Origin of the sequence: Vibrio sp. 10N.261.54.A5 (assembly GCF_041471145.1) — a bacterium.
GTDB lineage: Bacteria > Pseudomonadota > Gammaproteobacteria > Enterobacterales > Vibrionaceae > Vibrio > Vibrio crassostreae_C.
In genome coordinates, this window is the sequence record NZ_JBFRNU010000038.1 from 1 (window position 1) to 55,115 (window position 55,115).

The 55,115-nt window shown below is 45.3% G+C and carries 56 protein-coding genes and 1 pseudogene; 31 read left to right on the forward strand and 26 right to left on the reverse strand.

Going from position 1 to position 55,115, the window contains the following annotated elements; translation table 11 throughout:
• Positions 1-74 precede the first annotated feature (74 nt).
• The 17 genes and pseudogenes from AB4329_RS12005 (at position 75) to rlmJ (ending at position 18,031) form a co-directional block, all read left to right on the forward strand.
• On the forward strand, positions 75-626 hold the full coding sequence (locus AB4329_RS12005) for a hypothetical protein (protein ID WP_372138414.1): 552 nt from the start codon (positions 75-77) through the stop codon (positions 624-626).
• Between the two features lie 182 nt (positions 627-808).
• Complete coding sequence (locus AB4329_RS12010; protein WP_004732615.1) at positions 809-1,018, forward strand: DUF3283 family protein; 210 nt, start codon at positions 809-811, stop codon at positions 1,016-1,018.
• Positions 1,019-1,114: 96 nt separating this feature from the next.
• Complete coding sequence (locus tag AB4329_RS12015) at positions 1,115-1,831, forward strand: YebC/PmpR family DNA-binding transcriptional regulator (protein ID WP_010432326.1); 717 nt, start codon at positions 1,115-1,117, stop codon at positions 1,829-1,831.
• A gap of 161 nt (positions 1,832-1,992) precedes the next feature.
• A pseudogene (locus tag AB4329_RS12020) lies at positions 1,993-2,157 on the forward strand (LysR family transcriptional regulator); the annotation flags it as partial.
• Between the two features lie 12 nt (positions 2,158-2,169).
• Positions 2,170-3,045 (forward strand): NAD(P)-dependent oxidoreductase, encoded by an 876-nt coding sequence (locus tag AB4329_RS12025; protein WP_017070192.1) that lies wholly within the window; start codon positions 2,170-2,172, stop codon positions 3,043-3,045.
• A 459-nt stretch (positions 3,046-3,504) separates the two neighbouring features.
• Positions 3,505-4,185, forward strand: coding sequence for a hypothetical protein (locus AB4329_RS12030; protein WP_372138415.1), 681 nt, complete (start codon positions 3,505-3,507; stop codon positions 4,183-4,185).
• Between the two features lie 86 nt (positions 4,186-4,271).
• Positions 4,272-4,970, forward strand: a complete 699-nt coding sequence (locus AB4329_RS12035) for an ABC transporter ATP-binding protein (RefSeq protein WP_108117192.1) — start codon at positions 4,272-4,274, stop codon at positions 4,968-4,970.
• Positions 4,958-6,247 carry an ABC transporter permease gene (locus tag AB4329_RS12040; RefSeq protein ID WP_372138417.1) on the forward strand — a complete coding sequence of 430 codons (1,290 nt, stop codon included), beginning with the start codon at positions 4,958-4,960 and terminating at the stop codon, positions 6,245-6,247. The genes AB4329_RS12035 and AB4329_RS12040 overlap by 13 nt, the downstream gene beginning before the upstream one ends.
• Positions 6,240-7,022 carry an outer membrane lipoprotein-sorting protein gene (locus AB4329_RS12045; protein ID WP_372138419.1) on the forward strand — a complete coding sequence of 261 codons (783 nt, stop codon included), beginning with the start codon at positions 6,240-6,242 and terminating at the stop codon, positions 7,020-7,022. Before AB4329_RS12040 ends, AB4329_RS12045 begins: the two co-directional genes overlap by 8 nt.
• 9 nt (positions 7,023-7,031) lie before the next feature.
• A complete protein-coding gene (locus AB4329_RS12050; protein ID WP_372138420.1) occupies positions 7,032-8,324 on the forward strand; it encodes a hypothetical protein in 1,293 nt (430 codons plus the stop codon).
• Positions 8,324-9,358, forward strand: a complete 1,035-nt coding sequence (locus AB4329_RS12055) for a sensor histidine kinase (RefSeq protein WP_229647565.1) — start codon at positions 8,324-8,326, stop codon at positions 9,356-9,358. The genes AB4329_RS12050 and AB4329_RS12055 overlap by 1 nt, the downstream gene beginning before the upstream one ends.
• Positions 9,359-9,430: 72 nt before the next feature.
• The gene (locus tag AB4329_RS12060) at positions 9,431-10,279 is read left to right on the forward strand and encodes a LytR/AlgR family response regulator transcription factor (protein WP_372138421.1); all 849 of its coding nucleotides are present in this window, start codon (positions 9,431-9,433) and stop codon (positions 10,277-10,279) included.
• Between the two features lie 238 nt (positions 10,280-10,517).
• Complete coding sequence (locus tag AB4329_RS12065; RefSeq protein WP_372138422.1) at positions 10,518-13,292, forward strand: M16 family metallopeptidase; 2,775 nt, start codon at positions 10,518-10,520, stop codon at positions 13,290-13,292.
• A 278-nt stretch (positions 13,293-13,570) separates the two neighbouring features.
• A complete protein-coding gene (locus tag AB4329_RS12070) occupies positions 13,571-14,035 on the forward strand; it encodes a hypothetical protein (RefSeq protein ID WP_048610107.1) in 465 nt (154 codons plus the stop codon).
• Between the two features lie 173 nt (positions 14,036-14,208).
• Positions 14,209-16,008, forward strand: a complete 1,800-nt coding sequence (gene secD, locus AB4329_RS12075; RefSeq protein WP_017061263.1) for a protein translocase subunit SecD — start codon at positions 14,209-14,211, stop codon at positions 16,006-16,008.
• Positions 16,009-16,010: 2 nt separating this feature from the next.
• Positions 16,011-16,964 (forward strand): protein translocase subunit SecF, encoded by a 954-nt coding sequence (gene secF / locus AB4329_RS12080; protein ID WP_017061264.1) that lies wholly within the window; start codon positions 16,011-16,013, stop codon positions 16,962-16,964.
• Between the two features lie 200 nt (positions 16,965-17,164).
• Complete coding sequence (rlmJ, locus tag AB4329_RS12085; protein WP_372138424.1) at positions 17,165-18,031, forward strand: 23S rRNA (adenine(2030)-N(6))-methyltransferase RlmJ; 867 nt, start codon at positions 17,165-17,167, stop codon at positions 18,029-18,031.
• A 298-nt stretch (positions 18,032-18,329) separates the two neighbouring features.
• Here rlmJ and AB4329_RS12090 read toward each other — a convergent pair whose 3' ends face one another.
• From AB4329_RS12090 to AB4329_RS12100, 3 genes are all read right to left on the reverse strand, one after another.
• Positions 18,330-19,418 (reverse strand): alkene reductase, encoded by a 1,089-nt coding sequence (locus AB4329_RS12090; protein WP_102320396.1) that lies wholly within the window; start codon positions 19,416-19,418, stop codon positions 18,330-18,332.
• 52 nt (positions 19,419-19,470) lie between these two features.
• Positions 19,471-20,679 carry an MFS transporter gene (locus AB4329_RS12095; RefSeq protein WP_372138425.1) on the reverse strand — a complete coding sequence of 403 codons (1,209 nt, stop codon included), beginning with the start codon at positions 20,677-20,679 and terminating at the stop codon, positions 19,471-19,473.
• Between the two features lie 91 nt (positions 20,680-20,770).
• A complete protein-coding gene (locus tag AB4329_RS12100) occupies positions 20,771-21,454 on the reverse strand; it encodes an SDR family oxidoreductase (RefSeq protein WP_372138426.1) in 684 nt (227 codons plus the stop codon).
• Positions 21,455-21,627: 173 nt separating this feature from the next.
• Here AB4329_RS12100 and AB4329_RS12105 point away from each other — a divergent pair, with 173 nt between their 5' ends.
• The 4 genes from AB4329_RS12105 (at position 21,628) to AB4329_RS12120 (ending at position 24,073) form a co-directional block, all read left to right on the forward strand.
• A complete protein-coding gene (locus AB4329_RS12105; protein WP_102320399.1) occupies positions 21,628-22,557 on the forward strand; it encodes a LysR family transcriptional regulator in 930 nt (309 codons plus the stop codon).
• A 113-nt stretch (positions 22,558-22,670) separates the two neighbouring features.
• Positions 22,671-23,063, forward strand: a complete 393-nt coding sequence (locus tag AB4329_RS12110; protein ID WP_102320400.1) for a GFA family protein — start codon at positions 22,671-22,673, stop codon at positions 23,061-23,063.
• 28 nt (positions 23,064-23,091) lie between these two features.
• Entirely contained in the window at positions 23,092-23,559 is a 468-nt protein-coding gene (locus AB4329_RS12115) for an OsmC family protein (RefSeq protein WP_017065091.1), read from the forward strand.
• Between the two features lie 169 nt (positions 23,560-23,728).
• Positions 23,729-24,073, forward strand: a complete 345-nt coding sequence (locus tag AB4329_RS12120) for a ribosome recycling factor family protein (protein WP_017061272.1) — start codon at positions 23,729-23,731, stop codon at positions 24,071-24,073.
• Between the two features lie 144 nt (positions 24,074-24,217).
• Here the strand turns inward: AB4329_RS12120 and AB4329_RS12125 are convergent, their stop codons facing one another.
• The 16 genes from AB4329_RS12125 to AB4329_RS12200 form a co-directional block, all read right to left on the reverse strand.
• Positions 24,218-24,457, reverse strand: a complete 240-nt coding sequence (locus AB4329_RS12125; RefSeq protein WP_017061273.1) for an RNA-binding protein — start codon at positions 24,455-24,457, stop codon at positions 24,218-24,220.
• 107 nt (positions 24,458-24,564) lie between these two features.
• A complete protein-coding gene (locus AB4329_RS12130) occupies positions 24,565-25,239 on the reverse strand; it encodes an SDR family NAD(P)-dependent oxidoreductase (protein ID WP_171732644.1) in 675 nt (224 codons plus the stop codon).
• 263 nt (positions 25,240-25,502) lie between these two features.
• On the reverse strand, positions 25,503-25,766 hold the full coding sequence (locus AB4329_RS12135; RefSeq protein WP_017061275.1) for a hypothetical protein: 264 nt from the start codon (positions 25,764-25,766) through the stop codon (positions 25,503-25,505).
• A gap of 246 nt (positions 25,767-26,012) precedes the next feature.
• The gene (locus tag AB4329_RS12140; protein ID WP_017061276.1) at positions 26,013-26,555 is read right to left on the reverse strand and encodes a DUF3833 domain-containing protein; all 543 of its coding nucleotides are present in this window, start codon (positions 26,553-26,555) and stop codon (positions 26,013-26,015) included.
• Positions 26,552-27,127: a chalcone isomerase family protein gene (locus AB4329_RS12145; protein ID WP_017061277.1), complete on the reverse strand. Its 576-nt coding sequence runs from the start codon at positions 27,125-27,127 to the stop codon at positions 26,552-26,554. The genes AB4329_RS12140 and AB4329_RS12145 overlap by 4 nt, the downstream gene beginning before the upstream one ends.
• 3 nt (positions 27,128-27,130) lie before the next feature.
• Complete coding sequence (locus tag AB4329_RS12150; RefSeq protein WP_102320402.1) at positions 27,131-27,652, reverse strand: DUF2878 domain-containing protein; 522 nt, start codon at positions 27,650-27,652, stop codon at positions 27,131-27,133.
• Positions 27,630-28,910 carry a cyclopropane-fatty-acyl-phospholipid synthase family protein gene (locus AB4329_RS12155; protein ID WP_017061279.1) on the reverse strand — a complete coding sequence of 427 codons (1,281 nt, stop codon included), beginning with the start codon at positions 28,908-28,910 and terminating at the stop codon, positions 27,630-27,632. The genes AB4329_RS12150 and AB4329_RS12155 overlap by 23 nt, the downstream gene beginning before the upstream one ends.
• A 105-nt stretch (positions 28,911-29,015) precedes the next feature.
• Positions 29,016-29,822 (reverse strand): DUF1365 domain-containing protein, encoded by an 807-nt coding sequence (locus tag AB4329_RS12160; protein WP_372138427.1) that lies wholly within the window; start codon positions 29,820-29,822, stop codon positions 29,016-29,018.
• Positions 29,819-31,090, reverse strand: a complete 1,272-nt coding sequence (locus tag AB4329_RS12165; RefSeq protein ID WP_102428126.1) for an NAD(P)/FAD-dependent oxidoreductase — start codon at positions 31,088-31,090, stop codon at positions 29,819-29,821. The genes AB4329_RS12160 and AB4329_RS12165 overlap by 4 nt, the downstream gene beginning before the upstream one ends.
• A 2-nt stretch (positions 31,091-31,092) precedes the next feature.
• Positions 31,093-31,824, reverse strand: a complete 732-nt coding sequence (locus tag AB4329_RS12170; RefSeq protein WP_372138428.1) for an SDR family NAD(P)-dependent oxidoreductase — start codon at positions 31,822-31,824, stop codon at positions 31,093-31,095.
• On the reverse strand, positions 31,824-32,255 hold the full coding sequence (locus AB4329_RS12175) for a nuclear transport factor 2 family protein (protein WP_017111324.1): 432 nt from the start codon (positions 32,253-32,255) through the stop codon (positions 31,824-31,826). The genes AB4329_RS12170 and AB4329_RS12175 overlap by 1 nt, the downstream gene beginning before the upstream one ends.
• A gap of 14 nt (positions 32,256-32,269) precedes the next feature.
• Positions 32,270-33,685: a deoxyribodipyrimidine photo-lyase gene (gene phrB, locus AB4329_RS12180; protein ID WP_065583940.1), complete on the reverse strand. Its 1,416-nt coding sequence runs from the start codon at positions 33,683-33,685 to the stop codon at positions 32,270-32,272.
• Positions 33,682-34,629 (reverse strand): DUF523 and DUF1722 domain-containing protein, encoded by a 948-nt coding sequence (locus AB4329_RS12185; protein WP_017060965.1) that lies wholly within the window; start codon positions 34,627-34,629, stop codon positions 33,682-33,684. The genes phrB and AB4329_RS12185 overlap by 4 nt, the downstream gene beginning before the upstream one ends.
• A 174-nt stretch (positions 34,630-34,803) precedes the next feature.
• The gene (locus AB4329_RS12190; protein ID WP_017060966.1) at positions 34,804-35,484 is read right to left on the reverse strand and encodes a ChrR family anti-sigma-E factor; all 681 of its coding nucleotides are present in this window, start codon (positions 35,482-35,484) and stop codon (positions 34,804-34,806) included.
• Complete coding sequence (locus AB4329_RS12195; protein WP_017060967.1) at positions 35,477-36,124, reverse strand: sigma-70 family RNA polymerase sigma factor; 648 nt, start codon at positions 36,122-36,124, stop codon at positions 35,477-35,479. Before AB4329_RS12195 ends, AB4329_RS12190 begins: the two co-directional genes overlap by 8 nt.
• A 110-nt stretch (positions 36,125-36,234) precedes the next feature.
• A complete protein-coding gene (locus AB4329_RS12200; protein ID WP_017065084.1) occupies positions 36,235-36,855 on the reverse strand; it encodes an LON peptidase substrate-binding domain-containing protein in 621 nt (206 codons plus the stop codon).
• A 252-nt stretch (positions 36,856-37,107) separates the two neighbouring features.
• Between AB4329_RS12200 and AB4329_RS12205 the strand changes: the two genes are divergently transcribed.
• Complete coding sequence (locus AB4329_RS12205) at positions 37,108-37,494, forward strand: tautomerase family protein (RefSeq protein ID WP_017072356.1); 387 nt, start codon at positions 37,108-37,110, stop codon at positions 37,492-37,494.
• 127 nt (positions 37,495-37,621) lie between these two features.
• On the opposite strand, the gene AB4329_RS12210 is transcribed toward AB4329_RS12205, so the two are convergent.
• Positions 37,622-38,419: a DUF4344 domain-containing metallopeptidase gene (locus AB4329_RS12210; protein WP_017060970.1), complete on the reverse strand. Its 798-nt coding sequence runs from the start codon at positions 38,417-38,419 to the stop codon at positions 37,622-37,624.
• A 326-nt stretch (positions 38,420-38,745) separates the two neighbouring features.
• Here AB4329_RS12210 and AB4329_RS12215 point away from each other — a divergent pair, with 326 nt between their 5' ends.
• Positions 38,746-39,102, forward strand: a complete 357-nt coding sequence (locus AB4329_RS12215) for a YibL family ribosome-associated protein (protein WP_017060971.1) — start codon at positions 38,746-38,748, stop codon at positions 39,100-39,102.
• Positions 39,103-39,418: 316 nt separating this feature from the next.
• A complete protein-coding gene (gltS, locus tag AB4329_RS12220) occupies positions 39,419-40,645 on the forward strand; it encodes a sodium/glutamate symporter (protein WP_017060972.1) in 1,227 nt (408 codons plus the stop codon).
• Between the two features lie 437 nt (positions 40,646-41,082).
• Here the strand turns inward: gltS and AB4329_RS12225 are convergent, their stop codons facing one another.
• Positions 41,083-41,739 (reverse strand): NAD(P)H-dependent oxidoreductase, encoded by a 657-nt coding sequence (locus AB4329_RS12225; RefSeq protein WP_017061511.1) that lies wholly within the window; start codon positions 41,737-41,739, stop codon positions 41,083-41,085.
• Positions 41,740-42,030: 291 nt separating this feature from the next.
• Complete coding sequence (locus tag AB4329_RS12230; protein WP_017061512.1) at positions 42,031-42,897, reverse strand: hypothetical protein; 867 nt, start codon at positions 42,895-42,897, stop codon at positions 42,031-42,033.
• A 570-nt stretch (positions 42,898-43,467) separates the two neighbouring features.
• Between AB4329_RS12230 and AB4329_RS12235 the strand changes: the two genes are divergently transcribed.
• From AB4329_RS12235 to AB4329_RS12245, 3 genes are all read left to right on the forward strand, one after another.
• A complete protein-coding gene (locus AB4329_RS12235) occupies positions 43,468-45,360 on the forward strand; it encodes a PTS mannitol transporter subunit IICBA (protein ID WP_017061513.1) in 1,893 nt (630 codons plus the stop codon).
• A gap of 183 nt (positions 45,361-45,543) precedes the next feature.
• On the forward strand, positions 45,544-46,692 hold the full coding sequence (locus AB4329_RS12240; RefSeq protein WP_009846102.1) for a mannitol-1-phosphate 5-dehydrogenase: 1,149 nt from the start codon (positions 45,544-45,546) through the stop codon (positions 46,690-46,692).
• Positions 46,693-46,742: 50 nt separating this feature from the next.
• Complete coding sequence (locus AB4329_RS12245; RefSeq protein ID WP_198592367.1) at positions 46,743-47,279, forward strand: MltR family transcriptional regulator; 537 nt, start codon at positions 46,743-46,745, stop codon at positions 47,277-47,279.
• Between the two features lie 261 nt (positions 47,280-47,540).
• Here the strand turns inward: AB4329_RS12245 and nagB are convergent, their stop codons facing one another.
• On the reverse strand, positions 47,541-48,341 hold the full coding sequence (gene nagB, locus AB4329_RS12250; RefSeq protein ID WP_017057618.1) for a glucosamine-6-phosphate deaminase: 801 nt from the start codon (positions 48,339-48,341) through the stop codon (positions 47,541-47,543).
• 606 nt (positions 48,342-48,947) lie between these two features.
• Positions 48,948-49,301 carry a DUF413 domain-containing protein gene (locus tag AB4329_RS12255; protein WP_017061517.1) on the reverse strand — a complete coding sequence of 118 codons (354 nt, stop codon included), beginning with the start codon at positions 49,299-49,301 and terminating at the stop codon, positions 48,948-48,950.
• Between the two features lie 154 nt (positions 49,302-49,455).
• On the opposite strand from AB4329_RS12255, the gene AB4329_RS12260 reads away from it, so the two are divergent.
• Positions 49,456-50,346, forward strand: coding sequence for a LysR family transcriptional regulator (locus tag AB4329_RS12260; protein WP_017061518.1), 891 nt, complete (start codon positions 49,456-49,458; stop codon positions 50,344-50,346).
• A gap of 183 nt (positions 50,347-50,529) precedes the next feature.
• On the opposite strand, the gene AB4329_RS12265 is transcribed toward AB4329_RS12260, so the two are convergent.
• On the reverse strand, positions 50,530-50,733 hold the full coding sequence (locus AB4329_RS12265) for a hypothetical protein (RefSeq protein ID WP_017061519.1): 204 nt from the start codon (positions 50,731-50,733) through the stop codon (positions 50,530-50,532).
• Between the two features lie 236 nt (positions 50,734-50,969).
• Here AB4329_RS12265 and AB4329_RS12270 point away from each other — a divergent pair, with 236 nt between their 5' ends.
• From AB4329_RS12270 to AB4329_RS12280, 3 genes are all read left to right on the forward strand, one after another.
• Positions 50,970-52,346, forward strand: coding sequence for an AlkA N-terminal domain-containing protein (locus tag AB4329_RS12270; protein ID WP_372138429.1), 1,377 nt, complete (start codon positions 50,970-50,972; stop codon positions 52,344-52,346).
• Positions 52,347-52,371: 25 nt separating this feature from the next.
• A complete protein-coding gene (locus AB4329_RS12275; RefSeq protein WP_372138430.1) occupies positions 52,372-52,854 on the forward strand; it encodes a methylated-DNA--[protein]-cysteine S-methyltransferase in 483 nt (160 codons plus the stop codon).
• Between the two features lie 171 nt (positions 52,855-53,025).
• Positions 53,026-53,412: a hypothetical protein gene (locus AB4329_RS12280; RefSeq protein ID WP_372138432.1), complete on the forward strand. Its 387-nt coding sequence runs from the start codon at positions 53,026-53,028 to the stop codon at positions 53,410-53,412.
• A 14-nt stretch (positions 53,413-53,426) separates the two neighbouring features.
• Here the strand turns inward: AB4329_RS12280 and nhaD are convergent, their stop codons facing one another.
• On the reverse strand, positions 53,427-54,866 hold the full coding sequence (nhaD, locus tag AB4329_RS12285) for a sodium:proton antiporter NhaD (RefSeq protein WP_372138434.1): 1,440 nt from the start codon (positions 54,864-54,866) through the stop codon (positions 53,427-53,429).
• Between the last annotated feature and the right edge of the window lie 249 nt (positions 54,867-55,115).

A 55,115-nucleotide genomic window follows, 5' to 3' on the forward strand; every position in this document is an offset into this window, starting at 1 on the left:
ATGTATTACTAATTGATATTATTAAATAATGTTATGCTACTCATCTAACCTCTTTTATTAAAACAGGGTATTTGATGGATTGGGAAAGCATCTTTAAAATTTCGACAGGTTTCTTAGCCTCTGTTGGGTCTGCGGGCGTCATTATTTTTGGTTTGTCGAGTTGGCTAGGAAAGGTTTGGGCTCAAAGGATCTTAGACGAAGAAAGACATAAACTTGCTGAGGATCTAGAAGCTACGAAGGTAGATTTGGATCAGGCTAAAAACAAACTAATTAATCTCCATACAGACAAAACCGTTATATACCGTATGGTCATGGATACGGTATCTGAAATGCTTGCTGCGTTTGATGCCCATTACTCTAGAACGTTATCCCCAGAAGAGGCTAAACATGCTCTCGAAAGTTTTAATAAAGATCGTTTGAAGCTCTATGGTTATCTCGGAATGTTAGCTCCTCAAGGGGTAATGGACGCACAGGATAAGCTTATTGATCATCTATTATTAGTTTCTCATGGCAAATCAAACTATGAATGGATAGAGATTCGGCAGCTTGCATTATTGTTGATTAATGAAATTCGTAAAGATATTGGTATAGACACAAGCCCTATTAGTTACAACGGTATATTGTAAAACGTATTTTTTTGTTTGTTGTTGCTCGTTGGTTGAACACTCTTTCCAAACCTAGCTTGACCTGCATCAGCGACTTGCTGCTTTCTCGTCCTACAATCCCCACTATTGCTCATAGTATTGGTTTTATGAGGCTGCTCTATGATATATTTCTCGGCCAAGTGTATTACAGACGAAGGCTAGCAATGTCTATCAACCTTTCACTCCTTCCACCCAGCGAGAAAAATAAAATCGAACTGGATAAGCAAGCATCGTTTCTTGTATGGAAACTGAAGCAAGCGAAATGTGGCCCTGAAGCCATTGTTGAAGAAGCAATGAAGCTAGGTGACCCAGAAGAAAAGGCTTGGTTTGATCAGTCTGTAGAAAAATACAAACGGGTAATGGGTGTCGCATAAACGCAGACAAACCTTGCCCAGCAGTGCTGTAGAATTGAAATGACACAGTAATTTGCTAGAATTTGCACCGTTAATTGAATCAGAGAGAAGATCCCGATGGGAAGAAGTTTTGAAGTGCGCAAGGCCTCAATGGCGAAAACTGCAGGCGCAAAAATTAAAGTTTATTCTAAATACGGTAAAGAGATTTACGTACTGGCTAAGAACGGCAGCTCTGACCCAGACATGAACCTACCTCTTAAGCACCTGATTGCTAAAGCGAAGAAAGACCAAGTACCAGCACACGTTATCGAAAAAGCGATCGATAAAGCGAACGGCGGCGGCGGTGAAGACTTCCAACCAGCTCGCTACGAAGGTTTTGGCCCAGGTGGCACAAGCGTAATCGTTGACTGTCTAACTGACAACGGCAACCGTACTTTCCAAGACGTTCGCCAATGTTTCGTTAAGACTGGCGCGAAAATCGGTGTTGAAGGTACTGTTTCTCACATGTTCGCTCACCAAGCTGTATTCCAGTTCAAAGGCGAAGATGACGAGATCATCCTAGAAACGCTTATGATGGAAGACGTAGACGTGACTGACGTTGAGCTAGAAGACGGTGTAATCACTGTATTCGCTCCAACGACTGAGTTCTTCAAAACGAAGACTGCACTAAACACTGCGTTCCCAGAGCTAACGCTAGACGTTGAGGAAATCACTTTCGTTCCTCAAACAACTACGCCAGTAGCTGAAGAAGATTCTGAGAAATTCCAGAAGTTCTTAGACATGCTTGACGACTGTGATGACGTTCAGCAGGTTTACCACAACGCTGAGCTGTAATCTTTACAGTAACAAAAGTTATTAAAAAACCGAGCCTAGTGCTCGGTTTTTTTATGAACGTTATACCTGATTTTCCTTGATCATCGTTCCATAATGTACGGCTGACAAAGCGTTCTCTGGTCGCGATTTATCGCTGAACTTCATTATATTGTTCGTCTTATCCCGACATGAATCTGATTTAAGTACTCCCTGAGTATCATCGGGGTGATCGCCAAGCGTATTTAGTGTACAAAGAAAGAAAATATCAGCCAAAGGCTTTGACCCTGCTTATTGATGCATTGATTGAGAGTGTTCGATCTTTTCATAGCGATGGTTTGGTCAAATAAAAGGAGAAAGAAATGAAAGTAAGTTTTATCGGGCTAGGCGTTATGGGTTTCCCTATGGCAGGCCATCTAGTCAAAGCCGGTTTTGAAGTAACGGTATTTAACCGCACTCACAGTAAAGCGCTAGACTGGGCTGATAAACACCAAGGTAAAGCGGCAGAATCTGTGGCTGAATGTGTAGCGGAAGCTGACGTGGTATTGGTTTGTGTGGGTAACGATGACGACGTACGCAGCATGACAACCAGCGAAACAGGCGCATTGGCAGCGATGAAGCCAAACGCGATTCTTGTCGATCACACTACAACGTCTGCAGTTCTGTCTGAAGAGCTTGAAGTGGCAGCGAAGCAAGCCGGTATTCGCTTTATGGATGCACCTGTATCTGGTGGCCAAGCGGGCGCAGAAAATGGCGTGCTAACCATCATGTGTGGTGGCGAACAAGCGCTTTTCAACGACCTTCAACCTGTGTTCGAAGCTTACGGTAAGTCGTCAGTTCTTATGGGTAAAGTCGGCCAAGGCCAACGCGCGAAAATGGTTAACCAGATCTGCATTGCAGGAGTGTTGAATGGCTTATCTGAAGGCTTAGTGCTTGCTGAAAAATCAGGTTTGGATATCCCAACTCTGGTTGATTGCCTTAAAAACGGCGCTGCTGGCTCATGGCAGATGGAAAACCGTGCTACCACAATGGCACAAGACAAGTTCGATTTTGGCTTTGCAATTGATTGGATGATCAAAGACTTAGGTTTCTGTCTAGATGAAGCTGAGCGCCAAGGCATCCAGCTTCCACTGACTGAAAAGACCAACAACGCCTACAAGGCACTGTCTGCCGAAGGACAAGGCCGCATGGATACATCAGTATTGATGAAAGCCGTGGTTGAAGAGACAAAGAAGTAGAAAGATCGAAGTAATAGGAACTTCGTTTAGATAACTAAAAATAGCCGCGGATTAGCGGCTATTTTTTGGTTTGAGCTCTGCCGAGTGCGTTAATCCAAAATAAATCCCCTCCTAGCCTCCCCTTGATTCATATGTAGATCCCTTGCTGATCGTGGAGAGGGGAGGAATAGAACATCGATCGTTAAAAGTGTCGATATATGTTCAGTGCTAAAGAAAGTTCTCCCCCTCTGCTAAAGATCTAGAGATATTGATGAACCCAGATTGAGGGGGAGTTAGAGGGGGAGGTAACTATGGCTAATTATGCGAATAGTGTTCGTCTAGTTCCTATAAGGTTGAGACCCCACTCACACCGCCTCTCAACCATTCACTCCTCATTATTACCATTCGTCGCATTGGTAAAACTGCGCGACAAATTCTAGTTAACCTTTCAACGTCAACATTTGAAAGGGATTAGAAATTATGACTACTTCACACTCATTTAATTCAGGCTCTACCGCTTCTCTGCTTAAGCGTTCATTACTGATTGCACTTGTTTCATTCGCACCCACTTTGGTGCAGGCCAACCCGAGTTCAGACGTGCTCGATATCTATAACCAAGCCGCGCAAGGCAATGAAGATTTGGTTGAGGTGGCGTATGAACGCCTTAACGAAACCTTACAACAAGACGGAGCGACACCACTGACCTTGGTTTACCTCGGAAGCACAGAAACCCTGATGGGGCGTGATGCGTTCTTACCTTGGAACAAGATGAAGTATGTGGAGAAAGGCTTATCAACCATTGATAAATCACTGGTGCTGCTTAAAGACGAAGACCAACCGATTCATGAGCAACCTCGTGTTCAAGGGCTGCCAGATTCTTACCTAACTCGCGCAATGGCCGCCGTTACTTACACCTCTCTGCCAGACATGTTTAACCATTTCGATCGTGGTTATGACTTGTTCCTCTCGTTACTCGCGGAAGATGATTTCCAACAACAACATTTCGCTGCGACCTCGTGGATTTACCGTTACGCCATTACCGCATCGATTCGTGCTGAAGACTTGGAGCAAGCACAGGTGTGGCTTGAAAAAATGGAAAACACCGATGCAGGCAACATCGAGACAATGACGGCTAAAGCCCTAATAGCGAAAGCCAAATAACAGCTGCGAATGCTAAATAGCGGTTTACTCAAGCTCATTAACAACTGCGAACGCTTAAAAATTATGGGTCAGCGGAGGACAACGAAATGATTGAATTTAAAGATATCGGCAAAGCATATGTCACGGGCGGTCAACGTGTTGATGCATTAAACGGGGTCGATGGACATATCCAACGTGGTGAAATGGTGGCGTTATGTGGGCCATCAGGTTCTGGCAAAAGCACACTTTTGAATATTCTTGGATTGTTGGATATGGATTACCGAGGCGAGATCAATATTGATGGAAAAGCGTATCCGACAGAGCAAATCGCCGCTTCACGTTTTCGTCGTCAGTCGTTGGGTTTTGTCTTTCAGCGCTTCAATCTGGTTCCTGTTATGACAGCGCTTGAAAACGTCGCTTACCCATTGATGTTGAACCAATGCTCGAAACAAGAGCAACAGGCCAGAGCACAACATATGCTGGAGCGTGTTGGATTGGGGGATTACGTTCATCATCGCCCAGACAACCTTTCAGGCGGCCAACAGCAACGTGTTGCGATAGCTAGAGCCCTTATCCATAACCCAAGCTTGGTGATTGCCGATGAGCCGACCGCTAGCTTAGACAGCCACACCGCCAACCTTGTGATCGACATTATGAAAGAGCTCGGCCACGAAATGGGCACGACTTTTATCGTCGCAACGCACGACCCAAGAATGGCGCAGCGCTGCGATCGAGTGATTGAACTTATCGACGGCCAACTGGCGCCACAAGTCACAGCAACGGAGGCTATCTCATGGGCAAGTTAACACAAAGAATGAGCACGCTTTTACTTCCAACTTCGATGCGTTTGGCTTGGCTTAACTTATTAAGAAACGGTCGTCGTAGTTTGCTTTCGGTGTTGATTATCGCGATTGCGGTTTTCGCACTCACCAGTGCCGGTGGTTACGGACTTTATACCTACGAATCTTTGAGAGAATCGACCGCGCGCGATACTGGTCATCTTACTTTGAGCACACCGGGTTATTTTGAGCAAGATGAAGACATGCCGCTGAGCAATGGTCTCGATAATGTTCAAGCGCTAACCAAGAGCATCATTGGCGATAGTGATGTGCGTGGTGTGCAGCCGCGAGTCTATTTTAGTGGCTTGGTTTCTAATGGCAGTAAGTCGACCATTTTTATGGGAACGGGCGTTAATGAGCGTGAGTTCGACATGAAAGGACCTTTCCTTGACGTGCGCAGCGGTCAAACCCTCTCGGATGTGAAATCACCAAGATACGACAGCCAAGAGCCACAAGTGATGCTCGGAACCGACCTTGCTCGTAACCTCAAAGTGGCCGTTGGTGATTGGGTAACTCTGCTTGCCACTACCAGTGATGGCGCTCTCAACGCTTTCGATTTTAAGGTTCAGGGTATCTACTCGACTGGTGTTCCTGAGCTAGACAAACGTCAGTTATACGTACACATCACCACTGCCCAAGAGCTTTTGGCTTCAGATAAAGTCAGCACCTTGTCGGTATTTCTTTTTGAAACCAACGAGACTTCTACGGTTCAACAACGTATCCAATTGGCTTTGGATAAGCAAGTTGGTCAACAAGGCTCAGATATTGAGATCACCCCATGGCAAGATCGCGCGTTTTTCTACACCAAGGTTAAAGACCTTTACGACCGTATCTTCGGCATCATGGGCGCAGTGATGGCATTGGTAGTGTTTGTGTCTCTGTTCAACACCATGACCATGTCGGTGACGGAACGCACTCGTGAAATCGGCACCTTATCGGCACTCGGCAGTTACCCATCTGAAATCGTGGCGGGTTTTCTAAAAGAGGCGGGCTTACTGGCGGTGATTGGCAGTGCGATAGGCGCACTAGTGAGTGGTTTAGTGTCGGTGTTGTTGCTGGTGATTGATGTGCAAATGCCACCACCTCCGGGAAGAACCGAAGGTTACCCACTCAACATTTACTTCTCATTAGAATTGGTTGGTTACGCCACTTTAGGTGTGCTGACGATCTGTTTGCTGGCTGCTTATTTCTCTGCTCGCAAAGGCGTAAATAAGCCAATCACGGAGGCGCTGGTTTATGTATAAATTTACTCGTTCACTCACTGCTTTAGGTTCTGCGTTTGTCTTGGCTCTAGCATCAGCACCAAGCTGGGCTATCGATTCACAGCAAGTTACCGAGATGATTGCTAAGGCAGACAGCTACCGTTTGAACAGCGAACAGGCATCAAAAGTGGTATCTCTGGTCGCGCTATATCAAGACGAGCAACTAGACAAAACCCGCGAATACAACGTCTACACAAGACCAAACCGAGAGTCGCTGGTCGTGTTCAAGTCGGCGGTCGAGGCGGGTCAAAAGATGCTGATGATAGAAGATAACTATTGGTTGTTGATGCCGAAATCTCGTCGCCCAATTCGTATCACACCGATGCAAAAACTGCTTGGCGAAGCTTCGGTCGGGGACATCTCAACGCTGACGTGGAGCGAAGATTACCAAGGTGAATGGGTTGCCGTGCAACAGGTTGAGATGCCGACAGGCGAGACACTTGATACCCATCACCTAAAGCTCGCTGCGAAAACCAAGGGTGCCAGCTATCAATCGATAGATCTGTGGTTAACGGCTGACCGAGCGTTTCCAGTTAAAGCGGATCTGTATCTGCGTTCAGGAAAGCTGGCGAAACAAGCGTGGTTTGCTGAAGGCGTGCGTGATGGACTGCCAACAGTGGTGTCGATGACCTTGCTCGATAAGATTCAGCCGAGTAAGAAAACCGTGATTGAGTATCGCGAAGTGATTGAACAAAGCTTGGAAGACAAATATTACAACCCTGCCTACCTATCGCGTAACAGCGTGTCTGGGCTGTAGGTGGACGTCATGAAAGCTTCCAATCGCCGATTCCACATCAAGTCTTCAATCGCTACTTTGCTTGCCTTGTTTTGTGTGAGTAACACGATTCAAGCGGACGATCTGAGCTTGGCGTGGGACTGGCAACTCAGTGCAGAAGCCATCGAATCGAGAGAATCGCCATTCAGCCCTTTACCATCTGATAATCGTCAGTCATTCAATGGCTTGCTGGATCTTGAGGTTGGATATGGCAATTGGCTTGGTCTGTTCGCAGTGAAAGCCAACGATATTCTAAGCAATAACCCTCAACAACAAGACGCGAGCTTTGAGTCTGAATTCATTGTGCGTGAGTTGTTTTGGCAAGGTGGTATTGAACTGTCGAATTCAGTAATCGGTGACCACTACCTCGATGTCACGCTTGGCAAGGTTCGTTTGGATTGGGGCGTGGGTTATGGCTATCGACCGTTAGACATCATCAAGCCGTATAGACAAAACCCAGTAGGTATTGTCGCAGAGGAGGGAGCGGGTGTGGCCTCGGCGTCACTGTTCGATATGACGGGCGAGTGGACACTGCTTTACAGTGATTCTTCGTGGACTTCTCAAGACGTAAATGAATTCGAAAAGCAGAACCAGCAACAAGGATTTGGGTTACGTCGTTACAATCTTGTAGGTGATCACGAGTATCAGTGGGTCGCTTATTACGACGATGTACGTCACGGCTTGCTTGGGGCGAGTTTAGTGTCGGTGTTGAACCTCGCTTGGGAGTTTCATGGCTCGGTGGTCTATCAACGACAAAGCCTTGGCTACAGTCAGCCTAACTTACTGCTTAAACCGGTTTATCTTGAAGAGCAGGGCGAGGCTTATCAAGCGTTAGCAGGATTAACGTGGGCCAATGACACCGGCCACAATGTGGTGCTGGAATACTGGTTTGATAGCCGAGCGTGGAGTCATTCTGAGTGGCAAAGCGCGATAGAAAGTGCAGAGTCTTTGTCGGTTAATCCGATGACATCTTCGTTGGCAGGTTCTTACGCTCAAGGTTATCAACACGCCAATTTGGTTCAACACAACATCATGTTTCATTGGTCTTTGGATTCGACACATGGTTGGCTTGAAGATATCACGCCAACATTCGATGTGATGTTGTCTCCTCAAGATGGCGGTTTTATTGCGACTCAGTGGCTCAATTATCAGGCTTTAGATAATGGCGATTCATCGTTGGATTTGGAACTTGCAGCACGCTTTCTAGGCGGTAAAAGTGATTCTGCTTACGCCAGCTTACCCGATAGTCATATGATTCTCTTAAATATCAAAGGACGATTTTAATGGACACTTCTTCAAACAGTCGCTTTTCATGGATTAAAAGCTTCGCGTTCACTACGCTATTTTGCGTTCTTATTGCAATTACAACCAATACGATTTGGGGAGGCGGGTTTACGCTTAACTTGGCCATCAGCTTCGGCTTTGGCTACAGCGCAGTTGGCTCTTCGTTTGTGTTGGTTGAACTATTCAAAAGGAAATCAAAGGCATTTGATGTAGGGGTATCAATGGTGATTGCAATGACCCTTGGTACCTTGAATGCACACTATTGGTTGAACGGCTTTTTCGGCTCTAACCTTTCCGATCTTAAGTCTGTGATTCTGCTTGGTGTGATCTTTTGTTCCGTTTGTTATTACTATTTCTACACAAGAGAGCAGCAGCTACGTGCCGATAATGAATTAGAGGTGGCGAAGCGTCGCCAATCTGATCAAGAAAAGGTCGTTGTACTTAGCCAGTTAAAACAGCTGCAAAGCCAAATTGAGCCGCACTTCCTGTTCAACACGCTTGCGACCATCAATGTATTGATTGAGAGTGACAGCGCGAAAGCCAAGTTGATGCTCGAAAAACTGACTGACTTATTGCGTGTAACTCTGAAAAACAGCCGCACTGAACAATCGACCATCGCACAAGAGGTCGACTTGTTAGACGCTTATCTTAATATCCAAAAGATACGTTTGGGTGAGCGCTTAACGTTCTCGATTGAAACACACGAGATTAGCGATTTGCAGGTGATTCCACCGTTCTTGATTCAACCTTTGGTCGAGAATGCACTCACGCACGGCATCGAGCCCAAAGCCGCTGGTGGCCAAGTGAATATTCGTATTACTCAACAAGCACAGCAGCTAAAAATTGAAGTGGCTGATAATGGCGCTGGGTTGAAAACGCCTTCTGCGAATACGGGTCACGGTGTTGGGTTAAGCAATATTCGTCAAAGAATCGAAACCCTGTATGGTGATAAGGCGAGCCTAACGATTACTGAACACGCTGAAGGCGGGGTAGTCTCGACGATCTTGTTACCGTTGACTGAGGCAGCCGCCTAGAATTACAGATCAGAAAACACCGAACAGTGACGCAAAATAGACGATTTACAGTGTGAATTTAAAGGACTAACCATGAACAACCCAACAGTACAGCCGAGCGTAACGGCGATAATCGCAGACGATGAAGCACTGTTAAGGCACCACTTAGACAAGAGCCTTGCTGAGGTTTGGCCGGAGTTAGAAATCGTCAGTAAAGCACAAAACGGTTTGGAGGCGATGGAGAGTATTCAGCAGCTTAAGCCCGACGTGGCTTTTCTCGATATTCGTATGCCGGAACTGGATGGTATCTCTCTGGCGAAACAACTCAACAAGTTAGATTCACCGCCATTGATTGTGTTTATCACGGCTTATGACGAATACGCGGTCAAAGCTTTTGATCACAATGCGATGGACTACCTGCTTAAGCCAATCAATGAAGAGCGTTTACTGGCCACATGCCTGAAGGTGCAAGCGCGTCTGTCGAGCAATCAAACACAAACAGGTACCACGCCAGAACAGCCCGATATCACGGCGTTAATAGCTCAGCTTCAACAACTATCCCAGTCGACGTCACAGCAAACGCAGCCTCCTTATCTATCGGAGAAAAAGTATCTCACATGGCTCAAAGCCAGTGTAGGGGAAGACATTCACCTAATCGCCGTCGATGATGTCGCTTACTTCAAAGCAGAAGACAAGTACGTGTCTATATTTAAGAAGGGTCAAGGGGGATCGCTAGAGGAGTATATTCTTCGCGTGTCACTAAAAGAGTTGATAGCGCAACTCAATCCTGATGAGTTTTGGCAAATCCACCGTTCAGTGGTAGTGAAAGTGTCTGCTATCGATAAGGTGAAGAAAGGGCTCTCAGGTCAGATGTCGGCGTATGTGTCAGGGGAAAAGCTACCGATCAGCCGTGCCTCGCAAGCGTTGTTTAAGGGTATGTAGAGAACTGGCTGAAATTTATGTAGCTTATTGATTTTAAATAGATGTAGTTAGCGAGTCTAAAATCGATTTAATAGGCTCTTATCTAAATGCCTATTAAATGAGCACAGCGATCTTACATAACGATTGGTGATTTATAAAATAAAGATCCAGATCACAAAGATACTCATCAGGTTCAATATTAAATAATAATCGTTAGCTCAATCTGTATATTGTCGATGAATGACATTAAGAGGTTGTTATGAAAACATATTATTTAGCGACGGCTCTATGCCTCACCTTAGTTGGCTGTAGCTCAACATCAAAAACTACCGAAACGCCAATCCAGCCGGATCCGGCATGGACTTCAGGCCAACTAGAAAATGGCCTTACTTATCATGTTTATCCAGATCATGAAGAATCCGTATCTGTTCGTTTAATCGTGCACGCCGGTTCGATTCAAGAGACTTCTCAACAAGAAGGCTACGCGCACTTCTTGGAACACATGGCATTCAATGGCAGTAAAAACTTCTCTCAGAACGATGTGATTCGTCTATTCGAAGACGCAGGCGCTAGCTTTGGTGCTGATATTAATGCCTACACTTCTTATGAAGAGACGGTCTACCAGTTAGATTTGCCAGATAACATCCAATTGCAGTCTGCTTTGACGTGGATGCGTGACATTGGTGATGGCCTGGATCTATCAAGTTCAGAAGTCGAAAAAGAAAAAGGCGTGGTTCTTGGTGAGTTCCGTATGGCTCGCCTCGATGATAAGTCATTCGGAGATATATATTATGATTACTTCGTTGAAGGCGGCCCGTACGAATCGCAAGATGCATTAGGGACTAAATCGTCGATCGTGAATGCTACTCCTCAAGGCATCAGCAACTTTTATCAGACTTGGTATCAACCTCAAATAGTTGAGCTGGTCGTTTCTGGTGATGTGGACATCAAAACTGTGATTCCACTTATTGAAGAAAAGTTTTCTAGCTGGGAGCGTGGCGATACGCCGAGACCAGAGAAACAGAAAATGACCTCATTCAATGAAGATGATTATGTTGAGTACGCAGGAAGAGAAGCGCCAAGCATCACTCTGACGTTTAACCGAGGTTTAAATAGAGTTGAAAATCATGCTCAGCAGCATCAACGTTGGTTAGATGAAACCTCTCAACAGTTGATTCGACAACGATTAGAAGCAGTATTTAATGATGCCGCGCTGCCGACTCAATGGATAGCGTCTGATGGCTATCGAATGGGTGCTCTGCACTATTCGGCAATAAGTGTTGGGTTTCCGGCTGGAGACCGTGAAGTAATCCAACAAGATCTGCTTTCTACATTGGCGTCATTGCGTGATTTTGGTGTTTCGGAAACGGATATTGTTGGCGAACAGCACTACTACCAAGACTTGCTGGATAACATCGAGCATGACTGGGATAAAATGGATAGCGTTGAACACGCGAACTACAAAGCGAGTGCGTTAGTCACAGATCGAATCGTCCAATCACAGAAAGACTATCAAGTCAGCTTGGAAGCTTTCATTGATAACTTGAGCCTTGAAGTGATTAACGACAACATCAAGAATCTACTTTCTGATGATTACTTTATTGTTATTGGGATGGACGACAATGAAGACAGAACTGCGGTCATCAACTCTCTAGATAGCTTAAAAACCACGTATAGCGAGGCGGGAATTGCGCCGCTTGCGATTGGAACAGCCAGTGCCTTTGCTGTACCTAGCTCGCAAGGCGAGGTTGTACTTGCTGAACAAATGTCTATTGACCCATACATCCAAAAGTGGACGTTAAGCAATGGCATCGACATGTGGTACCTGCGTGATTATGAGGCAGGTGATGATGTTGGGGTGATGTACATGAGCCTCGGCGGAAAAGCCGCTTTGGATCCGAGCTTGTACCCAGCTGTTGAGGTTGCGTTACCTACCTTCGCTCGAAGTGGTGTCGGTGAGTTTACGGGCTCTGAGCTTTTAGCGTACTTTGATCGTGAAAATATTAGCGCCGATTCTTTCATTGGTAATACTCGTCATGGTATTGAATTTAATATCAATAAAGACGGACTTAAAGATACGTTTGCTGCGCTTTATACCTTCATAACTGCGCCTAAAATTGTTCCCGAGCAGTTAGAGGCAGTGAAACAGGAGTTTGTACAAGGTCAAGAATCTTTCTTGAGCAGCCCTGTCGGTCAGTTTGAGCGCGCAAGAAACCAGAATATCTATCGTCAAGACAGTGGCCACCTCTTTGTTGATAAAGAACGTGTTGAAGCGGTTTCTGTGGAAGACGTCGCTAATCTTCATCAGCAATTGTTTGGTCAAATGAGGCATAACCAATTGGTGATCGTGGGTGACATCGACCCAAGTGAATTAAAGCCTTTGGTTGAGCAATACTTGGCTTCGATTCCATTAGAAAAAGCTGAGGTTCCTGAATTTAAGGTGGCTTACAAGCAGCCATCTGAATCACGCATTGATTTAGCGATCAACAATGTGAATAGTGCAGAGTACATCTTACGAGTCATCTCTGAACCTGAAGCCGAAACCGACCAAGGCGTAACGGCAAAAGATATCTTCACGGAAAACTTGCTAGAACGACTGCTGGCGGCTCGTTTAGATGCTTATATTCGTGAAGAGTTGAGCTTAGATTACTCGCCATATACGTATTCAGCATCCGCAGATAGTGAGCTGAGTGGTGAATGGGTTATCGGGGCGATGGTAGCGCCGGAGAACGTTGACCAAGTCGAAGTGGCGATCGATAAAGTGATTGCAGACCTTTTACAAGGCGTCTCTGAAAAGGAAATGCACGCAGTCGTGAAACAGTTTGAAGCGGACTTCACCCCTCTCGAGATGAGCTCTATTGACCAAGCATGGTACCTGTCTCGTTATTTACTTCATGGTTACGATATTGAAGCTTTGTCTCAAGTTGAGCGAGTGGCGAGGTCGATTACTGTGGAAGACATGAATCAACTTGTCCAACGCATCTTTGGTGAAGATAGCCGTAAGGTTAAGAACATCATGCGTCCTAAAGCCTAAAGCCTAAAGCCAACAGAAAGAGACAGCTGAAAGCTAAGCGAGCACCGCTTGGCTTTCTTGTTTTTCTACTATTCATAACATCTATCCATCACCAGTTGTTAAGCCGTTTTAGATCTATGTAAATCTAAATTACGAGGGTGCTTAATCGGTTGCATCGAATCATTTTCTAAAAAAATGTTTTAAATCAAGACAGCGTTTCATTTGTATTGTAGATTGACGATCTACGAGAATGTTGTTTGGATATTAGATTGCTTAAACTGGGTACCCGATTAGTCTTAATGTTGTTTTTACTGAGCTTTGGCTTAGTGAATTCTAACGGCTATTCGTTTCCTTCTAAGCCATTTCAAATATACTCGGCTCAAGAGCAATCTTCACAAAACGATCTTTGTAAACAAGCCGCTACGGATAATCCGTCAAGCTACTTAGAGTGCGATAAGGCTCAGTTTGGCACTGTGCCTTCTGGTGACAGTTCTAACTATCACGACACCGAATCAAGCCTTCAAGCAGCAAACTTCAGACGTATGCTCAGTAACGAGCAAGAAAGCGTGGCCGATCTTGAACCTGCTTATCATCTACTGATCGACTTCTCTCCCCCTTCATTACTGGCTTCTCTGCTTTTCAACACACCGTTGTTGGATTCCAAGCAGCACTGGACCAGCATTGTGAGTTCTCCGTCCTCCCGGCTTGCTGGGTGGAAAGAGGGCAACATCCAATACTCGCATTTCCGAGAACTTCTTAGCTAATCGTTTGACCCTAAATTGGTCGTATCGATGGTCACTTGTGCCCGTTGAACTCGCCAATTAACCAAAACAAACATAGCGACATCAGCTTTAGCATCACTATCTTTCAATCAGCTTGTTCTGGTTGTGATTAGCCATTGCTCGTGTTCGCAAAACATTAGTTCAAAGAAGAGATCTTGACTGTGAAAAAACGCATTCAAAGAAAACAAATAAACCACTACTCAAAGTGGAAATACGTGGTGCTTATCGCCACTATCATCATCATGGTTCTGAGTGCTTTACCTTCTTGGTATGGCGAAAATGCATCGGTTCAAATTAACAACCGTTCTGAACAGACCATCGATGCGAGTCAAATTACCCAATACCTTGCGAGCGAAGGCATCCAAGCTAAATCGGCATTTCAAAAAGACAACCGTTTAGTCGTGATCTTGGAAGATGCAGAGCAACAAGCGAAAGCCAAAGAGGTTCTGAATGAGCGCCTATTGGATAACGCGACGGTTGCGCTAGCGATGGAGCCAGCAGCACCAAAATGGTTGACTGATATGGGCTTCGCGCCGATTCAGCTAGGTCTTGATTTACGTGGTGGTGTGCAGTTCCTGCTAGAAGTGGACATGGAACCGGTTTACCACGCACAAGCGCAATCTGTGGTCGATGAAATCACCAGCCAAGTGCGTTATGCACGCGGTAAAGTGGTGAACAACCAAGTTGAATTTAACTTCCGTACTGATGCCGATTTCGAAAAAGCACAAAAGCTGATTCGTGAAGAGTTCCCACAATGGCAACGTGACCGTTCAGATAAATCGCTAACGTTAACTCAGTCTGAAGAAGAGCAAAGAACGCTACGCAACCTAACGGTTCAACAAAACCTACAGATCATGCGCAGTCGTATTGAAGAGCTAGGCATCACTGAAGCATCGATTCAACGCCAAGGTGAAAGCCGTATCCGTATCGAATTACCGGGTGTACAAGACCCGGCAGCCGCGAAAGATGTGATTGGTGCTACGGCTTCATTAGCGTTCTACTCTGTGTACGACAACGCAACACGCAATACTCAAACTCTGAAAGATTCAGATGGCAATCGTGTTGTGGTTGCTCGTAAAGCGGTGCTGAGCGGTGAACACATTATCGATGCACGCAGTGGCATTGGTGAGATGGGCAGTGCAGAAGTAAACATCACGCTGGATTCTTCTGGTGGTAAGAAAATGTCTGAGTTTTCTCGCCATAACATCGGTAAGCCAATGGCGACCGTTTACAGCGAATACAGCCGTGACAGAGCCGGTAACAGCGAAAAAACCAGTGAAGTGATCAGTGTGGCGAACATCCAATCTCAACTGGGTAGCCGTTTCAGAATTACTGGTGCAGGCAGCATGGCAGAAGCACAAGAGCTTGCTCTACTGCTGCGTGCAGGTTCATTAACAGCGCCTGTTACCATCATTGAAGAGCGTACCATTGGCCCGTCTCTGGGGGCTGAAAACGTAACCAATGGCTTTGCTGCTTTGGCACTTGGCCTTGGTCTTACTCTCACGTTTATGGCGCTATGGTATCGCCGTCTTGGTTGGGTCGCGAACTGTGCATTGGTGGTTAACATGACCACGTTGTTTGGTTTGATTGCCTTGCTACCGGGTGCGGTATTAACTCTGCCGGGTATTGCGGGCTTGGTACTGACCGTCGGTATGGCGGTAGACACTAACGTGCTTATCTTCGAACGTATTCGAGACAAGATGAAAGAAGGGCGCAGCTTTGCTAGCTCTATCGATCGTGGTTTCGATAGCGCATTCTCGTCAATTTTCGATGCTAACGTCACCACTATGATCGTTGCTGTGGCTCTATACACAATCGGTAATGGACCGATTCAGGGCTTCGCTCTGACACTGGGCTTAGGTCTTCTAACCAGTATGTTCACGGGCATTTTTGCTTCACGAGCGATCATCAATTTGGTTTGGGGGCGTGACCAACGCCACGATGTAAGGATTTAAGCATGAGTACTTCAAAAATGACTATTTCAGACCGCTATTTTTCAAATAGCTATATTTCGGATAAGAATATGACTCGCCTTCGTAAGGTGATGTCTGCGATATCTATTGTGCTGTTCATGAGCTCTGTGATGCTGGTGGCGGTGAAAGGTTTTAACTGGGGTTTGGACTTCACAGGCGGTGTGGTTGCTGAGGTTCAGCTCTCTGATCAAGTAACCAAAGATGCGTTAAAAACAAAACTTGATACGGCTTTTCAACAAGACGTGCAAGTGGTTGGTATGGCAGAACAGGATCGCTGGACAATCCGTTACAGCCAACTGACAGACGCTCCACAGCCAAACTTAGTGGATGCTTTGTCTTCTGTGAGTGACCAAGTAAAAGTGCTTAACAGCAGCGTGGTTGGCCCTCAAGTCGGTCAAGACATGGTTGACCAAGGTGGCTTGGCGGTATTGGTGTGTTTCTTAATGATCATGCTGTACCTGAGTGTTCGTTTTGAATGGCGTTTAGCACTCGGCGCCCTTGCCGCGATCATCTATGACGTGACGCTTATCTTGGGTCTGTTCGCTTTTACTCAGTTCGAGTTCAACCTGACTGTGTTAGCGGCTGTGTTGGCGATTTTGGGTTACTCGTTGAATGACTCGATCATCATTGCCGACCGTGTTCGTGAAATGCTGCGTGGTAATCCAAATGGTGACACTGATAACCTGCTTAACGAATCGGTTAAAGCGACCTTCTCACGCACCATGGTGACTTCAGGCACAACGCTAATCACCGTATCAGCACTTTGGCTACTTGGCGGTGCTGCACTACAAGGATTCGCGATTGCACTGGTTGTAGGTATTGTCAGCGGTACGTGGTCTTCAGTGTCTGTCGGTATCACACTGCCTAAGTTACTTGGCCTACAGCCTTGTCACTACCAAGTGAAAGCGCCGGTAGAAGTTGAGGGTGAGTACCCTTAGGCTCTCTATTGGTTAACAGTATGGCTTAGTCAGTAACGTCAACAAGCCCCTCGTTTATAACAAAACGAGGGGCTTTATTTTTTATAAGAGTCAGACAGTTACAGAAAAGAGAGCCTATTTCAAAAAACGATGGATTGAGTAGGCAAGCCCTCATGATATGAAGTATGTTTAGATGACGTTCGTAGAAATGAGGCAAGGGAATGGAATATCGACATCAATGTCATGTAGGCGACCATGGTGATGCGCTAAAGCATCCAGTATTGAGTGCACTTGTTCAGTCATTAATGCAGCAACATTCACGCCTCAATGTTATCGACACCCACTCTGGTACCGGGTGTTATGACCTCACTACTGCACCAAGCAATCATGCTGGTGAGTTTGCTGAAGGGGTCGGGTACTTGTGGCGAAACAAGGCTTATCTTCCTCCGGCATTTGCTTCTTTTATGTCGGTGCTGGAATACTACAATCCGAATCAACTTATCTCTCTTTATCCGGGTTCTGCAGCCATCACCTACCAACAAGGCCGCAGCCAAGATAGCTTCTATTTTTCAGACATTCAGCAAGATGAAGCCGACCTATTACAAACCAACATTGAGAAGCTGCAACGCGATCTTGATGTCTCAAGTAAGCTCACCATTACCGCGGGCGATGGCTTGAAAGCACTGCGTGACGACATAGCAAAACACGACAACCATCACCTGATTGTTATCGATCCACCCTATGAAACCGATTCTGAATATCTCGCGGTGATCGATGCCTTGGTTAAGGCGTATCAACAGTCTGAGAAGGTATCAGCCCTCATTTGGTACCCGCTTTACACGGATGACAAGAGCTCACTGATTCTGAACCACTGCGTGACAGCGGTGAAAGATGGCTTGCTACCAAGTCCGATTAAGTCGGAGCTTCGCCTTCGAGATCCCAAGGGTGATGATCGCCTGATCGGCAGTGGTTTGTTGCTGTTCAATCCCCCACAAGGCATTGCGGGAACGGTCGCAGATACGCTCGATTATTTACACAGCCAACTCGCGACTAATGGTGAAGGTTACTGGCAAATGAGAAGCTTATAGATCTGATTTTTATGGGTTTTATGATGGTTTTCTAGACATCACTAACTAAACCACTGTTATCTATGTGGTTTAAATTGACCAAACGCTAACTTTTATCGATTGATTAATTGCAGTGAATCATTTAAAAATAGAATATCAATGCGCACAAGTGCATAATGGCTCATAAGTTAAATAATTAGTCCCAGATTAATATCAGATTGTGGTTTACCCCCTAAACTGCATTAGGCTCGCACTAGTCATGCGAGCCTTTCTTTTGCCTGAAGGAAAATCTAAGGCAGTTCTATCAATTTAAGATTCACTACAACACTGGATAATCGATGTAGCCTTTTTCGTTGCCGCCGAACAGAGTGGCGCCATCAAGATCGGATAGTTCACTGCCGTTTTGTAGGCGTGAAACGAGATCTGGATTCGCAACGAATGGGCGACCAAATGCGACAAGGTCGGCGTAGCCTTTGCTTAACACTTCTTCGGCGCGTTTTGGTGTGTAACTGCCAGCGACGATGATGGTGTTAGAGAACAACTCTCTTAGCTCAATTCGGAAGCTTTCAGGGATAACCGGTGCGTCATCCCAATCGGCTTCTGAAAGGTGCAAATAAGCGATGTCACGAGCTTGCAGTGCCTTTGATGCCTCTAGAATCGTTGGCACGATGTCTGGGCAGTTCATGTCTTTGAAGGTGATGAACGGGGCTAAACGAACGCCCACCTTATCAGCACCAATTGCTTCAATGACTGCATCCACCACTTCGATTAGAAAGCGAAGTCGGTTCTCGCGGCTACCACCGTAGTTGTCGGTGCGCTTGTTCGAATTAGTTCTTAAGAATTGATCGATAAGGTAGCCATTACCACCGTGGATTTCCACGCCATTGAACCCTGCCTCGACCGCTTTTTTTGCTGATTCAGTAAAATCTTGAACCACACGATCTATATCGGCTTGGGTCATTTCTCTTGGTTGAATGCAATCCACCATGTTGCCGTTTCCATTCTCATCAGAGATCCAAACCTGAGTTTCTACCGGAGCCAGTGCTGAAGGTGCAATCGGCAACTCGCCTTTTTGAAAGGTTGGATGAGACACGCGCCCCACATGCCATAGTTGGCAGAATATCGCTGCGCCTTGTTCTTTAGCGGCAGAGGTGACACCTTGCCAGCCTTTCACTTGTTCGCTTGTGTAAACGCCGGGTGTGAATGAGTACCCTTGAGAGTCATCTGAGATTTGTGTCGCTTCAGTGATGATGAGCCCTGCACTGGCACGTTGTTGGTAGTAAGTCGCCATCATTTCATTTGGCACGTTTCCAGGTTGGCTTGTGCGAGCGCGAGTCATGGGCGCCATAACCACACGGTTTTGTAGTTCTAGATCTTTGAGTTCTGCTGTTTCGAATAATTTGCTCATGGTATTTACCTTGTGTCGGTAATGTATTGATTGATTTAGCGTGCGGTGGTCACTATTTCGATTCCGCAGGGCTGAAGATAGAGTCGTTTTGTGGCTTTTCAGCTCGGTTGGCTTTCGCAATAAGCAACAAACCAATCACTGGGACAACAACGGCTGCGAATGGAATCATTCCTGCGCCTAGCTGGCTGTCGAGTACCATGCCGCCTAGGAAGCCACCGAAGGCATTCGCTAGGTTAAACGCTGAGATATTGGCGGTTGCTGCTAACTCTTGGCCTTCGCCACCGTGGTTCATCACTCGAAGTTGCATAGCGGGAACGTTCGCAAATGATGCAATACCAAAGACAAATGCAGCTGCAACGAATAGGATTTTGTTGTCTACCACTAGGCCTACCACAATCAGTGAAGCGATCATCGCGACTGCCCAATACATTGAAGCTTTGCCTAGATTTTTATCTGAAGAGCGACCGCCCAAGGTGTTACCGATAATTAAGCCGACACCCACAATCACTAAGATCCAAGTAACAGACTCTTGACCGTAACCCGTGATGTGCATGGCGATAGGCGCAAGGTAGCCGTAAAGCGTCATGAAGCCAGACCAAGCAAAAGCGGTGATCGCCAAGCTGATGAGAAGCATTGGATTTTTGAATGCCAACAGCTGAGTTTTGATGTCTTTCGCTTCGCTGTGACCTGAAGATTTTATTGACGTTAAGATTGAAATCATGGCGATGGTGCCAAGTGCTGCCACGGTAAAGAAAGTGGTGTGCCAACCGAATTGCAAGCTCACCCAAGTTCCTGCGGGAACCCCAAGAACGTTAGCGAGCGTTAAGCCAGCGAACATCTGACCAACAGCACGACCTGCCATTTTCTCAGACACTAAATTGGTCGCGACAACTGCACCTATGCCATAGAAAGGACCTTGCACTAAACCTGCGATAACGCGGCTTGCAAGTAGAAGTGGGTAGCTAGGAGCTAAGGCTGACAAGATATTGCCGATGATGAACAAAGCCATTAAGCCAATCAGTACCATCTTCTTGTTAAAACGTGCGAGGTAGATGGTTAAGATCGGGCCACCAATAACGATAGCCAATGCGTAAGCACTGATTAGGTAGCCGGCTTGACCTTCGGTGATCGAAAGGGATGTGGCAATTTGTGGAAGGATGCCTGCGATAACAAACTCAGCGGTGCCGATGGCAAAAGCTGCGAGTGTCAGTATCCAAACTTGGAATGGGATCTTTTCTTTATGGATCGCTTCTGGTTTCATAGTGAAATACCTGTGTTAATTCTTGTTTGTTAGGACGTTTAGATACACGCCCTAACGATTGTTCTTTGCTTATTTGCTTCTTTGCGAAGTGTTAGCCGAGTAGAGCACCGCCATCGATGTCGATGATTGACCCCGTTACGTATGGGTTGTTAATCGCGAATAGATAGCCCATTGCGATATCTTTAGCCTCTCCGACTTTGCCTGCTGGTAGGTTGTTTTTCGCGTTGTCGTACATGGTTGAGCGAGCTGAATCGTCCATGTTTTTGTAAGCCTCGGTCACCGTAAGGCCGGGGCTGACCGCGTTGACTCGAATCGGTGATAGCTCTTTGGCAAGTACCTTAGTTACGCTCTCTAGCGCGGCATTAATCGCGGTTTTTACGTAAGTACCAGCAACCACTTTGCGTGACAGCATGCCCGTGGTTAGCGTGATTGAGCCGTTTGGAGTCATGTAACGTGCGGCGTGCTTGGCTACGTTTAAGCTTCCCCAAAACTTGGTATCAAATGCTGCTTTTGCGTCTGCGATAGCAACGTCTGTCACTTTTCCTGCGGGGGCGTATGAACCCGCGGTTATCACCAAGTGATCAAATGCACCGATCGATTCGAAGTATTCACAAACCGATTTCTCATTGCTGATATCAACGCCGGTGTGTCGGCTGGCAATGTGTACTGTGTTGTTTTCGTTTCTCAATTTCATCGCGAGTGCTTTACCGATGCCTGATGTGCCACCAATGATGACGAAAGTGCGTTGCTCTTGATTAGTCGATTCGTTAGTCATGCTCTGAATTCCTGCGTTGTTCTGTTGATGTTTGTCATTATATTTATTCGACTAAATTTGATAATTGGTTAAAATATAAATTCATTATTCGGTTAATCTGAATAGTGTCGCTGAGTATTCAGATCGAGCATTAAGATCGAGAAGTAAGACGAAGAGACGGAAGCGAGAATCGTATGGATAAGTTTTCAGATATGGCGATGTTCGTGAGCATTGTTAAGCATCATGGGTTAGCTGCGGCTGGGCGCGAACTGGGTTTATCACCTGCGACCATGACAGCAAGGCTTCAAGCGCTGGAAGAGCGATATGGTGTGAAGTTGTTGAATCGAAGTACGCGCCATGTGTCTTTAACCGACTCTGGCGAGCTGTATCACAAGGCGTGTCTGGAGATATTGGATAATGTCAGTGAGGCCGAAAACCTGATCCAAAATGGCGTCAAAGAGGTCAAAGGTCCACTCAAAATCGCCGCGCCGAAAGACATCGGAAAGCAGTACATTCTTCCGATTCTCTCTGAGTTCTGTCAGCAATATCCCGACGTGATCCCTTACCTCTACTTGAACGATAACCTCTCGAACATTGCTGAATCTGGCATGGATATCGTGGTCCGTTATGGTGAATTGGTCGACAGCAGTTTGATATCCAGACGCTTGTCACCAAGCCGACGTGTGCTGTGTGCTTCTCCTGAATATCTTGCCAAGCATGGAACACCGTTAACACCACAAGATTTGGTTGATCACGATTGTTTAGCTATGCTGCGCAGCAATGAAGAGCTCAAGACATGGCACTTCCAAGATCATGATATGAAGAAGTCGATTACTGTTGTTCCAAAGCGATTTTCAGACGATGGCGAAGTGATTCGCTACTGGGCATTAAAAGGCGAGGGCATTGCTCTTAAATCGGTACTGGATGTGCAAGGCGACATCAATAACCAGCGCCTTGTGACGCTGCTTAATGGCTACATGAAGAACTTCAACACCGCGATGTCGGTGTCGAGTGCCGATTTGAATGTGGTGTACATCAGCAAGAAATATCAGCCCAAGCGTATCCGGTTGTTTCTTGATTTCTTGTTTGAGCGGTTTGGCGATTTGGTTGAAAAGTCTAGTTAGATTAGCCGAGAAGCAGCGCATGACAGATCTCTCGAACTCAACACCCGGGTACGGACAGAGAACATTGAACTGGTTATGATACGACCAACATAAGGATGTGATTGGAGAGAAAAATGAAAGTCGTCGGAGATACGGTTATCCAACCTTTTCACAAGGCAACCTGCCATTGCGGTGCGGTTGAACTAGAGTTCAGCTTACCTAACGGGATAGAAAAACCACGTCGCTGCGATTGCTCTATCTGTCGTCGAAAAGGCGCGATTGTTGGTTCTGTTGCGTTGGATGGTATCAAGATCCTCAAAGGTGCCGAGCATCTCAAGTTATATCAATTCAATACCAACACCGCGAAGCACTACTTTTGCTCAAACTGCGGTATCTATACCCACCATCAACGTCGCTCTAGCCCAAATGAATACGGGTTCAATATTGGTTGTTTGGAAGGGGTGAACCCTTTTGATATTGGTGATGTGGTGACCAACGATGGTGTCAATCATCCAGCTGATCGTTAATTTATTGAGCATAAAAAAGGAAGGAATTATGTCTGAATACGGAGCGATCATTCGCTGGAAAAAAGCAGAAGATGAAGTCTTTAGCGACAATCAATACAGTCGAGGTCATACGTGGGAGTTCGATGGTGGTGTCACTGTGCCTGCTTCGTCCTCTCCACATGTTGTGCCACTGCCGTTTTCGGTGGAAGCGAATGTTGATCCAGAAGAAGCGTTTATCGCGGCACTTTCTAGCTGCCATATGCTGACGTTTTTGGGCATTGCCGCAAAGCAGAAGTACGTGATCGACTCCTATGTCGATGATGCGATTGGTGTGCTGGAAGAAGATGAATCTGGCCGCTCATCGGTCACTAAGGTGACTCTGCGCCCTAAAATTGTGTTTTTAGGTACCAAAAAGCCCACCGCCAAGCAGCTCGACAAACTGCACCACTTGGCGCACAAAAACTGCTTTATCGCGAACTCGGTAAAAACGGACATTGTGGTAGAAACTAAAGCGTAAACCACACACGTTAACATCCAAAAACCGCGAGGTTGCTTAGTGCATCACTGGCGGTTTTTTTGTGTCTGTGTAATCCTACGTACGGTTTTAATTGAGTGACAGTTAGAAAGTTTTGAGAGATAGGTAGAGAGCTCTTGAATGGTAGGAATAGATTGATTAGCAGAGAGTTATGTTTAGCGTCCCATTGAATAGTTTTGTACATCGTGTGAGTGATAAAAGCCAAGTGATGGTGAATGCTGCGGAATGTGGATGTCAGTTGAAACGAGTTCGTCGTTCGCGTAATTGGCTGTTGGTCGCTCAAGAGTATCAACTCGTTGAATTTAAAACGATGTTAACCCATGAAAAAGACGGTTGGATAGCAATTGCAATCGACAAAGTGCTGCCTAAACCCGTGGTGTGTTTGGCATCTCTGTTGGCCGCTACACCTTCAATGACTGTGGCTCAGCTGGTGATGGAATCTGGATGTTCAATGGCCGAAGCAAGACGTGCTATTGATGAACATGAAGGTCTGTAGGCGTATTCAAATTGTGTGAAAAGAGAATTGCGAGCAGCAAAAAGCCCGTAACGATATTGCGCTGGAAAACGTCATATCGTTACGGGCTTTATCATCTGTGCTGCTGTTAAGCTAAGCCATGCGGCTTATGAAGCATTGACTCGATTAAGAGTTCGCTACTTTTACACGAATCGTGTTTTTGCCAAGCTTTGACAAGTTCAGCTTGTTTAGTGCCGCTTTAGCTTCTTCTTGCTCTGGCATTTCAACAAAAGCAAAGCCTTTTGAGTCGCCAGTTTCTTGGTCTAAAACTAGGCTGCACTCTTTTACTGAGCCAAACTCAGAAAATAGCACACGGATGTCTTGCTCAGATGTAGAGCGCGATAGGTTACGAACTAGAAGTTTCATAATAAACCTTGAATATGAATTTACGCCGAGCATTGTCGCACACTTTCATGCTCACCCTCACAAATAATTGTCTCGCGGCTCTATTTCCTTGTAGCTCTATCTAAGCACTAGCCGCGGTTTATCGTGATGTCTGATACGAAGCCATGCTCTGTGCTGGTCAACGCCTGTTGTAGCATCTGAGCGGCTTCTTGCGCGGTCATAAAGCTCGAGGTATCCATGTCTTTACCGCTTGTATTCCAAAACTCGGTCGCCATTCCTCCAGGGTAAACCGCCACGATTTTCATCGGGTGACCTTTTAGCTCCAACCTCACCGATTCGATAAAGCCTTTCACGGCCCATTTTGCCGCGCAGTAGGTGGACTCTTCCGCTTTAGCACCTTGGGCCGCCGTCGACATCACCACTGCAATGGTGACCGATTGATCTTTGTAGCGCTGCACAAGCTCGCGAATCAAAAAGATCGAAGACTCGATATTGTTCTTCAGCATGTCGCTGATGGTGGTTGGATCTTGCTGTTCTATTTTACCGAAGTAGCCACTGCCAGCACTGTGGATCACCAGTTTAGGCATTTCAGGTAACGCATCCAATAACTCACTCACTGAGTGCGGGTCACAGAGATCACACGCTTGGCTAATGGTATTCGCAGGTAGGCCTTGCGCTACTTCTGCTAAACGTTGTGCGTTGCGACCTGTAATGGCTACACGCTGAGCGTCTGTTGCAGTGTTAGCGTATTGTATCGCGAGCGCTGCGCCTAAACCGCTGCTTGATCCGGTAATTAAAATCATACTGTCTTAAGTTTGTAGAGTTGATTCGAGATAGTAAGGGGCTAGGCTAAGATTTTCTGAGATCTATGGCTAAAGTTGATCGATAGCCTGGTTGATAGGTTAATAGCTTGGGTGATCGGTCGAGCGGTAAGGCTGAGCTAAGAAAGTGGGGGAAAGCCGTTAAGAATCGACGGGTTTAGCAAGAAATAACAGCGTTAAAAAACAACGAACTAACAAGTAAAAGCGCCGGCATAGAGCCAGCGCTTTTGAGTAATCATAAGTGATTATTCGTCGTCGAACTGTTTGATCGTGAACGCGTCTTCGATTCGGTTAAGCTCTTCTTGTTCTTTCACTCGCTTCTCTTCTTGCAGAGTCGCTCTCGTTTCGTTGAAACGTTTTTTCTCTGACTTAGTCAGGAATTTTACAGCTTTTTTGTTGGTCAGTGCGTAAGCAACTACGTCTTCACCTTTTTCTCTGCGGTCGTTTACGCGTTGTGAGAAACGTTCATTGTCGCGAGCTTTACGCTCCGCTGAGGTCAACTTGCTCATGCTTTAAAGCCTTTTCAATTATTCATGGTAGGGAATCTACGCTTAGCGAAACAAATGGGGACTGCTTAGTGTCAGTCTAGTCCATTTGTATGCTGGTGGCGCATCTTAGCACAATGGCTTGAGCATGCAGGTATGCTATTCGAGGGATCAAACAAAACAGCCCACAATTTTCGTTGTGGGCTGTTTTGTTACGTACTGTAGATGTAGTCATCGTTTTAAAACTAAGAATCAGAAACGGCAGTTACATCAAATCTTCTCGATGTATAAGATGACCTCTCCGACTTTAAAGCCAAACTTAGACATCTCAGTCTTGTTGAACAAGCGTTTATCGTCCATTAAGAACATCCAATCATCGAGCACCACTTCATAGGTGCTGCCGTCTACTTCAATCTCTAAGTCATATTTCCAATACAGCGCAGAACCTTGGGTTTCACCATAAGCGGTTCCAACGACATCGTTGGCAGTCCCAGAATAGGTGTTTTCGCCCGTTTTGATTAGATTCCAAACGCGAGTTGAGCGCTCGCCATCAGCAAAAGAGAACCACTCTTTTATTTCTCCGTTGTCACCGTCCCAAGTCGCGATCAGTTTGGCATCAAAGCGGCGCAGTAAGTTACCAGAGCGGTCTAGCACCATGCCGTAGGCCATTAGCTCGCCATTAAAAAAGGTTTCAAGCTTGAGCTCTGGCGTAGTGTCGACATGGTCTTCTAAACTTGCAGAGCCACAGCCCACTAGCCAAGTGAGTGAAAAGAATGCCAGAGCAAATTTTATTATTGTTGTTTTTGGATTCATTTGTTCAAACCTAAAAGTTGTTTACGAAGACCGGGTTCAGAGGTGTTTTCAGACAACCAAATCGCTAGAAAGGCTTCACCAAATTGCTTGTCTTGGATGGTGCCGATCGGTTGTTCATCGAAATAAAAACGACTTACGTTATCTTCAGCGACACGAATCGTGAGTGTGCTTCCTTCTTCCACGTTCGGCCACATCGCGTACAAGGGTTTCAACCAACGTTGAATGTTGCTGTCAGAGTAGCCAAGCTTGTTCCACTGATCTTCGGTAGCGTCTACGAGGTCTTTGCTATCGATAGAGCGGTAATACTCAAGCTTCAAAGCTCGTTCGGAGTTGGTTGGAGTCGCGTAGAATTCTGCCGAGTAGAGAGTCCAAAACAGGTAACTCATTTCACCCTCACCACGTTTGTTCAGATCATCGACAGCAGAGGCTCTAGCGTGTCCGGCAAATAACAGCGCAGCAAAGATTAACGGGAGAGTAATAAAGCTTAGAAGTGTGTTTTTTGCTTGCTGATGAGCGCGAACAATACCTCGCTCAGGTTTGAACGTTTGTGTCGGGTTGCGTGGATAAGCCATAAGTCACCTCGTTATTGCCATTTTAGGTTGTATTAAGTTGGAGTAGGCGGCCACCAGTAAGGGCAACAAAATCCCCCAACTTATTGCAAGGGCAGCAACTACCGATGCATCTGGCCAAGTAGTAAGAAGAGCACCTGCTTTGATGCCTCCCCAATAACTACTAGTACCTGCTACGAACCCTATGACAAACAAGATCACTTTCGAGCATTTTAAAAGCCAATTTAGGCTGTGGTTAAAACTGATTAAGAACATGATCCACAGGCAGACAAGCCACACCGGGAACCACGATTGATTCGCAATTTCAAAGTCGACGGCAAACACGCCGAAGTGGAGTAAGAGGCTATCAAGCAATAGCCCCAATGGTAATAAAATGAGTATCTTCAAATCGCTACTGCGAGTCGGTGATAGAAGGAAGTGAACCACTACAATCAGTGGTGTGACGAACGGGGCTTGCGCGGTAAAGAAAGCACTGCAAACCCAGGTCGCTTGAAACAGTACGAGATTAATAATCCAAAACCGCTTCATCTTTTTCTCCAAAGTAACGAGGTTTTCTTGCGACTACATGGTGAGTGCTGATCACGCGCTCTTTGAATGCGCCTTCACAGTAGCAGAAGTAGAAGGTCCATAAGCGTTTAAACTCTTCTGAATAGCCGAGAGACTCTAGCTCTTCCCAACTATTTTCAAAGGCGATGTTCCAATCATTCAGCGTTCGAGCGTAGTGCAGGCCAATGTCATCAATTTCTTGAACCACAAGGTCGGTGCTGGTCGCAAGGTGTTGGGTCATCACTGAAACAGAAGGTAGGCAACCGCCGGGGAAGATGTACTTCTGAATAAAGTCGACACCTTTGCGGTATTTGTCGTAACGGCTGTCAGCAATAGTAATTGCTTGAATCAGCATCTTGCCTGAGGGCTTAAGTAGCGAGGAACATTTTTCAAAGAAGGTTTGTAGATACTCATGTCCGACCGCCTCTATCATCTCGATCGAAACCAACTTGTCATACTCACCAGTGAGATTGCGATAATCCTCTTTGAGCAGGGTGATTTTGTCGGTTAAACCAAGCGCTTTTACTCTCTGTTCAGCAAGTGCATGTTGGGCATCTGAGATCGTGGTAGTGGTGACGTGGCAACCGTAGTGTTGCGCCATGAAGATGGCTAAGCCGCCCCACCCTGTGCCTATCTCGACCACGCTATCTTTCTCAGACAGTTCTAGTCGCTCACAGATGGTTTTCATTTTGTTTTGTTGAGCCTTCGACAAGGTTTCTGCGTCTTCGCTGTAGATTGCGGAAGAGTACTGCATCGAGCTATCTAAGAAGCGCTCATACAGCTCGTTGCCAATATCGTAGTGGGCGAGAATATTTCGCTTAGAGCCTTGCTCGGTGTTGGCATTCTTACGGCGCAGCAATAGGTTTTTGATGCGAGAAATCCATTGTGTCTTGTCATCAAGCTCATCCAATTGGGCTTGGTTACGAGCCATGATTTGAATCACACGCGTTAGATTTGGGCTGGTCCATTTACCATCGATGTACGCTTCAGATGCGCCGATACTGCCGTTGATGACCACATCTCTAAAAAAGGTCGCATCATGAATCACGATTCGACCTTTCAAGTCTGCTTCTCGATCACCGAACACCGAATGCTGGTCGCGCTCAATGATCTCGAGCGTCGCGAATTGCAGGCTTTCTAACACCTTGAAGATTAAAGCTCGATATTTACAGTTGCTTGAAACAGCAACGGCTTTAGCTTGTTGTTCAATATTGTTGTTTTGTTTGGCAAGCTGTTCCATGTAAACCTCGCTGATAACTCATTCTAATATTTTGTGCCAACTAAGCTGAGTTCTGCTCCTTGATTGGAGCGAACCTAAGCTTCAATTGAGTTCTTTCATGTGCGCTTAAGACGTTGAGTCTGGATGCGCCACAAACGGTACTTTTTTCAGGAATAATTTGAGAGCCTGATAATAAATTCCCATCACGACTTTTATCGTCATCGCCGGAATCTTGAATACCGTTCGTCTAATGTTTGTCTTGGTTACTGACTGCTTCGTCAGAGCCAGTGTCGCATCGAAAAGCTTGTCGTCTCGGTGGCTTTCGATGTGAACTAACGTGCGTTTCGCTGGTGGCTTAATTTTCCAAAAATAAGTCATGTTCAAGTCCATGAATGGCGAAACGTGAAACTCTTTTTTTACCTTCAACTCTTGGTGCATGTCGATGAGATAGTAGTGTCTTTCTCGCCAAGGCGTGTTGCTCACCTCAGCCAACATGTACTTACAATCCCCTGTTTCGTCGTAACAGAAGAAACAGTTGATTGGGCTGAAGTAGATGCCTAAACAGCGGCACTGAGCCAGCATCGTCACACGGTTTGAATCAGACCAAACCCCACCAAGTTGTTGCACTTTGGAAGCTATACGTTGCTTAAGTGATTTTGGTTCATCCGTGGTGACATTTTCTTTTTTTTCAGCGAGATAATCCGATTCGACAAAGCGAATCGGGTTGTACCAACGAGTTCCGAACAGCGCACTGCGCGCTGTGGTTTGGGGAAGCTCATCAAGATCTAACCCCATCATATACAGCTGATAGCTGAACTCATGAGTGATGTCGCCAAAGCGGCGATGTCTGACGTTACCCCAATAGATACCGCTGAGCTCTTCACTCTTTTCGGATGCGATCCCCATCTCGGGTGTCAGGGTTTGACTGTTCATAGCGCGGAACTCGTACTCAAATCTAAACCGAAGCGTTTGGTCACATCGAGTGCACTGTGGACACCGTCTTCATGGAAGCCGTTATACCAATAAGCGCCAGCAAAGTGCGTCTGGTTTTTGCCACAGATTTGCTCACGCTTGTGCTGAGCTTCGACCGTATTCGAATTAAGTACCGGGTGATGATAAACAAAGCTGCGAATAATTTTTTCTGGGTCGATGGCTTCGCTTTGATTCAAGGTGACACAGAAGGTGTCTTGGCTTTCGATGCCTTGCAGAATGTTCATGTTGTACGTGACACAGGCAGGTCGTTTACTGTCGCCATCCAACATGTAGTTCCAGCTTGCCCAAGCCAGTTTTCTGTCTGGTAACAAGCGAGTATCGGTGTGCAGAACCACTTCATTGCGGCTGTATGGGATCTCGCCCAGTACCTGTTGCTCTTGTTCTGTTGCATCACCAAGCAAGCGTAAGGCTTGGTCTGAGTGGCAAGCAAAGATTACTTCGTCGAAACCTTGTGCGCTGCCATCTTCAAATTCAATCGTGACGCCTGTTTCTTGGCGAGTCACTTGTTTAATCGATGTATTCAGTGCAACAGTCTTACTTAGGCGTGAAAGGATGATTTCAACATAAGAACGCGATCCCTTTGGTATCACATACCACTGAGGACGGTTCGCGATATCGAGCAATCCATGGTTGTAGAAAAACTGAATGAAGAACTTGAGCTCAAACTCTTCCATTTCTTCCAAGCTTGTCGACCAAATCGCCGCGCCCATCGGTAGGATATAGTGCTGGCTGAAAAAGTCGGAAAATTGATTATCACGTAGGAAACTGCCAAGGGTAACGTCTGGTGTGAATTCATTGCTTTCAAACTGAGCCTTACACAGCTTGTTGAACTTGAGAATGTCAGACACTAAAGACCAGAACTGAGGTTTGAAGATGTTGCTCCTCTGCGCGAATAACGAATTAATGCTGTGGCCGTTGTATTCAAACTTGGTCGTCGTGTTGTGGACGCTGAAGCTCATCTCAGTCGGTTGCCTTTCGACATCGAGTTGTTCTAGAAGCTGATTGAAATTCGGGTAGGTTCGATCGTTGAATACGATGAAACCTGTATCTATCGAAAACGCCGAGCCTTGATGTTCAATATCAACGGTCGCGGTGTGCCCCCCAACGTAATCATTCTTTTCGAATACTGTTACGTCGTGGTGCTTATCTAATATATGCGCGCAAGTGAGTCCAGAGATACCTGAACCAATAATGGCGATTTTCTTCATTGTTATACCATCCTTGAAGCGAGTTTTTGCCAAACTGGAGTTGGGAGCATTCTTAGTAGCTTCATCAACATGATGAATCGTCTTGGGAAATCGATTTCACTCTTTCCTTGAGCGATACCATTTACGATTCGCTGAGTTGCGGCCTCACTACTAATAATCATAGGCATAGAGAACGTATTTCGCTCGGTTAATGGCGTTTCAACAAAGCCAGGGTGCACAATTGAGACATGAATGTTGTGCGTTGCCAGATCAACCGAAAGTGTTCTGCCTAAGTAGGTGAGGGCTGCCTTTGAAGCGCCATAAGCCTCGGCTCTTGGCAAAGGTAAAAAGCTGGCGCTGGAGCTGACTAAAACCAAACGGCCGCCGGGCTTGATGTTTTTTAACCAAGCTTTAAGGGCGTAGCCAATTGAAATTAGGTTTATGTTGATGACGCGCTCAAAAAGCTCGGCATCAAAATTCACTGGGTCGTCGATGTACTCACAATCACCCGCATTTAAAATCAGCAGATCGAGCGGCTTGTCTTGGTCGAGTTCTGGGAAGTTGTGGTAATCGGTTAAGTCGAAACAGAGCGGCGTAATGGATGAATGCGCGATGTCTGTCTCGTGAGAATCAACTAAGGCTTGCAGTTTGTCTTGATTACGGCCGCAAGCAATCACCTGATGCCCTTGTTGAGCGTAATCGATAGCGAGTGATTGGCCGATACCTGAGGTCGCGCCTGTGATCATAATACGCATTATTGGCTCGCTCTCTTTTTGATGGATTTGATCGCGCAGCCCAGAACTGGAATGTGTTCGTACAACATAGAGCCGACATCAAGATAGTCTCTGTGATAGACCACTTGACCGTCGAGCATCTTGAGGTGGCTGTGTCCTTGCACTTCGATCGGCTTTTGACCGTTCAGCTTCTTATGAGAAAATTGCATCGTCCAATACACCGAAGCTTCGTCGTTCACTTCGAAAGTGTGTTCGATATGGAAGTAACAGCTCGTAACCTGGGTGTAGAGGTTTTCGAAGTAGTGCGTAAGCGCCGAAATACCGCTGACATGATGCAGCGGATCTTGGAATTCAATATCAGGGTGATAAACCGTCTTAAGCACGTCGAAATTGTCGGTTCCGAGTTCTCGATACATGTTGAGAAAGTTATCAAGCCATAGAGAGTTATCCATAATATTCACTCTAATTATTTGAAGAAGGCTAAGGCTCTCAATCGTGCTTCTTTATGCTCAACGATGGGTTGCCAGTATTCGCTGTCTATTCCGTTTTTAGCGATAAAGTCATGTGGGAAATGTACATGCTTATCTGGGATATTTTGCAGCTCTGGTATGTACTTACGAATAAAAATTCCTTTTGGATCAAACTTTTCACTCTGAGTGATTGGATTGAAAATTCGGAAGTAAGGTTGAGCATCACAGCCAGTACTTGAAGCCCACTGCCAGCCACCATTGTTGGCACTAAAGTCTCCGTCGATAAGGTGCGACATAAAGAAACGCTCGCCCCAACGCCAGTCAATAAGCAGGTGCTTGGTTAGGAAGCTTGCCACCACCATTCTTAGTCTGTTGTGCATCCAGCCCGTTTCAACCAGTTGACGCATTGCGGCATCAACCAATGGATATCCTGTTTTTCCTTCGCACCAAGCTTTGAAGCTAGGATGATCGTGATACCAATCTAAACCATTGTATTTTTGCTGAAAGTTAGCACCTTTGACCAGTTTAGGGTGGTGGAACATCAAATGCTTATAAAAATCTCGCCAAATCAATTCATTGAGCCAACAAAAGGCCGGTAATTGCGTATCAAATAACAGATCGGGTTGCTGCTGAATCAATTGAATCGCTAACCAACGTGGGCTCACGGCGCCAATCGCTAAATAAGGTGATAGCCCCGATGTTCCTTTAACTGAGGGAATATCTCTCAGACGTGCGTAGTCGTTGACTTTATTGCCTAAGAAATTGGGGATCACATTGCCCAATACATCTTGGCTTAATGGCCAGCGACTCGAATCAACACGCGGAAAATCGAAATCATAGTCAGCAGAGATGGTTAAGGCTTGTAAGTCGTCAGGAAGCTGTGTTTGTGAACGTTCAGCTGACTCGACAGGAGCTGGACTGCAGATGATGCCTTTCACCTGAACTTCTTTTAACCAAGCGTTCTTAAAGGGCGTAAAGACTTTGAACATCTCGCCTTGTTTGTTGAGAACGCTACCGAGTGGCAGCATAACGTCACAATCGCTGATCTTCAGGTTTAGGCCGCTTGAAATCAGCTTTTTATCGCGAGCTTGTTCATCGACCTCTGGTTCAGAGTTAGCGTAGACGCACTTGGCATCAAGCTGCTGGCACAAATCGATGAGCTGTTTGGATTGGTCGTCAAAGTCGCTAGCTTTCAGGTGAAGCAACGTTATCCCGAATTCAGCGAGCTGGGAATCGAGTTGTTTTAGATGACGATAGATGAAATCAGCTTTGATCGGCGCAAGGTGGTGTTGCCGCCACGTTTGAGGCGTTGAAATGAAAACGGCGGTCGTTACGCCGTTTTCAACTGCCGCGACGAGCGCTGGGTTATCGTGAATCCGCAGGTCTCGTCGTATCCATAGTATGTCGCTCAATATCCGTATCTCAGTTTAAGTTCTTGAGGGTGCGGGTTTAGGTAAACCTGTGATTCTAGGTATTCGTTCGGGTATTCCATCAGGTAGTGATTGATCAGTGTCAGTGGCACTAGCAGTGGAACAACGCCCTCTCTGAATGATGCGATCTGGTTGGTCAGCTCTTGCTTGTGAGCGCTACTCAGTTGTTTTTTAAAGTAACCCTGCAAATGATGCAGCGTATTGGCGTGACTGCCTCGATTCGCGTGATGAGACAACGCCGTCATCAAGCCTTCGATGTATTGAGCCGCTAGTTCGTCGATATCTAAATCATTACCCGCTAGCAGTTTGCCTAAGCTTTTGTAACCCTCAACGTGGTGACACATGACTAGATATTTGTGGGCGCTGTGGAACTGAATCAGTTTGTGCTTGGTCACACCTTCATCCACAAGATCGAGCCATTTTTGGTAAGTGAACACTCGAGTCATGAAGTTTTCACGCAAAATGGGATCGTTAAGGCGGCCGTTTTCTTCAACGGGAAGTAACGGGTTGCCGTCCATAATTTGTTGGGTGAACATGCCTATGCCTGTCGATTCAGAGCCGCGACCATGGTGGTGGTACACCTTCACGCGCTCCATGCCGCAGGTTGGGCTTTTTTGACACACAATAAAGCCAGCAATGTGTTGGTTTTTCTTTGAGTAGTTTTGACCGAACTCGATCAGTTCGTTGGTCACATCACCTGAGCCATCAGGGCGAGAAACATGGATGATGTCATCTAGCATTCTTGTTTGACGAATGGTTGGACGAGGGGTTGGAAGACCAACAGCCATCTCTGGGCAAACAGGTTCCAATTCCACGTAGTCTGCTAGGTCGTCTGTACAAAAACGAGAGCGTTTATGACCTGTGTCGAAACGTACTTTATGTCCAGCAACACATGCACTGATACCGATTTTGATTTTCTTTTCCATTGGCCAACTCCTTTGCTCTTGCTCTGAGCTTTTTCTTATAGTTCAACATTGCTAATCGTATTTACAGAGCTGGGTGTGTTTTTACTTTGACACCGTAGTTGTTTTTATTCAGATGTATTGACGATATACAGGATAGCTTTATGCCATCCTGTATATTTATAGCCTGCAACTGGGTTAATAGATATATTTTCCAAGTGGATTGAATAGTTGGCTCACACCTTTTGTGAAGTAAAGCGCATCACTTGAAACGGTTAAACAGACACAACCTTCTTTTGTTGCCGGTTGATGAGTGTGATTGCCATCCAACCAGATGAAGTCACCTTTGTTGTAAACGCCCATTTCGTCTTCGAAACTGCCCTCTAGAAGAAGCGTGATCTCGAAGCCTTTGTGGGTGTGGCAAGGCACTTGTCCATCTTTGTCGATGTGCAACAAGCTGGTGTGGTGTGCTTCGTCAGCAAAATCGAGTCTTGCTCGTGAAATTTTGCCTAGGTTCATCCAGTCCTTTCTCGCTACTGAGTTTAGAGCGCGAGGGATTGTGAATGTCGTGTCAGCAACAGTTACTTTCTGAACCTCTGGAGTCACTTCAACAGACTGAGAAGTATCAGCTGTGATTTGCTCTATCGCGTCAAAATCAAAGTCCATGTCGTCCATTGAGAAGCTGTCTAGATCTTCATTTGAGAATACTGGCTCTGCGTCAAAAGCATTATTCGCTGCTACAGCTGTAAGCTGCTTGACTTGTTGTTGGCAATGTTCACACAGCTCTACATGGCTAGAAACAATCAAAGAAACTGAATCAGCCAACGTGCCATCGACGAAGTCTTTCAAGATTGCCGCGTTTGGGTGATGTTTAATCATGGTCTTGTTCCCCCATGTGAACTTTTAATTTGGCTAAAGCGAGTCTCAGACGTGATTTCACTGTTCCAAGTGGGACGCCAAGTTGCTGAGCGAGTTGCTCTTGAGAGAGCTCTTGAAAGTAAACGCCTTTGACGATGGTTTTCTGAGCGAGAGGCAACTTTTCTATTTGAGTCATTACGTGTCGGCTCATCAAATGGTCACCGAATGGCAAATCTTCGCTTTGAGACTCGGCTACCATCGCATCGATTGGCCAGATATCGTCGGCTATCGTTTGTTCGGCTTTCGCTTTCACTTTGCGTAACATGTCGAATGCTGCATTACGCATTACCGTGTAGACCCAAGTGGTCGCAGCGCCTTTATCTACATTGTAGAGATGTGCTTTCTTCCAAACATTAGTCATCGTGTCTTGAACTAGCTCGTTTGCAGCAGCTTCGCCACCCAACTTACTGATACCAAAACGCTTGATCTTAGGAGCGAAGAACTTGAACAAACAGGTGAACGCCTGCTTGTCTCGGTCTGTACCAACCAAAACCAGCCAGCTCGAGAGCTCTGTCGGTACTTTGTTGTCTGTAGGTACTTTGTTATCGGGAATAATGACATGCTCCTTGCCGTTCCCTGAACTTCTGCTTTCCACTTGCATAGTAACTAACCATCATGCGAATTTGATGGGCACTACGTGAAAGGAGAAAGTCGGGATCACTTTAATTTAAATTAATTTCTACTATACAAAATTATAGTGAAGAAAAGTGCTTATTGCCCCGTAATGATTTGATTCAAAAAAGGAACTAGAGACGGAAAACTGGCTGGCTCAGTAAATTCTGTTTTCTTTTCCAGTGGGATAGGCATCATTTCGAGCAATCGCGCACAGATCCATTGTGGGCTCTCAAAATCAGGAGTGGGATAGAGTGTTCTTATCGAATCGTGGTCGCGAAACAACTGAACCAAAAAAGCGGTAAACACGTTAGGCACTTTATATTCATCGGTAGGCCAGTGAGGCAACAAGCTGAACTTACTTTTAATCAGGTCATCATCGTCTCGAAACGACCCATGCAATTGCACCAACTTTTCGCCTTCGACATCAATTTCTAATATCTGGTCGTCCGACATATTGAAGTCGACGATGGTCACCTTTGTTCCCCAAGAGCTGAGATGATCAGAGTTAGATTTGTCTTGAGTGGCGATAATGAAACCATCGCCCTGCGCTGCGTGAGCGACCATCGCGAGATACTTTGGCTCAAAAATGCGCAGTCTTTGTCTGCCTCCCGGTAAAAGGAAGATGGGGAGGGGAAACACAGCGAGCTCCAGAGAAGACTCTACGGGTGTTTCTGGTTCGGCGTCTGTCCGCGTGGTCTTCCTAGGTGAATTCGGCACATAGTACTCCTTAGTTCAGATGTGATTCGAGAAGATATACGCGGGGAGGGTGGTGTTCGATCAATTCGCTTCGGCTTATGTTCGCAAAGGGATAGATATTTTGTTGCACCTGTTCATAAATTCATTGTTTTTACCTTTTCTCATACGCGTCATTAGGTAATATATGAACAAATAGTAAGCGAATGGGTAGTTGCCAGACGATGCTTCTATCTGACGTTCTTCTATACCTAACATCGCATCAAAGGAATGGTCATGATTGTTATTTATGGTATCAAAGAGTGCTTAAATCCAATTAAGTTGCAGCTCTCTAATGTGTTGCAGCAGTGCTTGAACAGTGAAATGGGTTTACCCGATGACAAGCGAGCACATCGGTTTGTGCCATTGGAACGAGATGACTTCTTTTACCCGGAAGGAAGAACAGAAGCCTATACCGTCATTGAGATAAATATGATGGAAGGTCGAGCGGTAAACACCAAAAAGCGCTTAATTAAGAAGATATTTTCTGAGATAGAGAAGCAGTTAGCTATCTCTCCAATTGATATTGAAATTTCCATTAAGGAACAGCCATCGCATTGCTGGGGATTTCGAGGGATGACCGGCGATGAAGCTCAAGATCTGAAGTACAAAGTGAACGTCTAGGGTTTAAGCTCTTAACTCTTAACTCTTAACTCTTAACACGTAAGACTTAAGCCAATCTATCGAGTGACGGCTTTGGAATTTGATGCCAAAGCCGTTTTCCTAGTTCTCGACACTAACCTTTAAGCATCTAAGCATCGTCACTCTTTTTTAAATACTGATGCCAATTTTCATTGATCACGTCAAAGTGCTCAACGCAGAACTCTTTTCTGTCTTTCAAATAGTCGTTTTCCACTTCATCGAGCAAGTTCTTATAGGCATCGGGATCGCTGCCATACACCAAGCATAACGTGGAGAAGTAACGCTGCAGGTCGAAACTGTGCTCGTCGATGTATTCCCCCAAGTCGTAATACTCTGGGCGGTCTTCTGACTCGAAAGCGAACATGTCTGCAGCGCTGATAGCAGCGTCGGCCCCATGCTCTACGTAGTTAAGCAGTAGCACGGTTGCTAGGTTATCAACCGCATCTTCTTCTTTACCCAATATGGCAATGTTCTGATCTTCGATATACGCATGCCCAGTCTCGTGTAGCAGGGTGTGCAGCAAGGTATCAATAGCGCCGGTTTGCGCAGATTTCCCATACTCTTTTTCGTATTGGTTCTTCTCAAAGTAATTGAGTGACTCAGCGTAAAAACTGTAAGGGATCAGTACTTGATGGGTTTGTGGATCGTAGAGTGGTCCTTCTTCCCCGCCATATTGAATGGTTAATGGCTTCTCAAACATGAAGAGTTGGTTTGATAGGTCGACCACGGTGTCATTAACGCCACTGCTTTGAATCTCTCGTTTGAGCTGCTCTTCTTCGGTATTTTGCGGTGTAGAGTACTCGACGATTAGGTTACTTTGGGTGGCTTGTTCACTAGATGCATAAGTTGTGGCAAACATTGCACTCAGGGCTAGGCTGCAGGTCAATGTTCGTTTCAATAATGTCATCGGCTATCCTTGTGATTACGTTGCGATTCAGAGTCGTGCTGGGGGTAACAACTCCAAGCTGTGTACCCTGATTTAGTTATTGCGTTAGAGTATAAGTTTAGACGGAATTTTGATGCATCGAGGACTGCAATTTTTGAAGTAGGCGCTATCCTATCAATGAATAATCCGCTTAGAGATTCGCCACAAAGAATAAGTAAGCTGAATGAGCGGTGTCGATGTGATTCGTTTCTATTGGTAATTAACAGATAAATTTCGGTTCAACACAACCCTTGTGCTATACTCCGCGCCCCAATCCGAATTGGCTTGTTTAATCTTAGGAAATTATTATGAGTGTTAAAAACGAACTTCAACAAATTAACAACCGTCTAGACAAGTGTCGCCACAAGTTAGATGCTGCTAAAACTCGTAATGATCGTCCTGTTGTTCGTCAGTTCGAGGAAGAGATTAAGAAGCTAACTAAGAAAATTGCCCAGCTTAAACACAAAGAAAGCTATGATGTGAACCAAGAGCGTAAGTCTCTGGTTGATATGCCATTTAGCCGTGAGATCACTAAGGCTGAGCAAGCGGATATGGGTAAACTTAAAAAGTCTGTTAAAGGACTCGTAATTGTTCACCCAATGACGAAGATCGGTAAAGAACTTCGCATTGAGGTTATGACTGGTTACGCACCGAAAAAATTCTAATTACCAGCGATGGTGATGAAAGAGGAGCTAGAAATAGCTCCTTTTTGCTTTTTTAGGTATTAAGAAAGCAGAGTCAGCGGCATAGATACTCACGCCGTTTTCAACTTTTAGGAGGTGATTGTTGTCACAAATCCTTTTATCTCCTATAAAAGTTAACGTGCTACTAACATGGTACTAAGCGATCGCAGTAATGTGTTCGCTTTTCGAATCCACACTTTCTCTCCAGTTTGTATAAATATAGGTAGAGCAGCACAAATAATTACAGATAAAACTAGACTCATTAGGGAAGATGAGAACGTAAAAAAATAGAGGTTATATGAATCAATTAATTTCAATTGGACCACTAGAATCCTTCCTAATCGCGATTAGTGTTTTGTTTCTAGGTCATTTCGTCAATGCAAAGCTTCCGATTCTCAAAAAGTACAACATTCCAGAGCCCATTGTCGGCGGCTTGATTGTCGCTTTTGCTATTACAGCCCTGCACTTTAACGGCCTTGATCTTGAGTTTTCCTTGCCCCTGCAGAACACGTTTATGTTGATGTTCTTTGCAACGGTCGGTCTTGCGGCGAACTACACGCAGCTGATAAAAGGTGGTGCTAAGGTATTCCTATTCTTAGGGGTAGCGTCGGTTTACATCATTATCCAAAACGGTGTAGGCGTAACCTTAGCTACGGCACTAGGCCTTGAACCCTTGATGGGTTTGATTGCTGGCTCTATCACCCTTTCGGGCGGTCACGGCACAGGCGCGGCTTGGTCTCAAACTTTTGCAGACACGTTTGGCATTGCAAATACGCTAGAAATCGCGATGGCTTCAGCGACCTTTGGTTTGATCATCGGTGGTATTATCGGTAGCCCAGTGGCGCAAAAGCTGATTGATAAAAACCAGCTTGAATCTGAGTACGGCACTGGCACGCAAACACATGAACGCTTCCCTGAACTTGTTACTTACAACGAGTATGAAGAAGACAAAGTGACGGCGAAGAAGGTGATTGAAGTGTTGTTCATCCTTCTTATCTGTATCACGGGTGCGAAGTACCTAGAGCAGTGGGTGGCGACTTTTGAAATTTCTTGGTTGATGATTCCTGACTTCGTTTACGCGTTGTTTATCGGTGTGTTCATCACTAACGTGTTTGAAGTGACTAAGCTGCATAAGACTGACAGCGAAACGGTCGATATTCTTGGTACGGTGTCATTGTCACTGTTCCTAGCAATGGCGCTAATGAGCCTTAAGCTTTGGAACATATTTGACCTTGCGATTCCGTTCTTGGTTATCCTGGCGGTTCAGGCGGTTGTGTTAGGTATCTTCTCTTACTTTGTGACGTTCAAAGTAATGGGTTCTAACTACGACGCAGCGGTTATGGCAGGTGGTCACTGTGGTTTCGGCCTAGGTGCAACACCAACAGCGGTAATGAACATGGGCTCTTTGGTGAACCGTTTTGGTCCTTCACCACAGGCGTTCATGGTGGTGCCAATTGTTGGTGCCTTCTTTATCGATATCGTTAACCTGATTATCCTTCAGGGTTACATCTCGTTTATCGGTTAATGTTCGCCTTTACTTAAACGCAATGTGCTTATCGCACTAAGATGAATACAAGAAAGCCAGTCTGTTGACTGGCTTTTTTTGTTCTTGTTTATCGAGGTTTTCTTGCCTGATACCCCTGCGGTTAGGGCTCTGTCACATCAATAACTAGTGCGTGTTGATCTTTCGAGCTGATTTTTGCAGTGAGTTGCAGGGTATTTATACAAGGCAGAGGCATCGATGTGTAGCTAGCCTACATGAGAAGCCGATAACGCAGTAGAAATGACCAGCAAACGCTGCCCGAAGGGTTCGAGCTGGGCGCCCCCGCAAAAAGCGTTTTACTCTTTGTTGAGGGAGGTTTGCTTAGAATGACTAGGCTACTTCTCCCTCACCGCGATTAAAACGCTTTTGACTAGGCGTCCCCATCCGAACAAAATTTAACCACGAAAGGTCAACACGCCCTAAAGTGTTGTAACGACTTCATCAAGAGCTAGGCGCGCTTTTGGTTTGCCGTAGTTGTAGTCTTCGCCGTCTTTGTGGTAGCCGATAGCTAGAGCTACATCAACAACGTGACCTTCTAGTTCGTCAGCAAACTCTTCGCTGATCATAGCTGCATCTACACCTTCCATAGGTGTTGAAGCGATACCTAGACGAGCTAGTGTGTGCAGTGTGTTACCTAGTGCGATGTAAACTTGAGACTTAGTCCAGTTACCGTTGAAACCTGTTTCGTCTGTGTTCATTTCTGCGAATGCGTAAGCACCTAAGAATTGCTCGTACATTTCAGCTGGTAAGTGACCAGAGCTTACTTCTGTATCAGCACGCTTCGCGAATTTCTCTTTAGTGTACTTAGGATCGTGAGCAAACAGGATCGTGTGTGACGCTTCTTTCGCATGTGGTTGGTTAAACTGGAACATGTTTTCGAAAGTATTGTGGAAGCGTTGTTTTGCTGCGTCACTCTCAATGATGATGAATTTCCAAGGCTGAGAGTTGATAGAAGAAGCTGACAAGCGAAGTGCTTCTTTGATTACTTCCATGTCTTCCGCAGAGATGCGCTTTTCTGCATCGTATTTTTTAGCTGTGTAACGAGTGTTTAGATCAGTAATGATTGGATGAGTCATGTTGAATCCTAATATCTATCAATAATAAATGTTGTAGGGTTTTATGTTCAGTTACGTCAACAATAAACGGATAACCAATTTAAACGAATCTCAATAGATTGAACGTCTAAATAGTTATCGAACATGCCCCAATAAATCGAGTATCTGCGGTAGCTCAAGTCGATGGGTGTAAGATAATAGAAGAATGACTCGGGAAAAATAGCGAACATATCAAATCACTATGGTTAATAATGTCCATAATGATTCAATAAGTGTGATCTTAATGGAGGTGGAATCTCTAGATTCAGTAGCTTAGTACGCTTTGATACCATATTGGCGCAATAATGGCGGAAGTACGCTGTCTAGGTTGGGGATATCTTCTGGCGTGATTTCGATTAAACCAAAACCATGCTCTTCATAGATTTTTCTCGTAGCTTCACGTTTATTTTCGGCGATTGGCGCAGAATCAGTTCCCCAGAACTGGATGTATACTTTGCCACTTGGTAGATAAAAATCGCTGATCACTTCTTTTGATATCGGAAGCGGACGCTCGTACGCATGGACCACTCCTGCCATATAAAGCCAGTTATCAATGATCAGCTCTCCCTTTGATCGAACATAATGCCCGTCTAAGCTTCGGTGCTTCGCCTCAAATTTCTGACGAAAACTGGAGAATGACACATCGGTCGAGTGGCTTTCAGCATCATGCCCTAGGAATTCAACAACAGACTGCTTTAAACGTTTATTGCGAACCAATGAGTCGTGCCATACCACGAATAAGTTTTGAGTCGCTTTGTCTTCTCTTTGTTCACCTCCGGCTTTTAAGCCTGTAGAGGTGACATGCCAACCGTCTTCTTCTTTTGTTATCCAACCAAGCTCGTTGAGCAGTAAGTTGATTTTCTTTGCGCTGAGTTGAAAGGCACTGCCAAGCTGGGTGGCGGTGAGTGTTTTTCCTGAGAATGAGTCCAAATCGATAAGCAGTTTCTCTGGCCAGACAATAAAGACACCAAACTTCTTGTGTTCGACATATTCCCCACCAAAGCTTTCTCCCCGTTCTGTGAGAATCCAACGCTCTTGTGAGCGCACGATATAACCCGCTGTTTTTAGATCGCTAAATAAAGTTTTAGCTTCTATGCCTTTTTGTTTAGCGAGTGCGGATGTGGAAATTTTGTCTGACATAGTCTTTTCTCAAATAGCAGAGTGATCCGCTGATGGGTTTTGGTGAGATACATGATGTGATAGCACAGGCGAGTACCATATCACATCTACTAATGCCAACTGCTGCTCACTGGTCTATGTTTTTAGTAGAAAGTCATGTCTGATTTTGATTTTGTGGGAAATGTGGTTCTTTCTGTAATTAAATTACATGATTAGCGATTCTGCTCATCTGGGTGCATATTTTCTATACGTGACACGATGTTCTTTTATACGGTTTATATAGATCTTAGATGCTATATTTTATTAAGTGTGATTTTGATCACTATTTATTTTTAAGTATTACAAGATAAAGCGTGATCTAGATCTTGTGTTAATGATATTTATTCTCATTAATTTGGCTTTGTAATTTTAATTCATGGTATTTTTGTGATCTAAAGTGCTCTTGTTAACCCTAAAGTGTTTTTCGTGTGTGATGGTTGTCACGAAAGTTGGGCTAAGGTGCATTTTAGAAATGTTGTGATACATTTTAATCGACTTTTGAGTACACACTTTCGGTCATTTGACCAACCAATACATTACGGGGTTCTACCTATGTTATCACCAGAAGCAAAGATTAAGGTTCAAAACTTTGGTCGTTTCTTATCCAATATGGTAATGCCAAACATCGGCGCATTTATTGCGTGGGGTTTCATTACTGCACTATTCATCCCAACCGGTTGGTGGCCTAACGAAACGTTAGCATCAATGGTTGGCCCTATGATTACATACCTATTGCCACTATTGATTGGTTACACCGGTGGTAAAATGGTTGGTGGTGACCGCGGTGCGGTAGTAGGTGCCATCACGACAATGGGTGTTATCGTTGGTACTGATATCCCAATGTTCATGGGTGCAATGATTGTGGGTCCACTAGGTGGTATCGCAATTAAAAAATTCGATGAAGCTGTTCACGGTAAAGTGAAGAGTGGTTTCGAAATGCTAGTGAATAACTTCTCTGCGGGTATCATCGGCATGATCTGTGCGATCATCGCGTTCATCGTGATTGGTCCTGCGGTTAAGATTCTATCTGGCGGACTTGCTGCTGGCGTAAACGCAATGGTAGAAGCAGGTGCATTACCTCTAGCATCTATTTTTGTTGAACCTGCGAAAATTCTATTCCTAAATAACGCAATCAACCACGGTATCTTCTCTCCACTAGGTATCCAGCAATCTGAAGAGATTGGTCGTTCAATCTTCTTCTTAATCGAAGCAAACCCAGGTCCTGGTTTTGGTCTTCTACTTGCTTACATGGTGTTTGGTAAAGGTAGCGCGAAGCAATCTGCTGCTGGTGCATCTATCATCCACTTCCTAGGTGGTATCCACGAAATTTACTTCCCTTACGTTCTAATGAACCCACGTCTAATTCTTGCGGTAATCGCAGGTGGTATGGCGGGTGTATTCACTAACGTAGTGTTCGATTCTGGCCTTATCTCTCCAGCATCTCCAGGTTCTATCTTCGCAGTCTTACTGATGACGCCAAAAGGCTCTTACATCGGCGTGATTCTATCGGTTATCGCAGCAACGGCAGTATCGTTTGTTGTAGCGTCAATCCTCCTTAAAACATCAGCGCAAGATGATGAGGAAGATTCACTAGAGAAAGCTTCTGCACAAATGAAAGACATGAAAGCGTCTTCTAAAGGTGCAGCATCAGAAGCAAACGTAAACCTAGCGGATGTAAAAGCAGTTTATGTAGCGTGTGATGCGGGTATGGGTTCAAGTGCAATGGGTGCGGGTCTACTACGTAAGAAAGTAGCAACAGCTGGCCTAGACATTGAAGTGACCAACTACGCAATCAACAACCTACCGGCTGATTCGCAAATCGTTATTACGCATAAAGACCTAACAGACCGTGCTCGTAGCACTGTGCCAGGTGCGATGCATATGTCTCTAAGCAACTTCCTAGACGGCGGTGTATACGACCAACTAGTTGCTGAACTTGTCGATGCTCAAAGTGGTGAAGCGAAAGTAGAAGCTCCGGCGCCTGCAGCAGCTCCAGCGCAAGAAGGCAACAAGCTTGCACTCACTGACGACAGCATCTTCCTTGGCCTTAAAGCGACTCAAAAAGAAGACGCAATCAAGTTTGCTGGTGAACAATTAGTAAAACTTGGCAACGTATCACCAGAATACGTAGATGGCATGTTTGCTCGTGAAGAGCTTGTGTCTACTTACCTAGGTGAGTCTATCGCAGTACCACACGGCACAATCGAAGCGAAACAGTACGTACAAAAAACCGGCATCGTTTTCTGTCAGTACCCTGAAGGTATTCAGTGGGGCGAAGATGAAGATGATATCGCGAAGATGGTTATCGGTATTGCCGCACAAGGCGATGAGCACAACATGGTGCTGATGGCTATTACCAATTCACTCGATGATGAAGAAGCTGTGGAATGCCTACAGAACACAACAAACCCTGCTGATGTTCTACGTATTCTCAACGGAAACTAAAAAGCTCTAGTCAAGCTCCTGAGTGAAGGAGGCCGGTATCCCCCTACTGGCCTCATTTTCGGTCTTAATCTTTCTAACAAGATTCAGTCTGAATAGCTTACTGCTTAATGCCTAGGGCACATCGTCAAGGCATGTTGTTGAGCAGTTAGCTATCTAGATTCAAATATTTATAAGGTCAAAATTATGAAAGCGTTACATTTTGGTGCAGGTAATATCGGTCGTGGTTTCATTGGTAAGCTTCTTTCTGATGCTGGTATGAAGGTTACGTTTGCTGACGTAAATGAAACGGTTGTAAATGCGTTAATTGAACGCCAAGAATACCCAGTTAAGATTGTTGGCGAAGAGTGTGTTGTCGAAGTTGTTAAGAACGTGACAGCAGTAAACTCAGCGACAAGCGCAGTAGTAGATTGCATTGCTGAGTCTGATCTTGTGACGACTGCAGTGGGCCCTACGGTTCTTAAAATCATCTCTAAGTCTATCGCTCAAGGCATTGAAAAGCGTGCAGCAGCAAACAACACTGCACCAATGAACATCATCGCGGCAGAGAACATGGTTCGCGGTACTAGCCAATTAAAAGCAGCCGTGTTAGAGCACCTTTCTGATGAAATGAAAGCGTTCACTGAAGAGCACATTGGCTTTGTTGATTCTGCGGTTGACCGTATTGTTCCACCGGCAGAAGCGGGCGAAACAGATCCTCTAGCGGTAACGGTTGAAACGTTCAGCGAGTGGATCGTAGATCAAACACAATTCAAAGGTGAGATTCCAAACATCCCAGGAATGGAATGCACTGATAACCTAATGGCTTTCGTTGAGCGTAAACTGTTCACGCTAAACACAGGTCACTTGGTAACGGCATACCTTGGTGTGCTTGCAGGTCATGAGACTATTAAAGACTCTATCGAAGATGACGTAATCCGCGCTGAAGTAACAGCGACGATGGAAGAGAGTGGTGCGGTTCTGATTAAGCGTTACGGCTTTGATCCAGAAGCACACGCTGCCTACATCCAAAAGATTCTAGGTCGTTTTGCTAACCCGTTCCTACGTGATGAAGTAGACCGCGTTGGTCGTCAGCCAATTCGTAAACTGAGCCCGCAAGACCGCCTAGTTAAGCCTCTAAACGGTACATTAGAGTACGGCCTACCGAATGCTCACCTAGTAAAAGCAATCGCTGCTGCGTTCCATTACAAGAACGAAGACGACCCACAAGCGGTTGAACTTCAAGCAATGTTCGCAGAAAAAGGCTTTGCTGAGACATTAGCGCATTATTCTGAGCTGAATAGTGACTCAGAAGTTGTTAAACTAGCGGAAGAAGCTTATCTAGCATTGAAATGATAAACCATCAAAGTGCCACACCAGTGGCACTTTCTTATTGTCGAGCCGTTATGCCAATACAAACAAGCCATGAAACTGAATTACTCGAAGCCCTTTCGGAAGCTGAGAGTGCTAGCGCCTGCCTAATGGCTGCTTATGATGCATTGGACGACACGGTAGATGCCGTATTAAAAAACATCTTTAAGAAAGACGACACTGCAATTAAGTTCGTTGTCGAGCCACTTCTCAACAGTGGTGGGCCGTTAGGCGAGATCATGATTCGTGCTAAGTTGCTACTCGGACTTGGCGTGATCAGTAAAGAACTCTACGACGATCTAGAGGTTTTCGTTACCTTGAAAGAGTGGGCGAAAATACAGGGTGAAGACACCAGCTTTACAGAAGTTGATGTGATATTTGAGCTCAACAAGGTGCACGCGATTCAGCGTATTATGCCTATCGAATATGACGCGGAGATGGTGGAAACGATGTCTGGCCCAATGCTTGAAATGTTCTTGGGGCGACATAATCAAAAGGTGAAGTCGACGATCGTATTAGCTATCACTGACATTATCACTACCCTATGCCGAGATAACGCGCTGAGCTCTTAGCTCTAGTTTGCAGCTCTGCTTATCTTGTTTCACATCCTACATAACTTGTAGCTGTTCGTTCGTTTCAATACAAAGATTAAAATGATGGCGGTTTCTCTCGTTGGAGAAATCGCTTTGTTGTTTGTGTGCTTCTAAAAAATATCCGAAATATCTTCCCATTAAATACAAAAGCAGCAGGCACAAAAAAAGCCACATTCAGTGGCTTTTTCTATTCAAGACGCTCTCTTTATAAAAACGCCCTGCTATTCAAGACTATAGGAATTATAGGTCTTGGATGTTCTCAGCTTCTAGCTCTTGGAAGTAGCGTAGAGTCTTAACTTTTAGCTCTTGTTGAGCTGGCTCATCAGCAACGATGATAGCTTTACGGTGCATCTGTAGAGCTGTAACAGTCCACATGTGGTTTACAGAACCTTCGATAGCCATTTGAAGCGCTTGAGCTTTGTTGTGGCCTAGAGAAAGGATCATCACTTCTTCTGCATCTAGAAGAGTCGCAACACCGATAGTTAGTGCGTATTTAGGAACTTGGTTGATGTCGCCATCGAAGAAACGAGAGTTCGCGATACGAGTGTCTTCAGTCAACGTTTTGATACGAGTGCGTGAAGATAGAGAAGAACCTGGTTCGTTGAATGCGATGTGACCGTCGATGCCTACGCCGCCCATGAACAGGTTGATTTTGCCGTATGAACGGATTTTCTCTTCGTATGCTGCACAGTGAGCATCGATATCTTCAGCTTTGCCGTCTAGCAGGTTGATGTTTTCTGCTTGGATATCAACGTGGTTGAAGAAGTTCTCGTGCATGAATGTGCGGTAAGATTCTGGGTGGTTAGGGTCGATGCCAACGTACTCATCCATGTTGAATGTTACAACGTGCTTGAAGCTAACTTCGCCAGCTTTGTAAAGTTCAATTAGCTCAGCGTAAGTAGTTAGAGGTGTGCTACCAGTAGGAAGACCTAGTACAAATGGACGCTCAGCCGTTGGAGCGAACTTGTTGATTGAATCTGCGATATGACGAGCAGCCCATTTACCTACTTTAGCTTTGTTGCTTAATGGAATAAGTCTCATTGATTTTGCCCCTAGAAATAAAATTTTATAGTGTTCTGAAACATTAATTCGCATTATAAAATAAGTTATCCAGTTCCGCTATTGTTTTAGGTCAAGTTTTTGCTTTTTTCGTCGTAACTGTGACTGGAACTCTCAAAATTGCACAATTATTGTATGGATATTTGGTGGCGTTAAACAAGATTAATACGTTTGTCATATACAGCAATGTTGATCTAATTCAGCACCTGAAAGGGTTGGTGTGTTTCTATGCCTTGATACGATTATTGCAATAATGGCATCGCTCGAACCATTGACGAATTTTGGTGCATTAACGTGTTTCGAGTATAAACAAGCGTTGAGCGTATAGTTGAAACTAGAAAAATAATGATGGCAATGGAGCGCTATCGTGATAAAAGACAGGGGCAGGATGAAGAACGATGAATCTCAGTGGGATGAATACCCATAAGATTGAACGAGAGCTGTGTTTTAGTCACGCTATCGCTATGAATTGTATATAAATATTGGTAAAAATGGATAGGTTGGCTAAACTTACCAATTACAAAGAAGATGTGTGTTTGAAGGCAAAAAAAAGCCCAAAGTGATGAGGTATCACTTTGAGCGATTTTACTAATCTTCTAACACTAACTCACTTTCGTATTCTTCCCTAGATACGTCGCCGCGTTTGCAGCCGTTTAGGGTGTGAAAGCGACGGCGTCCACGAGCCAGTTGAATGTACTTCAACCAAACACGCTCTAACTTGGACTTTGCCTTATGAGGGTGAGACAACACTTTAATGAAGTGTTTTTCTTCTGCATTGATTGGTGCTAGTTCACCAGTTTCAAGTGCAAGCATAGTGTCACCAAACAAGGTTAGGATTTCCTCTTCTGAAAGAGTAAAATCACCCGACTTAGCGAACCCTCTCGGGAATTTAATGGTGTCATAAAAACGTTTTTTTCCGTGTCGGAATTCGGTCTCAGACATATCAGCCTCAGTAATGTGGTTAGATAGAAATTAGTGTTTATTGCTCACGCGAAAATATTGTTAAAAGGCTAAAATAGGAAACAAAATGTTTTTGCCTTTACGATAAACAATCCTAGATCGGCTAGTTAGCAGATTTATTACAGAGATGTATTTGATGGATGTGAAAGTATTTAGAACCTTTCTTGAGGTTGCAAGGGTGCGCCATTTTGGGCGTGCAGCTGAAAACTTGTATTTAACACAAGCGGCGGTGAGTGCGCGGATCAAACAGCTTGAAGGCTATTTTGATACTCAGCTCTTCATTCGTGACCGCAATAACATCAAACTCACATCTTCCGGTGAACGTTTGATTGGTTATGCCGAAGTGATGGTGTCCACCCTACAACAAGCCAAATTTGAGCTGTCGTTAGAGAGTGGTAAAGCCTTGCAGTTAACGCTGGGCGGCACGCCGAATATTTGGGATGCGTATCTGCAAAACTGTTTAAGTGTGGTAACCGACTCTTTTGGTGGTTACGGCTTTATGGCAGAGGTGATGGGGCGCGAGCAACTGAACCGTAATTTGTTAGAACGAACCTTAGATATGGCTTTCGCGTTCGATCAGATCAAAGCAGAAGAGCTGAACTGTAAAAAAGTCGCTGACTTGGTTTTGGTGTTGGTATCAACGCAGCAAGATGATCTGGAATCTGTATTTCAACATAAGTATGTTTATGTGGATTGGGGAACGCGCTTTGGTTCTGAACACGCAGAACGTCACCCTAAAGTGCCAGCACCGTACCTACGTACCTCTACAGCCCGTATCGCCCTCGATTTCATTTTAGAGAAAGGCGGCAGTGCGTATCTTCCGGTGTCTCTAGTCGAACCTTTTATCGATTCGGGTCAGCTGCACAAGGTGAAAGGGGTTGAAGACTGGTATCTCCCAATTTATCTGAGCTACCGTAAAAGCAGTACCTCGGTTGATGCGATCATGCAGGTTGAGAAGTTGGTTAATGAGATTGACCCATCGACGGCTTACACATTGCAGCAAGCCGCTGAACAAGCACCTGAGTAACGGCATTCGCGGTAAGCAGTGGCTTTGCTGATTAGATTCAATAAAAAATGGCTCCCAACTAATTGTATAGTTGGGAGCCATTTTTGTTTTAAACCAGAAATGTACTTCTTTTCGGAACTAGAGATCGTTTCTAATTCCATAAATATCGTTTAGGCCTGGTATGTGTAGCCTTTATTAAAAGCCCTATAGGTTCATTAGATTCTCAATAGACTCTTCAAGAGAGTGTGACATGTACGAATGGATTTGATTGCCATCCGTTGCGTCAATCTCGATCATAGAAATCCCGTTGTCCGCTTTGTCTTCAAGAAAGCTTAGAGACTGCTCGACTGATTGACTGGTGAGAACCTGTTGATTTGATAAAACAATACGACATGTGTGTAGAACCATAGCCTTTTCCTTTTTATATTCGATAGGTCTCTGCATCTTGGCGTGCTAAGTACCGATCGTTGACGTTGTGAGAAGAATGCCCTCTCTAGGTTAAATTTAGTCGAATTGAATAAAATTAAAACCCTTTTTTGTGATTTATCTGACCTTCGCTTCCGAAAGTGGCTAGCGACAATGGTGGTTCACGGTAAACTTTTAGGTATCGGATCAAACGCTATGGTAAGTGGGAAGAGTACGGCATGTCGAAAAAGATCAATCACAACAGCAGCTTAACCAGTGAGCAGTGCCATTTGGCTCGATATGCACGAGATGTTCGCTTTGATGGGATGTTTTTTACAGCGGTGAAAACGACAGGAATTTTTTGTCGCCCGATTTGCCCAGCCACACCACCCAAAGAAGAAAACGTCGAATATTTTTCCCATCAAGCTCAAGCATTGAAAGCGGGATATCGTCCTTGTTTACGTTGTCGACCAGACAGCGCACCTTTTTCGCCGGCTTGGAAGGGCGTCGAAACCACTTTCTTACGTGCGATGCAGTTGATTGATAATGGCGCTCTGAATTCAGGATCTATCGTCGACCTTGCAACGCGGTTAGGTATTTCAGATCGTTATTTACGAACCTTATTCGACAATTACATCGGTGTGTCACCCAAGCAATATAGTCTGTACAGTCAATTGATGTTTGCCAAGCAGTTGCTGCACACCAGTAGCATGAGCATTACTGATGTCGGCTTTGCTAGTGGCTTCAATAGTACGCGCCGTTTTAATGATGCCTTTCAAAAAGAGCTGCAGCTTTCGCCAAGCCAAATTAGGCGAGCGAAGCCAAGTGACACTCAGAGTAATCATATTCAGCTTGGTTTTCATGGACCCTTAGATTGGAACCACTTGTTGAGGTTTTATCGACGAAGAATGATTGAGGGCTTAGAAGGCGTTGGCGAAGATTATTATAAGCGCACGGTAAATGTGAACGGGTCAAAGGGTTGGTTCAAGGCGACTTTAGCCAAAGATAACCGCTTGGATATTGAATTCGAGTTGGATGATATAAGCCAATTAAGAAGCTTGATTGCGAATATCCGCCGTATGTTTGATCTTGATGTCGATATTGCCAAGGTTGAGACGTTCTTTACGACTATCGATCCTAACTTGGTGGCTAAGAGTGGTATCCGTATTCCTGGCGTGTGGAGTGCTTGGGAGGCAGGCGTGAGAGCGATTCTAGGACAGCAAGTTTCGGTAACCGCGGCGATTGGTCAGCTTAACTTATTGGTCAAAGAGCTTTCTGATGAACATGAGAAAGCCAGCTTCCCAACACCAAAACAGATAGCGGACGCTGATGTTAGCTTCTTGAGAATGCCGGGAAGCCGCAAAGAGACCCTAAAGCGTTTTGCCGAATACATGGTCGACAATGAAGCTGAGCATCCTTCCAAATGGATTGAGCTAAAAGGGATTGGGCCTTGGACTATTCAATATGCACTGCTTCGCGGGTTAAGCGAACCTAATCATCTGTTGGTTGGTGACTTGGTGGTGAAGAAGTTTATTGAGCATCGCCCCGCCATCAACACGGAGAGTGTTTCGCCTTGGGGTAGTTACGCCACGTTCCACTGTTGGAATCAGTCTTAATCGGAATACTAAGCTAGGAGATATCATGGACAACCGTTTTACTTACTATGAGAGCCCATTGGGAACCGTGACGTTACAGGCGAACGATGAAGGCTTGCTCGGCCTTTGGTTCGAGACACATACCACCAAGCCGGAACCGTTGGGTGTTCAAGATGATAGCTTTCCGATCTTTGCATTGGCTATCGAGCAGCTTAATCGCTATTTCTCGGGCGAAGTTATTCAGTTTTCTGTGCCGATTGCAGCCAAGGGCACGCCATTTCAGCAGTCGGTTTGGCAGGCGCTGACGACCATTCCTTATGGAGAGACTTGGAGCTATGCACAACTGGCCGATGCGATAGGCAATCCGAAAGCCGTTCGTGCTGTGGGTTTGGCGAATGGCAAAAATCCGGTTTCAGTGATTGTGCCGTGTCACCGTGTGATTGGTAAAAACGGCAAACTGACGGGTTATGCAGGTGGCGTAGAACGTAAACAGCACTTATTGGTGATAGAGGGAAGAGAGCAAGACTAGCAAGCGATTTAGCCATGAGCCTGTCGAGATGCTGGCTGAATATCTCGTACTACTTAATGGTGAAGGCGAGTGGTTCTTAAAATATGACTTTGCATTAAAATCAACGCTTTCTGGGAAATATCGATTTGCTTGCATATTCTTTGACTATGTTCTCTAGGCAAGGATGCCCAAATGAATAGATTCCCCTTACTAATATCTGGCTGCAGCTCTGCATTATTGCTGACAGGTTGTTTAACTGATACCAGCCGACCTTTCGAGGTTCCACAGCTTGCTCTGTTCAAAGGTATGTATGAGAACGCAGATAATGACAGTTATCTACTTTTTGAATCCGGGCAAGTGACTTATCAAACAACGGATAATTCCGTGACTCGAACCTATCGTGTTGATGATGACTTGATCACCATTGAATTCAATTCTGGAAGCAGCCGAACTGACTCTAGACTAGTGATGCGCATTCAACAGAAGGGCGAGATTCTAACTTGCAACCAATGTCCAGCGATACAATTGAGTAACGTCTGGACACTTGTAGATAAGCCTGTGAAAGACAGTTCGAACTAGAAAAGATCTCCGAATTAGAAAAGATCGCCATTAAGCCATAGGTGTGCAGCGATACTGACGGCATAGCCAATCATGATCACTGGCATCCATTTCAAGTGGCCAAAGAAGGTGTATTTGCCATGCGCCGCGCCCATTAACGCCACACCTGCCGCACTACCAATAGATAACAAGCTGCCGCCAACGCCTGCGGTTAAGGTGATCAGTAGCCAGTTACCCATCGACATTTGAGGTTCCATCGATAACACGGCAAACATCACCGGAATGTTATCGACAATCGCAGATAAGATCCCCACCATGATGTTGGCCCAAATTGGATCCCATTGGCTATACATCACGCCAGAGGCAAGCTCCAAGTATCCCAGTAGACTCAAGCCACCGACACACATTACCACGCCGTAGAAGAACAGCAGAGTGTCCCATTCGGCATGGGACACTCTTCGAAATACATCAAAGGGCACGACTGAACCGAGTCGCTTCAATGCCCCCCCATCATTGTTGGCAATCGCCACCGCTTTTTTCTTCGCCAGTGAATTTGGTAAGGTCTTACGCAAGAAATAACCAAAGAACTGTAGATACGCCAGCCCCATCATCATGCCCATTACTGGAGGGAAGTGGAGTACGGCATGGAAAGCAACCGCAGTGCCGATGGTCATGATGAACAACAACACGATGCGTCTTGCACCGCGTTTTAATTCAACGTGCTGATGCACCGTGTCGGGTTGGGTTGTGGGAACAAAGTAAGACATGATCATTGCAGGGACGAGGTAATTCATCACGGAAGGAATAAATAAGGGAATGAATTCACTGAAGCTCACATAACCAGCCTGCCACACCATCAACGTTGTGATGTCACCGAATGGGCTGAACGCGCCGCCAGCGTTAGCGGCTATCACGATATTCACACAGGCTAGGTTAACGAATTTAGGGTTAGATCCTGCGACTTTCAGAACCACGGCGCACATCAATAGAGCTGTGGTGAGGTTGTCGGCGATCGGTGAGATAAAGAAGGCCAGAATACCGGTTAGCCAGAACAGAGAGCGGAAATTAAAGCCTTTGCCCACCATCCACGCTTGCAGCGCATCAAACAGTCTTCTCTCTTCCATGGCGCTGATGTAGGTCATGGCGACGAGTAGGAAAAGTAACAGCTCAGCGTATTCCAGTAAGTTGTGTTCGAGTGCTTGCTTAGCGACATCAACAAGGTTGTGTTCTTGGTAGATAAAACCAATGATTATCCAGATCAGTCCTGCTGCAAGTAACACTGGCTTAGATTTTCGGAGCTTTAGGTACTCTTCCATCATCACCACGATGTAGGCGACAACGAAAATGGTCAGGGATAGGTAGCCAGCGAATGAGTTGGTGAGCTTGAGTGGTTCTCCCAACTGAGAAGTGGCAGCACCTGCTACCGAAGAAAAGAGTAACAAAGAGAGAACAGCAGAAAGCTGGATACCTAACATGGATTACGCTCCGAAGTTAATAAGTTATTAACACGGGTAAAAGAGTAGACCTAAATAACCATGTGCAGTGTGATAGATATCTTAATAATTCAATAGATTATAATGAAAGGAATAGACTGTGATGTGAACGAAATACGGTCTTACATACTCAAAATTACTGTCTTCCACACTTAAGTTAAAGACTAAAGACTAAAGACTAAAGACTAAAGACTAAAGACCAAAGACCAAAGAAAAAGGTTCATCGCGGAT

Bases quoted from the DNA above. Each gene is read 5' to 3' on its own strand.
- AB4329_RS12005 (WP_372138414.1), top strand. From the start codon at position 75: ATGGATTGGGAAAGCATCTTTAAAATTTCGACAGGTTTCTTAGCCTCT.
- AB4329_RS12010 (WP_004732615.1), top strand. From the start codon at position 809: ATGTCTATCAACCTTTCACTCCTTCCACCCAGCGAGAAAAATAAAATC.
- AB4329_RS12015 (WP_010432326.1), top strand. From the start codon at position 1,115: ATGGGAAGAAGTTTTGAAGTGCGCAAGGCCTCAATGGCGAAAACTGCA.
- AB4329_RS12025 (WP_017070192.1), top strand. From the start codon at position 2,170: ATGAAAGTAAGTTTTATCGGGCTAGGCGTTATGGGTTTCCCTATGGCA.
- AB4329_RS12030 (WP_372138415.1), top strand. From the start codon at position 3,505: ATGACTACTTCACACTCATTTAATTCAGGCTCTACCGCTTCTCTGCTT.
- AB4329_RS12035 (WP_108117192.1), top strand. From the start codon at position 4,272: ATGATTGAATTTAAAGATATCGGCAAAGCATATGTCACGGGCGGTCAA.
- AB4329_RS12040 (WP_372138417.1), top strand. From the start codon at position 4,958: ATGGGCAAGTTAACACAAAGAATGAGCACGCTTTTACTTCCAACTTCG.
- AB4329_RS12045 (WP_372138419.1), top strand. From the start codon at position 6,240: ATGTATAAATTTACTCGTTCACTCACTGCTTTAGGTTCTGCGTTTGTC.
- AB4329_RS12050 (WP_372138420.1), top strand. From the start codon at position 7,032: ATGAAAGCTTCCAATCGCCGATTCCACATCAAGTCTTCAATCGCTACT.
- AB4329_RS12055 (WP_229647565.1), top strand. From the start codon at position 8,324: ATGGACACTTCTTCAAACAGTCGCTTTTCATGGATTAAAAGCTTCGCG.
- AB4329_RS12060 (WP_372138421.1), top strand. From the start codon at position 9,431: ATGAACAACCCAACAGTACAGCCGAGCGTAACGGCGATAATCGCAGAC.
- AB4329_RS12065 (WP_372138422.1), top strand. From the start codon at position 10,518: ATGAAAACATATTATTTAGCGACGGCTCTATGCCTCACCTTAGTTGGC.
- AB4329_RS12070 (WP_048610107.1), top strand. From the start codon at position 13,571: ATGTTGTTTTTACTGAGCTTTGGCTTAGTGAATTCTAACGGCTATTCG.
- secF (WP_017061264.1), top strand. From the start codon at position 16,011: ATGAGTACTTCAAAAATGACTATTTCAGACCGCTATTTTTCAAATAGC.
- rlmJ (WP_372138424.1), top strand. From the start codon at position 17,165: ATGGAATATCGACATCAATGTCATGTAGGCGACCATGGTGATGCGCTA.
- AB4329_RS12090 (WP_102320396.1), bottom strand. From the start codon at position 19,418: ATGAGCAAATTATTCGAAACAGCAGAACTCAAAGATCTAGAACTACAA.
- AB4329_RS12095 (WP_372138425.1), bottom strand. From the start codon at position 20,679: ATGAAACCAGAAGCGATCCATAAAGAAAAGATCCCATTCCAAGTTTGG.
- AB4329_RS12100 (WP_372138426.1), bottom strand. From the start codon at position 21,454: ATGACTAACGAATCGACTAATCAAGAGCAACGCACTTTCGTCATCATT.
- AB4329_RS12105 (WP_102320399.1), top strand. From the start codon at position 21,628: ATGGATAAGTTTTCAGATATGGCGATGTTCGTGAGCATTGTTAAGCAT.
- AB4329_RS12110 (WP_102320400.1), top strand. From the start codon at position 22,671: ATGAAAGTCGTCGGAGATACGGTTATCCAACCTTTTCACAAGGCAACC.
- AB4329_RS12115 (WP_017065091.1), top strand. From the start codon at position 23,092: ATGTCTGAATACGGAGCGATCATTCGCTGGAAAAAAGCAGAAGATGAA.
- AB4329_RS12120 (WP_017061272.1), top strand. From the start codon at position 23,729: ATGTTTAGCGTCCCATTGAATAGTTTTGTACATCGTGTGAGTGATAAA.
- AB4329_RS12125 (WP_017061273.1), bottom strand. From the start codon at position 24,457: ATGAAACTTCTAGTTCGTAACCTATCGCGCTCTACATCTGAGCAAGAC.
- AB4329_RS12130 (WP_171732644.1), bottom strand. From the start codon at position 25,239: ATGATTTTAATTACCGGATCAAGCAGCGGTTTAGGCGCAGCGCTCGCG.
- AB4329_RS12135 (WP_017061275.1), bottom strand. From the start codon at position 25,766: ATGAGCAAGTTGACCTCAGCGGAGCGTAAAGCTCGCGACAATGAACGT.
- AB4329_RS12140 (WP_017061276.1), bottom strand. From the start codon at position 26,555: ATGAATCCAAAAACAACAATAATAAAATTTGCTCTGGCATTCTTTTCA.
- AB4329_RS12145 (WP_017061277.1), bottom strand. From the start codon at position 27,127: ATGGCTTATCCACGCAACCCGACACAAACGTTCAAACCTGAGCGAGGT.
- AB4329_RS12150 (WP_102320402.1), bottom strand. From the start codon at position 27,652: ATGAAGCGGTTTTGGATTATTAATCTCGTACTGTTTCAAGCGACCTGG.
- AB4329_RS12155 (WP_017061279.1), bottom strand. From the start codon at position 28,910: ATGGAACAGCTTGCCAAACAAAACAACAATATTGAACAACAAGCTAAA.
- AB4329_RS12160 (WP_372138427.1), bottom strand. From the start codon at position 29,822: ATGAACAGTCAAACCCTGACACCCGAGATGGGGATCGCATCCGAAAAG.
- AB4329_RS12165 (WP_102428126.1), bottom strand. From the start codon at position 31,090: ATGAAGAAAATCGCCATTATTGGTTCAGGTATCTCTGGACTCACTTGC.
- AB4329_RS12170 (WP_372138428.1), bottom strand. From the start codon at position 31,824: ATGCGTATTATGATCACAGGCGCGACCTCAGGTATCGGCCAATCACTC.
- AB4329_RS12175 (WP_017111324.1), bottom strand. From the start codon at position 32,255: ATGGATAACTCTCTATGGCTTGATAACTTTCTCAACATGTATCGAGAA.
- AB4329_RS12185 (WP_017060965.1), bottom strand. From the start codon at position 34,629: ATGGAAAAGAAAATCAAAATCGGTATCAGTGCATGTGTTGCTGGACAT.
- AB4329_RS12190 (WP_017060966.1), bottom strand. From the start codon at position 35,484: ATGATTAAACATCACCCAAACGCGGCAATCTTGAAAGACTTCGTCGAT.
- AB4329_RS12195 (WP_017060967.1), bottom strand. From the start codon at position 36,124: ATGCAAGTGGAAAGCAGAAGTTCAGGGAACGGCAAGGAGCATGTCATT.
- AB4329_RS12205 (WP_017072356.1), top strand. From the start codon at position 37,108: ATGATTGTTATTTATGGTATCAAAGAGTGCTTAAATCCAATTAAGTTG.
- AB4329_RS12210 (WP_017060970.1), bottom strand. From the start codon at position 38,419: ATGACATTATTGAAACGAACATTGACCTGCAGCCTAGCCCTGAGTGCA.
- AB4329_RS12215 (WP_017060971.1), top strand. From the start codon at position 38,746: ATGAGTGTTAAAAACGAACTTCAACAAATTAACAACCGTCTAGACAAG.
- gltS (WP_017060972.1), top strand. From the start codon at position 39,419: ATGAATCAATTAATTTCAATTGGACCACTAGAATCCTTCCTAATCGCG.
- AB4329_RS12225 (WP_017061511.1), bottom strand. From the start codon at position 41,739: ATGACTCATCCAATCATTACTGATCTAAACACTCGTTACACAGCTAAA.
- AB4329_RS12230 (WP_017061512.1), bottom strand. From the start codon at position 42,897: ATGTCAGACAAAATTTCCACATCCGCACTCGCTAAACAAAAAGGCATA.
- AB4329_RS12235 (WP_017061513.1), top strand. From the start codon at position 43,468: ATGTTATCACCAGAAGCAAAGATTAAGGTTCAAAACTTTGGTCGTTTC.
- AB4329_RS12240 (WP_009846102.1), top strand. From the start codon at position 45,544: ATGAAAGCGTTACATTTTGGTGCAGGTAATATCGGTCGTGGTTTCATT.
- AB4329_RS12245 (WP_198592367.1), top strand. From the start codon at position 46,743: ATGCCAATACAAACAAGCCATGAAACTGAATTACTCGAAGCCCTTTCG.
- nagB (WP_017057618.1), bottom strand. From the start codon at position 48,341: ATGAGACTTATTCCATTAAGCAACAAAGCTAAAGTAGGTAAATGGGCT.
- AB4329_RS12255 (WP_017061517.1), bottom strand. From the start codon at position 49,301: ATGTCTGAGACCGAATTCCGACACGGAAAAAAACGTTTTTATGACACC.
- AB4329_RS12260 (WP_017061518.1), top strand. From the start codon at position 49,456: ATGGATGTGAAAGTATTTAGAACCTTTCTTGAGGTTGCAAGGGTGCGC.
- AB4329_RS12265 (WP_017061519.1), bottom strand. From the start codon at position 50,733: ATGGTTCTACACACATGTCGTATTGTTTTATCAAATCAACAGGTTCTC.
- AB4329_RS12270 (WP_372138429.1), top strand. From the start codon at position 50,970: ATGTCGAAAAAGATCAATCACAACAGCAGCTTAACCAGTGAGCAGTGC.
- AB4329_RS12275 (WP_372138430.1), top strand. From the start codon at position 52,372: ATGGACAACCGTTTTACTTACTATGAGAGCCCATTGGGAACCGTGACG.
- AB4329_RS12280 (WP_372138432.1), top strand. From the start codon at position 53,026: ATGAATAGATTCCCCTTACTAATATCTGGCTGCAGCTCTGCATTATTG.
- nhaD (WP_372138434.1), bottom strand. From the start codon at position 54,866: ATGTTAGGTATCCAGCTTTCTGCTGTTCTCTCTTTGTTACTCTTTTCT.